The 57,671-nt window shown below is 48.8% G+C and carries 57 protein-coding genes, 2 tRNA genes and 1 riboswitch (2 of these 60 running past the window's edge); of the genes, 27 read left to right on the top strand and 32 right to left on the bottom strand.

Annotated features, from left to right (window positions below; all coding sequences use genetic code 11):
- From oppB to moaA, 7 genes are all read right to left on the bottom strand, one after another.
- Window positions 1–817 carry the 5' portion of an oligopeptide ABC transporter permease OppB gene (oppB, locus tag P2G85_RS09210; protein WP_275863800.1) on the bottom strand. It extends 104 nt beyond the left edge of the window, so 817 of the gene's 921 nt are visible here — the first part of the coding sequence; its start codon is at window positions 815–817; the stop codon falls past the left edge of the window.
- 105 nt (window positions 818–922) lie between these two features.
- Window positions 923–2,554, bottom strand: coding sequence for an ABC transporter substrate-binding protein (locus P2G85_RS09205; protein WP_275863799.1), 1,632 nt, complete (start codon window positions 2,552–2,554; stop codon window positions 923–925).
- A 574-nt stretch (window positions 2,555–3,128) separates the two neighbouring features.
- Window positions 3,129–3,584, bottom strand: coding sequence for a molybdopterin synthase catalytic subunit MoaE (gene moaE / locus P2G85_RS09200; RefSeq protein ID WP_275863798.1), 456 nt, complete (start codon window positions 3,582–3,584; stop codon window positions 3,129–3,131).
- Between the two features lies 1 nt (window position 3,585).
- Complete coding sequence (gene moaD, locus P2G85_RS09195) at window positions 3,586–3,843, bottom strand: molybdopterin synthase sulfur carrier subunit (protein ID WP_275863797.1); 258 nt, start codon at window positions 3,841–3,843, stop codon at window positions 3,586–3,588.
- Window positions 3,843–4,319 carry a cyclic pyranopterin monophosphate synthase MoaC gene (gene moaC / locus P2G85_RS09190; protein WP_275863796.1) on the bottom strand — a complete coding sequence of 159 codons (477 nt, stop codon included), beginning with the start codon at window positions 4,317–4,319 and terminating at the stop codon, window positions 3,843–3,845. The genes moaD and moaC overlap by 1 nt, the downstream gene beginning before the upstream one ends.
- A gap of 26 nt (window positions 4,320–4,345) precedes the next feature.
- Window positions 4,346–4,858: a molybdenum cofactor biosynthesis protein B gene (gene moaB, locus P2G85_RS09185; protein WP_275863795.1), complete on the bottom strand. Its 513-nt coding sequence runs from the start codon at window positions 4,856–4,858 to the stop codon at window positions 4,346–4,348.
- A gap of 97 nt (window positions 4,859–4,955) precedes the next feature.
- Entirely contained in the window at window positions 4,956–5,945 is a 990-nt protein-coding gene (gene moaA / locus P2G85_RS09180; protein WP_275863794.1) for a GTP 3',8-cyclase MoaA, read from the bottom strand.
- A riboswitch (molybdenum cofactor riboswitch) is annotated at window positions 5,934–6,067 on the bottom strand. It overlaps the preceding gene by 12 nt.
- Window positions 6,068–6,242: 175 nt before the next feature.
- On the opposite strand from moaA, the gene P2G85_RS09175 reads away from it, so the two are divergent.
- On the top strand, window positions 6,243–7,133 hold the full coding sequence (locus P2G85_RS09175) for a YvcK family protein (RefSeq protein WP_275863793.1): 891 nt from the start codon (window positions 6,243–6,245) through the stop codon (window positions 7,131–7,133).
- A 92-nt stretch (window positions 7,134–7,225) separates the two neighbouring features.
- Here P2G85_RS09175 and luxU read toward each other — a convergent pair whose 3' ends face one another.
- From luxU to uvrB, 3 genes are all read right to left on the bottom strand, one after another.
- Entirely contained in the window at window positions 7,226–7,564 is a 339-nt protein-coding gene (gene luxU / locus P2G85_RS09170) for a quorum-sensing phosphorelay protein LuxU (protein WP_275863792.1), read from the bottom strand.
- 2 nt (window positions 7,565–7,566) lie between these two features.
- Window positions 7,567–8,970 carry a quorum-sensing sigma-54 dependent transcriptional regulator LuxO gene (gene luxO, locus P2G85_RS09165; RefSeq protein ID WP_275863791.1) on the bottom strand — a complete coding sequence of 468 codons (1,404 nt, stop codon included), beginning with the start codon at window positions 8,968–8,970 and terminating at the stop codon, window positions 7,567–7,569.
- 260 nt (window positions 8,971–9,230) lie between these two features.
- On the bottom strand, window positions 9,231–11,261 hold the full coding sequence (gene uvrB, locus P2G85_RS09160; RefSeq protein WP_275863790.1) for an excinuclease ABC subunit UvrB: 2,031 nt from the start codon (window positions 11,259–11,261) through the stop codon (window positions 9,231–9,233).
- Between the two features lie 568 nt (window positions 11,262–11,829).
- On the opposite strand from uvrB, the gene P2G85_RS09155 reads away from it, so the two are divergent.
- The 10 genes from P2G85_RS09155 (at window position 11,830) to P2G85_RS09110 (ending at window position 20,350) form a co-directional block, all read left to right on the top strand.
- A tRNA-Asn gene (locus P2G85_RS09155) sits at window positions 11,830–11,905 on the top strand.
- A gap of 395 nt (window positions 11,906–12,300) precedes the next feature.
- Window positions 12,301–12,879 (top strand): electron transport complex subunit RsxA, encoded by a 579-nt coding sequence (gene rsxA, locus P2G85_RS09150; protein ID WP_275863789.1) that lies wholly within the window; start codon window positions 12,301–12,303, stop codon window positions 12,877–12,879.
- 3 nt (window positions 12,880–12,882) lie between these two features.
- Entirely contained in the window at window positions 12,883–13,476 is a 594-nt protein-coding gene (gene rsxB / locus P2G85_RS09145) for an electron transport complex subunit RsxB (protein ID WP_275863788.1), read from the top strand.
- 8 nt (window positions 13,477–13,484) lie between these two features.
- A complete protein-coding gene (gene rsxC, locus P2G85_RS09140) occupies window positions 13,485–16,139 on the top strand; it encodes an electron transport complex subunit RsxC (protein ID WP_275863787.1) in 2,655 nt (884 codons plus the stop codon).
- The gene (gene rsxD / locus P2G85_RS09135; RefSeq protein ID WP_275863786.1) at window positions 16,139–17,185 is read left to right on the top strand and encodes an electron transport complex subunit RsxD; all 1,047 of its coding nucleotides are present in this window, start codon (window positions 16,139–16,141) and stop codon (window positions 17,183–17,185) included. Before rsxC ends, rsxD begins: the two co-directional genes overlap by 1 nt.
- 7 nt (window positions 17,186–17,192) lie before the next feature.
- Window positions 17,193–17,831: an electron transport complex subunit RsxG gene (gene rsxG / locus P2G85_RS09130; RefSeq protein WP_275863785.1), complete on the top strand. Its 639-nt coding sequence runs from the start codon at window positions 17,193–17,195 to the stop codon at window positions 17,829–17,831.
- Window positions 17,824–18,516 (top strand): electron transport complex subunit E, encoded by a 693-nt coding sequence (locus P2G85_RS09125; protein WP_275863784.1) that lies wholly within the window; start codon window positions 17,824–17,826, stop codon window positions 18,514–18,516. The genes rsxG and P2G85_RS09125 overlap by 8 nt, the downstream gene beginning before the upstream one ends.
- A gap of 79 nt (window positions 18,517–18,595) precedes the next feature.
- Window positions 18,596–19,237 (top strand): endonuclease III, encoded by a 642-nt coding sequence (nth, locus tag P2G85_RS09120; protein ID WP_275863783.1) that lies wholly within the window; start codon window positions 18,596–18,598, stop codon window positions 19,235–19,237.
- Between the two features lie 31 nt (window positions 19,238–19,268).
- Window positions 19,269–19,685: a lactoylglutathione lyase gene (gene gloA, locus P2G85_RS09115; protein WP_275863782.1), complete on the top strand. Its 417-nt coding sequence runs from the start codon at window positions 19,269–19,271 to the stop codon at window positions 19,683–19,685.
- A gap of 230 nt (window positions 19,686–19,915) precedes the next feature.
- Window positions 19,916–20,350, top strand: coding sequence for a DUF2753 domain-containing protein (locus tag P2G85_RS09110; protein WP_275863781.1), 435 nt, complete (start codon window positions 19,916–19,918; stop codon window positions 20,348–20,350).
- 74 nt (window positions 20,351–20,424) lie between these two features.
- Here the strand turns inward: P2G85_RS09110 and P2G85_RS09105 are convergent, their stop codons facing one another.
- Entirely contained in the window at window positions 20,425–21,306 is an 882-nt protein-coding gene (locus P2G85_RS09105) for an OmpA family protein (protein WP_275863780.1), read from the bottom strand.
- Between the two features lie 184 nt (window positions 21,307–21,490).
- Between P2G85_RS09105 and rnt the strand changes: the two genes are divergently transcribed.
- Window positions 21,491–22,135 (top strand): ribonuclease T, encoded by a 645-nt coding sequence (rnt, locus tag P2G85_RS09100; protein ID WP_275863779.1) that lies wholly within the window; start codon window positions 21,491–21,493, stop codon window positions 22,133–22,135.
- Between the two features lie 44 nt (window positions 22,136–22,179).
- Window positions 22,180–23,505 carry a Na+/H+ antiporter family protein gene (locus P2G85_RS09095; RefSeq protein WP_275863778.1) on the top strand — a complete coding sequence of 442 codons (1,326 nt, stop codon included), beginning with the start codon at window positions 22,180–22,182 and terminating at the stop codon, window positions 23,503–23,505.
- 87 nt (window positions 23,506–23,592) lie between these two features.
- Here the strand turns inward: P2G85_RS09095 and P2G85_RS09090 are convergent, their stop codons facing one another.
- Together P2G85_RS09090 and P2G85_RS09085 are read right to left on the bottom strand one after the other, a co-directional pair.
- Window positions 23,593–24,222, bottom strand: coding sequence for a DsbA family protein (locus tag P2G85_RS09090; RefSeq protein WP_275863777.1), 630 nt, complete (start codon window positions 24,220–24,222; stop codon window positions 23,593–23,595).
- A 75-nt stretch (window positions 24,223–24,297) separates the two neighbouring features.
- Window positions 24,298–24,633, bottom strand: a complete 336-nt coding sequence (locus tag P2G85_RS09085; protein WP_275863776.1) for a Grx4 family monothiol glutaredoxin — start codon at window positions 24,631–24,633, stop codon at window positions 24,298–24,300.
- A 250-nt stretch (window positions 24,634–24,883) separates the two neighbouring features.
- Between P2G85_RS09085 and sodB the strand changes: the two genes are divergently transcribed.
- From sodB to P2G85_RS09070, 3 genes are all read left to right on the top strand, one after another.
- Window positions 24,884–25,468 (top strand): superoxide dismutase [Fe], encoded by a 585-nt coding sequence (sodB, locus tag P2G85_RS09080; RefSeq protein WP_275863775.1) that lies wholly within the window; start codon window positions 24,884–24,886, stop codon window positions 25,466–25,468.
- Between the two features lie 129 nt (window positions 25,469–25,597).
- On the top strand, window positions 25,598–26,101 hold the full coding sequence (locus tag P2G85_RS09075) for a VC2046/SO_2500 family protein (protein WP_275863774.1): 504 nt from the start codon (window positions 25,598–25,600) through the stop codon (window positions 26,099–26,101).
- 193 nt (window positions 26,102–26,294) lie between these two features.
- Window positions 26,295–26,978, top strand: coding sequence for an SDR family oxidoreductase (locus P2G85_RS09070; protein WP_275863773.1), 684 nt, complete (start codon window positions 26,295–26,297; stop codon window positions 26,976–26,978).
- Between the two features lie 143 nt (window positions 26,979–27,121).
- Here the strand turns inward: P2G85_RS09070 and adhE are convergent, their stop codons facing one another.
- Complete coding sequence (gene adhE / locus P2G85_RS09065; RefSeq protein ID WP_275863772.1) at window positions 27,122–29,824, bottom strand: bifunctional acetaldehyde-CoA/alcohol dehydrogenase; 2,703 nt, start codon at window positions 29,822–29,824, stop codon at window positions 27,122–27,124.
- Window positions 29,825–30,473: 649 nt separating this feature from the next.
- On the opposite strand from adhE, the gene P2G85_RS09060 reads away from it, so the two are divergent.
- Both P2G85_RS09060 and P2G85_RS09055 read left to right on the top strand, forming a co-directional pair.
- Window positions 30,474–31,112, top strand: coding sequence for a YchE family NAAT transporter (locus P2G85_RS09060; RefSeq protein WP_275863771.1), 639 nt, complete (start codon window positions 30,474–30,476; stop codon window positions 31,110–31,112).
- Between the two features lie 50 nt (window positions 31,113–31,162).
- On the top strand, window positions 31,163–32,008 hold the full coding sequence (locus tag P2G85_RS09055; RefSeq protein ID WP_275863770.1) for an ion transporter: 846 nt from the start codon (window positions 31,163–31,165) through the stop codon (window positions 32,006–32,008).
- Window positions 32,009–32,081: 73 nt separating this feature from the next.
- Here the strand turns inward: P2G85_RS09055 and asd are convergent, their stop codons facing one another.
- Window positions 32,082–33,194: an aspartate-semialdehyde dehydrogenase gene (asd, locus tag P2G85_RS09050; protein ID WP_275863769.1), complete on the bottom strand. Its 1,113-nt coding sequence runs from the start codon at window positions 33,192–33,194 to the stop codon at window positions 32,082–32,084.
- Window positions 33,195–33,629: 435 nt separating this feature from the next.
- Between asd and nhaC the strand changes: the two genes are divergently transcribed.
- Window positions 33,630–35,063 carry a Na+/H+ antiporter NhaC gene (nhaC, locus tag P2G85_RS09045; protein WP_275863768.1) on the top strand — a complete coding sequence of 478 codons (1,434 nt, stop codon included), beginning with the start codon at window positions 33,630–33,632 and terminating at the stop codon, window positions 35,061–35,063.
- Window positions 35,064–35,183: 120 nt separating this feature from the next.
- Here nhaC and P2G85_RS09040 read toward each other — a convergent pair whose 3' ends face one another.
- Window positions 35,184–36,464: an Hpt domain-containing protein gene (locus tag P2G85_RS09040; RefSeq protein WP_275863767.1), complete on the bottom strand. Its 1,281-nt coding sequence runs from the start codon at window positions 36,462–36,464 to the stop codon at window positions 35,184–35,186.
- A 105-nt stretch (window positions 36,465–36,569) separates the two neighbouring features.
- Window positions 36,570–37,568, bottom strand: coding sequence for a nucleoid-associated protein YejK (yejK, locus tag P2G85_RS09035; RefSeq protein WP_275863766.1), 999 nt, complete (start codon window positions 37,566–37,568; stop codon window positions 36,570–36,572).
- Between the two features lie 85 nt (window positions 37,569–37,653).
- On the opposite strand from yejK, the gene P2G85_RS09030 reads away from it, so the two are divergent.
- The 5 genes from P2G85_RS09030 (at window position 37,654) to P2G85_RS09010 (ending at window position 42,508) form a co-directional block, all read left to right on the top strand.
- Entirely contained in the window at window positions 37,654–37,881 is a 228-nt protein-coding gene (locus P2G85_RS09030; protein ID WP_275863765.1) for a YejL family protein, read from the top strand.
- Window positions 37,882–37,903: 22 nt separating this feature from the next.
- The gene (locus tag P2G85_RS09025) at window positions 37,904–39,715 is read left to right on the top strand and encodes a DUF3413 domain-containing protein (protein WP_275863764.1); all 1,812 of its coding nucleotides are present in this window, start codon (window positions 37,904–37,906) and stop codon (window positions 39,713–39,715) included.
- A 143-nt stretch (window positions 39,716–39,858) separates the two neighbouring features.
- A tRNA-Ser gene (locus P2G85_RS09020) sits at window positions 39,859–39,949 on the top strand.
- A 502-nt stretch (window positions 39,950–40,451) separates the two neighbouring features.
- On the top strand, window positions 40,452–41,219 hold the full coding sequence (locus P2G85_RS09015; RefSeq protein ID WP_275863763.1) for a hypothetical protein: 768 nt from the start codon (window positions 40,452–40,454) through the stop codon (window positions 41,217–41,219).
- A 353-nt stretch (window positions 41,220–41,572) separates the two neighbouring features.
- Entirely contained in the window at window positions 41,573–42,508 is a 936-nt protein-coding gene (locus tag P2G85_RS09010) for a universal stress protein (protein ID WP_275863762.1), read from the top strand.
- Between the two features lie 63 nt (window positions 42,509–42,571).
- On the opposite strand, the gene mnhG is transcribed toward P2G85_RS09010, so the two are convergent.
- The 10 genes from mnhG to P2G85_RS08960 form a co-directional block, all read right to left on the bottom strand.
- A complete protein-coding gene (mnhG, locus tag P2G85_RS09005) occupies window positions 42,572–42,886 on the bottom strand; it encodes a monovalent cation/H(+) antiporter subunit G (RefSeq protein WP_275863761.1) in 315 nt (104 codons plus the stop codon).
- Entirely contained in the window at window positions 42,886–43,170 is a 285-nt protein-coding gene (locus P2G85_RS09000) for a cation:proton antiporter (protein WP_275863760.1), read from the bottom strand. The genes mnhG and P2G85_RS09000 overlap by 1 nt, the downstream gene beginning before the upstream one ends.
- A complete protein-coding gene (locus P2G85_RS08995; RefSeq protein WP_275863759.1) occupies window positions 43,163–43,639 on the bottom strand; it encodes a Na+/H+ antiporter subunit E in 477 nt (158 codons plus the stop codon). The genes P2G85_RS09000 and P2G85_RS08995 overlap by 8 nt, the downstream gene beginning before the upstream one ends.
- A complete protein-coding gene (locus P2G85_RS08990) occupies window positions 43,636–45,132 on the bottom strand; it encodes a proton-conducting transporter membrane subunit (RefSeq protein WP_275863758.1) in 1,497 nt (498 codons plus the stop codon). Before P2G85_RS08990 ends, P2G85_RS08995 begins: the two co-directional genes overlap by 4 nt.
- Window positions 45,132–45,485, bottom strand: a complete 354-nt coding sequence (locus tag P2G85_RS08985; RefSeq protein ID WP_275863757.1) for a Na+/H+ antiporter subunit C — start codon at window positions 45,483–45,485, stop codon at window positions 45,132–45,134. Before P2G85_RS08985 ends, P2G85_RS08990 begins: the two co-directional genes overlap by 1 nt.
- Window positions 45,485–48,001, bottom strand: a complete 2,517-nt coding sequence (gene mbhE, locus P2G85_RS08980; RefSeq protein WP_275863831.1) for a hydrogen gas-evolving membrane-bound hydrogenase subunit E — start codon at window positions 47,999–48,001, stop codon at window positions 45,485–45,487. Before mbhE ends, P2G85_RS08985 begins: the two co-directional genes overlap by 1 nt.
- A gap of 588 nt (window positions 48,002–48,589) precedes the next feature.
- Window positions 48,590–49,678, bottom strand: a complete 1,089-nt coding sequence (locus tag P2G85_RS08975) for a hypothetical protein (RefSeq protein ID WP_275863756.1) — start codon at window positions 49,676–49,678, stop codon at window positions 48,590–48,592.
- 60 nt (window positions 49,679–49,738) lie between these two features.
- Window positions 49,739–49,996: a hypothetical protein gene (locus P2G85_RS08970; protein ID WP_275863755.1), complete on the bottom strand. Its 258-nt coding sequence runs from the start codon at window positions 49,994–49,996 to the stop codon at window positions 49,739–49,741.
- A 72-nt stretch (window positions 49,997–50,068) separates the two neighbouring features.
- Window positions 50,069–51,472 carry a hypothetical protein gene (locus tag P2G85_RS08965; RefSeq protein ID WP_275863754.1) on the bottom strand — a complete coding sequence of 468 codons (1,404 nt, stop codon included), beginning with the start codon at window positions 51,470–51,472 and terminating at the stop codon, window positions 50,069–50,071.
- A gap of 64 nt (window positions 51,473–51,536) precedes the next feature.
- Window positions 51,537–51,800 carry a hypothetical protein gene (locus P2G85_RS08960; protein ID WP_275863753.1) on the bottom strand — a complete coding sequence of 88 codons (264 nt, stop codon included), beginning with the start codon at window positions 51,798–51,800 and terminating at the stop codon, window positions 51,537–51,539.
- Window positions 51,801–51,961: 161 nt separating this feature from the next.
- Here P2G85_RS08960 and P2G85_RS08955 point away from each other — a divergent pair, with 161 nt between their 5' ends.
- Window positions 51,962–52,420 carry an Lrp/AsnC family transcriptional regulator gene (locus P2G85_RS08955; protein ID WP_275863752.1) on the top strand — a complete coding sequence of 153 codons (459 nt, stop codon included), beginning with the start codon at window positions 51,962–51,964 and terminating at the stop codon, window positions 52,418–52,420.
- Window positions 52,421–52,548: 128 nt separating this feature from the next.
- On the opposite strand, the gene P2G85_RS08950 is transcribed toward P2G85_RS08955, so the two are convergent.
- The 3 genes from P2G85_RS08950 to P2G85_RS08940 all read right to left on the bottom strand — a co-directional run bounded on the left by P2G85_RS08950 (window position 52,549) and on the right by P2G85_RS08940 (window position 54,250).
- A complete protein-coding gene (locus P2G85_RS08950; protein ID WP_275863751.1) occupies window positions 52,549–52,728 on the bottom strand; it encodes a hypothetical protein in 180 nt (59 codons plus the stop codon).
- Between the two features lie 169 nt (window positions 52,729–52,897).
- A complete protein-coding gene (locus tag P2G85_RS08945; RefSeq protein WP_275863750.1) occupies window positions 52,898–53,257 on the bottom strand; it encodes a rhodanese-like domain-containing protein in 360 nt (119 codons plus the stop codon).
- A 63-nt stretch (window positions 53,258–53,320) separates the two neighbouring features.
- The gene (locus P2G85_RS08940) at window positions 53,321–54,250 is read right to left on the bottom strand and encodes a histone deacetylase (RefSeq protein ID WP_275863749.1); all 930 of its coding nucleotides are present in this window, start codon (window positions 54,248–54,250) and stop codon (window positions 53,321–53,323) included.
- Between the two features lie 192 nt (window positions 54,251–54,442).
- On the opposite strand from P2G85_RS08940, the gene P2G85_RS08935 reads away from it, so the two are divergent.
- Window positions 54,443–55,132, top strand: a complete 690-nt coding sequence (locus tag P2G85_RS08935) for an SDR family oxidoreductase (protein ID WP_275863830.1) — start codon at window positions 54,443–54,445, stop codon at window positions 55,130–55,132.
- 61 nt (window positions 55,133–55,193) lie between these two features.
- Here the strand turns inward: P2G85_RS08935 and P2G85_RS08930 are convergent, their stop codons facing one another.
- A complete protein-coding gene (locus P2G85_RS08930; protein WP_275863829.1) occupies window positions 55,194–56,387 on the bottom strand; it encodes an MFS transporter in 1,194 nt (397 codons plus the stop codon).
- Between the two features lie 169 nt (window positions 56,388–56,556).
- On the opposite strand from P2G85_RS08930, the gene P2G85_RS08925 reads away from it, so the two are divergent.
- Window positions 56,557–57,447 (top strand): LysR family transcriptional regulator, encoded by an 891-nt coding sequence (locus P2G85_RS08925; protein WP_275863748.1) that lies wholly within the window; start codon window positions 56,557–56,559, stop codon window positions 57,445–57,447.
- 62 nt (window positions 57,448–57,509) lie between these two features.
- On the opposite strand, the gene P2G85_RS08920 is transcribed toward P2G85_RS08925, so the two are convergent.
- A protein-coding gene (locus P2G85_RS08920) for a DNA topoisomerase III (RefSeq protein ID WP_275863747.1) crosses the window boundary here: on the bottom strand, window positions 57,510–57,671 show its end. The gene runs 1,794 nt beyond the window's last position; only the last 162 of its 1,956 coding nucleotides appear in the window; the start codon falls outside the window, past its right edge; its stop codon occupies window positions 57,510–57,512.

Raw genomic sequence — 57,671 nt, 5'->3', positions numbered from 1 at the left:
AGTAGTCGCGGTTAAATGCTGCGTTAACGAACAATTTACCAATCCCTGGCAGGCCAAAGATGGTTTCAATAACTACAGAACCGGTGATGATACCTACGAACGCCGGGCCCATGTAAGACACAACAGGCAATAGTGCTGGTTTCAGTGCGTGCTTGATGATGATATAGCGGTAGCTCAACCCTTTAGCCCGGGCAGTACGGATAAAGTTACTGTTAAGCGTTTCAATCATTGAACCGCGGGTAATACGGGCAAACGTGGCAACGTACAACAGGGACATACCGATCACGGGAAGAACTAAGTATTGCCAACTGCCATCAAACCATCCCCCGGCCGGGAACAAGTTCCAGTGCAGTGAGAACAGATAGATCAGCGCCGGTGCCAAAACGAATGATGGCATTACCACGCCCAGCATGGCGGTAGACATAATGGTGTAGTCAACCCAGGTATTATGCTTCAAGGCGGCAATCGTCCCGACACTCACCCCAAGAATGACCGTAAAGATAAACGCGATGAAACCGACTTTCGCCGAGACTGGCAATGCGACGGCAATCAACTCATTTACTGTATAATCTAAGTATTTGAATGATGGACCAAAGTCACCTTGAATGACGTTGGTCAGGTAAGTGGTATATTGCTCAAAAACGGGCTTATCCAGACCGTATTTTGCTTCAATATTCGCCATAACTTCTGGCGGTAGTGGACGCTCACTCGAGAATGGGTTACCCGGTGCGAAACGCATGAGAAAGAAAGATACGGTGATCAATACCAACATTGTTGGGATCGCCTCAAATATCCTTTTCGCGATGAATTTAAACATAAACTCACTCTTTCAGTCTGTGACAGTTAATTTAAATGAACTAGACGCTGCATGCGACAATTCGCATGCAGTGCCTTATTTTTTTATAGTCTTTAAGCTAATTTTTTAGTTAGCTTTGATGTAAAGATCTTTGGTGTAGATCTTCTCTTCCGCGTTATTGGATGGGAAACCACCAACGTGCGGATTAAGTAGACGTGAACGAACATACTGGTAAATAGGTGCAATTGGCATTTCTTTTGCCATCAGCTTTTCTGCGTCCATGTAGATTTGAGTACGTTCAGCTTCTGAAGTCGACTTAAGTGCTTTGTCGATCAGTGCATCGTACTCTTTACTGCCCCAGTGCTGACCACCAGTGGTGTTCGAGCTAACCATCAGGGTTAGGAATGAAGAGGCTTCGTTGTAGTCACCACACCAGCCAGCGCGTGCTACTTCAAAGTCACCTTGGTCTTTAGAAGATAGGTAAGTTTTCCACTCTTGGTTTTCTAACGTAACGTTCAGACCCAGAGTCTTCTTCCACATTGAACCCAGCGCAACCGCCAGCTTTTTGTGGTTTTCGTTAGTGTTGTATAGAAGGTTGAATTTTAGTGGATTATTTTTGCCGTAACCCGCTTCTTCAAGCAGACGTGCCGCTTCAGCATTGCGCTCTTTTTGCGTCATCTTGCCGTAAACAGGCAGCTCTGGGTCAAAGTGTGCGGTGATCTCCGGCGTTAGGAAATAAGCCGGTTTCTGACCTTGACCAAGAATGGCGTTAGCAACAATGTTACGGTCGATCGCGTAAGAAATTGCTTTACGTACACGTACATCATTGAACGGCTCTTTCTTAGTGTTAAAAGAGTAGTAGTAAGTACACAGGCTGCCTTCCACCGATACTGACTCTGGGTGCTCTTTCTTAAGACGTTTGAAGTGCTCAGTTGGCAACGTTGAGGTAAAGTCGATTTCACCCGATAGGAAACGGTTCATTTCCGCAACAGCGTTTTCAATTGGCAGGAAGGTTACCTTGTTAATAACGGTTTTCGCGTTATCCCAGTAATTGGTGTTACGCACCAGTTCCATACGCTCGTTAACTACCCAGTTATTTACCACGTAAGCGCCGTTACCGACAAAGTGTTCAGGTTTGGTCCAGTGATCACCAAACTTTTCAACAGTTGCCTGGTGCACTGGTTTCATGGTTGTGTGACCAGTCATCATCACAAAATATGGAACGGCTGTGTCAAGCTCAACCACAAGCGTGTGCTCATCAAGTGCTTTCACACCCAGCTCACTCTTATCTTTTTTACCCGCGACAATCCCTTTCGCGTTTTTCATCTTGGTGTATTCCATATACCAAGAGTATGGTGACGCCGTCGCAGGATCGACAGCACGCTGCCAGCTGTAAACAAAGTCCTGTGCCGTTACCGGATCACCGTTAGACCATTTGGCATCTTTACGTAGGTGGAAAGTAAACGTCTTGTTATCTTCAGTTTCCCAACTTTCCGCCACACCAGGAATCGTATTACCGTCAGCATCCTGGTTCACCAAGCCTTCAAGTAAGTCACGAATTACGTGTGACTCTGGTACACCTTGAGATTTGTGTGGGTCGATGGTCGCAACTTCTGTCCCGTTACCACGAACAATTTCTTGTTTATCGGCAAGTTTAGTACCTGCTGGGACGTCAGCAGCAAGTGCGGAAGTAGAAGTGGCAGCAACGGCCAGACCAGCGCCTAGAAGAAGGGCTTGGGTGATTTTATTCTTGTACATGCATAAACTCCGAGTTTTTCATTAGCATCCATGACTTCTCTGCACGGGACTGGAACGGTCAGCATTTTAGAGTTTTTTAGAGCACTTTTTGAGCACAAAACCCTAAAATCATGCAAAGATTGCAGCACACATTAGCAATCATTGAAGTAATTTGCCATAAAAATGTAGCAAAAAAACTAATAATATTACTAATAAGGTACATATTCAGTATGAAACACTGGCTTCAGAGCAGTACCTAGAGAATTAAAAACCAATACACTTCCGTGGCAGTAAAAACTTTCAATTAATCTAAAATTACACTTTTTCCTAGCATCTTATACTGGATATATCGCGTTTACTTAACATTTTAGATAAACAAAGTCGAATTATTTGTTGCAGATGTTTTGTCGAAAGGTGTTTGTTGCGAAGAGAATCACCACCGTGCCAGGCAGTGAAAAAACAAACAATAAAAACAGAGGGAATGACAGCAGGTTTTGGTATTCAAGCGGCTGATAGCAAGCATATGACAGTAGATAAGACTGACAATTAATAATGAGTCAGCCTTATCTTGTTTCAGGCGTTTTTACTCGGAGCGTTACTTCACCCAGCGCTGCGCCGCTTGATGATCTGAATCTCGTGAATCGATCCAACGACTTTCCTGAGTAGTGCGCTCTTTTTTCCAGAATGGCGCTTTGGTCTTAAGATAATCCATAATGAACTCGCAGGCTTCAAATGCAGCACCACGATGCGCACTGGAGACACCCACAAACACAATCTGGTCACCGCTAGCCATATCACCCACCCTGTGAATAACACGCACACCAAGTAGCGGCCATCGAGCTTCGGCCTGGTTACAAATATCACTTAAGCTCTTCTCGGTCATACCCGGATAATGCTCTAGATGCAAACCGACAACATTTTCGCCAAGGTTCATATCTCGAACTTTACCGATGAAGGTTACTACCGCGCCAGCAGCCGTCCCTTCCGACAAGCGTTGATATTCTTGATCAACAGAAAAGTCTTCAACTTGGACAGAAACACGAGGATCCATCTTAGCCTCCCGTAACCGGTGGGAAAAACGCCACTTCATCGCCCGCTTTTACTTCACTGTCCAGCGGTACGATTGACTGGTTAACGGCTGCAAGCAGTTTACCCGGCTCCAGGGCAAGCTCCCACTTGCCAGTTTTATCCGTCGCGGTATTCACAAGATGCGCACGAACCGCTTCAACCGTATCGAATTGACCGTCAAGCTCCAAGCCATCTAACCCAACCAGCTCACGGGTTTGAGCAAAAAAAAGTACTTTAATCATCATTCCGCCTTAAAGTGACCTGATTTACCGCCGACCTTTTCCAGCAGACGAACCTGACCAATCACCATGTCTTTTTGTACCGCTTTACACATGTCGTAAATCGTCAACGCTGCCACAGAGGCTGCGGTTAGTGCCTCCATCTCCACGCCGGTTTTACCCGCAAGCTTGCAAACTGACTCTATACGTACTTTGTTCTCGGACGTAATCGCTTCCAGCTGCACTTCCACTTTGGATAGTAACAGCGGATGGCAAAGCGGGATCAGATCCCAGGTTTTTTTTGCCGCTTGAATACCGGCAATCCGCGCGGTCGCAAACACGTCACCTTTGTGGTGCTGTCCGGAGACAATCAGCTCAAGCGTTTCCGCAGACATGTGCACTAATGCTTCGGCACGCGCTTCACGAACCGTATCAGCTTTGGCTGACACGTCGACCATATTCGCTTCGCCTGAGGCGTTAATGTGGGTTAGTTGGGTCATGGTTTTTCCTTCGCGTTGCAGCAAGGTTACACTGAGAGGTGCGGCATGAAGTTACACGGACGGTGGCTGGCATCTAACTGCTGCTTAATGATCTTGGTCCATCCGGTACGGCAGGCACCGGTCGATCCCGGCATGGCAAAAATCACGGTGTGATTAGCAAAACCGGCAATCGCGCGCGACTGAATGGTCGAAGTACCAATCTCTTCGTAAGACACCATACGGAACAGCTCACCAAAGCCTTCCACTTCTTTATCAAACAGTGGCTTGAGAGCCTCTGGAGTACTATCACGCGAAGTGAAACCCGTTCCTCCGGTGATCATCACCGCCTGTACGTTTTCATCTGCGATCCATTGTGAAACAATCGCGCGGATTTTGTACATGTCGTCAATAACAATTTGCTTGTCAACTACGTTGTGACCCGCTTCTTTCGCGTGTTCAACAAGGTAACCGCCGGAGGTGTCGTTTTCTTCCGTGCGAGTGTCAGATACCGTCAGCACGGCAATGTTTGCAGGTTGGAATTTACTTTCAGCGTGACCCATTTATTCACCTTTTTATTCGCTGTGATACGCCAGGGTATCGATTCTGGATAAAGTCAACGGGAGCGCTGTGTGCCCCCAGTATGAAATCTAATTGGAATTAACCACCAATGGACGCCAGATGCGGAGTCATTCCGCTGTTGCCATCATGCAAAAAGTGGCTTGCCGATTTGGTTTGCAGCTGAGCCTGGATACGTTCGATCAATTGCTCCTCTTGCTCATCATGCTCGAGTAAGTCACGCAGTTCCGCCCCATGCTCACCAAACAAACACAAATGCAACTTACCGGTCGCCGATACACGCAAGCGGTTACAGCTCTCACAAAAGTCCTTTTCATACGGCATGATAAGACCGATCTCGCCCTGGTAGTCCGGATGGACAAACACCTGTGCCGGGCCATCATTGTGCGAGCGAACTTTTAGTAACCAGCCGTTGGCAATCAATTGATTACGAATTGCCACTCCGGAAACATGGTGCTTGTTGAACAAATCGTCCATCTCACCAGTCTGCATTAATTCAATAAACCGCAGTTGGATAGGCCGGTTCTTAATCCAGTTAAGAAATGCTGGCAGTTCATGATGGTTTAAGTCTTTCATCAACACCACATTGACTTTGACCTGTTCGAAACCAGCGTCAAACGCACGCTCAATACCGTCCATCACCTGGCTAAACTTATTTTCACCCGTGATTTGATGAAACATGCGCGGATCAAGACTATCAACGCTGACATTAATTTGGGTCAACCCGGCGTCACGCCATTTATGCACCTGCTTCGCCATCCGGTAGCCGTTGGTGGTCGTGGCCACCTTTTCAATACCCGGCGTTTGAGCAACAGTATGAATAATCTCTGAAAAATCTTTACGCAGGCTAGGCTCACCACCAGTGATGCGCACTTTAGAGGTACCACAGTCGGCGAATGCCCTTACCACCCGTTTGATTTCAGGAAGAGACAAAAAAGATGAGTTTTTATTACCCGCAGGCTGATAACCATCAGGCAGGCAATAGGTACACTTGAAATTACAGACATCCGTCACAGACAGACGTAAATAATAAAACTTACGATGAAATTTATCTTCGAATTGTTGCGCCACGGAACACCTTTCCAAACACGGGAGGCATAATCATTTCCAATTATGCCCTTGTGACCTAATGTCACTGGCTTAACAGGCGTATCTTAAGACTTAGCACTGTAAGCTCGGAGTTATGGCAACTGCAGATCGCTATACCTGCAGTAGCTTTGCCGTGTAAAATACTGAATATTTAGAGTGGAATCCAGACCCAAAAGATAAAAATCTTCAAGGAAACACAAATTCCACCTAATGAGTATCACAATGTTTATCATTAAGATAAATTGTAGTCGTTTATGAAAAAAATATAAGAAGAACTTAATGAATATCTACACCGATAAAAAAGTTGTCGCAGTTGGTGGCGGTCATGGCTTAGGCCGTATGCTGGCGGCATTAAAGGAGTTTGGTGGCAATGCAACCGGGATCGTCGCGACCACTGACAACGGCGGCTCAACCGGGCGGATCCGCGATTGCCAGGGAGGCATAGCCTGGGGCGATACCCGCAACTGTATTAACCAGTTGATCACCGAACCTTCCATCAGTTCAATGATGTTTGAATATCGCTTTAAAGGTGCGGGGGAACTTAACGGGCATAACTTGGGTAACTTGATGCTTACCGCGTTAGATAACCTGTCGGTCCGTCCGTTGGATGCGATCAACCTGATCCGTAATATGCTTAAGGTCGATGTCCATATTGTACCGATGTCGGAACATCCATCAGATTTAACCGCTTTAGCGGTCGACGGTCAGGTTGTCACCGGTGAAACCAGCGTCGACGAAATGGAAAAAGACTTACGTCGCCTGGATCTCTCACCAGAAGTGCCGGCAACCAAAGAAGCTGTACTCGCGTTAGCTGAAGCTGACGCAATAATCCTTGGTCCGGGTAGTTTTTTAACCAGTATTATGCCGCCATTGTTGTTACCGGAGCTGGGAAAGGCGATTGCTGAGAACACGCGAGCCAAGTTGATTTTTGTCGCCAACCTGAGCCCGGAGTTCGGGCCTGCGGGCAGGATGTCACTGGAGAGCAAACTGGAATGGTGTGAACGCGCCTGCCAAGGACGCCGGATAGATGTGGTGTTAGCCGAGGAAGCCGAAGATGAAGTGCTTGCACGCTGGAACGTAGTCACCCATTCGCTTGCTTCCGCTAACCGTGACTGGCGCCATGATCGGGAAAAACTCAAGCACGCGATCGAACAACAGCTAAAAAGCTAAAAAGCTAAAAAGCTAAAAAGCCTTCATCATGATGAAGGCTTTTTCAATCCTGGGCTACTTTAGCTTAGCGGTTAAGTACTTTGGCTCAGCGATTAAGGCTGCCAACTACGGTAGCGCTCTCTGGTTGTCTCCAACACTAACTGCATCTGAGCCGCATAGTCACTAACTGTCGTCAGTTGCCCCGCTTTTACCTGCTTATCAATAGTGAGTGCCAAATCACACAAGCAATCAGCACCAAAACTCGCGGCACTGCTCTTCAGGGCGTGGCTGATCTCTTTCAGGTAGGCTTCCTGTCTTTCAACCGGCAACTCGGCCAAGGTATCGATATACGTATCCATTTCGCCGAGAAAAATCCCCAGTAAAACCGGAACATTATCCACGCCGATTTCCTCCGCCAGCTCAGTTATTTTACTCTCATTCAGCACATCCATGGCTAGGCTCCCTGCTCTTCTTTTCTACTGTTCCACGTCTGCAATTTGCGGTATATCGTCGATGGGCTGACATCCAGATAACCTGCCGCCCTTGGTACATTACCATCACACGCCTTAATCGCCTGTTCTATCGCTCTTTTCTCAGTTAACCACAACGGGATGATGTCAGAGACCGACAATGTTTCATTGACCAGCGCTGGAACTTCAGCCGGATGTTTAGCCGGCTGGTTTAATGGCGGCGGCAACATCTCCAAGGTAATTTCTTTGCCGGTGTTAAGAACCACAATATTCCTCAACACATTCTGCAACTGACGTACATTACCCGGCCACGCATAACGATTAAAACACTCGATCACTTCAGGTGAAAAACGCACAAAACTTTTGCCTTCTTCATGCGACATATAGCCAAGCAGTGAATAGGCGATTTCAATCACATCTTCACCCCGTTCACGCAATGGCGGCAAATGCAGCGGAATTACATACAAACGGTAATACAGATCTTCACGGAAACGGCCTTCTTGGACCTCTTTCCAAGGATCACGGTTAGTCGCACACACAAAGCGTACATCGACACTCTTCATCTTGGAGGAGCCGACTTTCTGGAAAGTACCGGTCTGGATAAAACGCAGCAATTTGGTCTGTAGATCCAGATCCATTTCACACAGCTCATCAAGGAACAGAGTGCCCCCATCTGCCAGTTCAGCCGCCCCCTGACGATCATTGGCCGCACCAGTAAAGGCCCCTTTCACATGGCCAAACAGCTCACTTTCAATCAGATCTTTCGGGATAGCGGCACAGTTGATGGCAATAAAAGGTTTATCACCGCGTTTGCTGGCGGCGTGAATAGCCTCGGCGCACACCTCTTTACCCGTTCCGCTTTCACCGGTAATAAAAATACTCGCTTTACTACCCGCGGCCGAGTCAATGGTACGATAGACCTGCTGCATGGTCTGACTGCTGCCGATAAAACCCTGGTAACTCTGATTGCCCGGATTATCCGCTTCATTTTTGAGTTTGGTCGCTTTGCGAATCGCATTATTGACGGTGACACGTAAACGGTCTGCCTCGCAGGGTTTGATCAGAAAGTCCTGTGAACCATGACGCATCGCCTCTACGGCCGTGTCGATAGAACCATGTGCCGTCATAAAAATGATCGGCACGTCCGGATGGGAGTTCTTCACGGCATGGAGAACATCCATTCCGGTCATGTCCGGCAAACGCAGATCAAGCAGGATTAAATCAGGGATACGATGCTTGAGGCTGTCGATAGCATCCCGCCCGGTACCGACAATATTAATATCAATGCCCAATGGGGTGAGATAGGAACGATACAGCGCCGCAACAGAAGCGGTATCCTCAACCATCAATAAGTAACGGGATTTTTGCCCCTCTGTCTTTGATTGCATAACCTAGCCGATTTTTCGTTGTGTTTTAAACAATAATCGCATTACGCTTTGCAATTTGCAAAATTTTATTTATTCCAAAATCGACTTGGAGTACAAATGGAACGGAATATCAATAGCATAAAGGGTGGCATAATCTGTGCTTCAACTAGCCTGACCCCTCGGGTCACCTAGCCAACTGACGTTGTTAGTGAACGAAGACATGTTCACAAAACGAGCCAATAGACCTGCGTGCCTATTGGCTTTTTTTTACCTGTTGAGCTTCAGCTGTTGGCGATAAACTGGGCCCGGAGTTTCTCAATCTGATCCCGCTTCTCCGCCGCTAACTCAAATTCCAGATCCTGTGCATGCCGGTACATGGCAGCTTCCAGCTTACTGATCTCTTTCTCCAGTTGTTGCGGCGACAAAACTTCATAACCCTGTGACGGCTCGGCCACTTTGCTAAGGGGAACCGCCGTCGTGCTACGCTGCCTTTTCGATTTAGTGATATCTCCCAACTCCATGATATCTTTAACGTTACGTTTCAGCGCTTGTGGTTCGATGCCCATTTTTTCATTATAGGCGTGCTGTTTTTCCCGGCGACGGTTGGTTTCATCCATCGCTTTTTTCATCGACTTGGTGATGGTGTCAGCGTACAGGATCGCTTTACCATGCAGGTTACGCGCAGCACGACCAATAGTCTGGATCAGTGAACGTTCCGAACGTAAAAAGCCCTCTTTGTCAGCATCTAATATTGCCACTAAAGAGACCTCCGGCATGTCCAGGCCTTCGCGCAATAAGTTAATCCCCACCAGCACATCAAACTCACCTAAACGCAGATCACGAATGATCTCCACCCGCTCTACAGTATCGATATCAGAGTGCAGGTAACGCACCTTTACCCCGTGCTCGTGCAGGTACTCCGTTAAATCCTCCGCCATCCGTTTGGTCAGGGTTGTGACCAACACCCGCTCATCCTTCCCGGCACGAATGCGAATTTCAGACAACAAATCGTCGACTTGTGTCGCCACCGGGCGCACTTCCAGGATCGGATCCAGCAAACCGGTCGGACGGACGACTTGATCGGCGACTTCGCCAGCCGACTTCTCCAGCTCATAATTACCCGGCGTTGCAGACACAAATATCGTCTGTGGTGCCAGCGACTCGAACTCTTCAAACTTAAGTGGCCGGTTGTCCAAAGCGGATGGCAGGCGAAAACCATACTCAACCAAAGTTTCTTTACGCGAGCGATCCCCTTTATACATGGCACCAATTTGCGGCACGGTTACGTGTGATTCATCAATCACCAGCAAGCCATCATGGGGCAGATAGTCAAATAAGGTCGGCGGCGGCTCGCCTTCAGAACGGCCGCTGAGGTAGCGTGAGTAGTTTTCGATCCCCGAGCAAAAACCCAGTTCGTTCATCATCTCAATATCAAACTGAGTGCGCTGAGTGATACGCTGCTCTTCCAGCAGCTTGTTGTTGTCGAGCAAATACTTTTGACGAGTACGCAACTCCTCCTTGATCTGTTCTATCGCTTCCAGCACGCGATCCCGGGGCGTAACATAGTGAGTTTTGGGATAGATAGTGTAGCGAGGCAGATCACGCTGCTTAACCACACCGGTAAGCGGGTCAAACACGCTGATACAGTCGATTTCATCGTCAAACATCTCAATACGGACTGCATCTTGATCAGATTCCGCAGGAAACACATCGATCACTTCCCCACGAACCCGAAACTGCCCACGCTCAAAAGCCACATCGTTACGCGAATACTGCAGTTCAGCCAGACGTCGTAATATATCGCGTTGATCGATGACATCCCCCCGACGCAAATGCAACATCATCTGCAGGTAGGATTCCGGATCGCCCAAACCATAAATCGCCGAAACTGAGGCGACAATAATAGCGTCTTTTCTTTCAAGAAGAGCTTTGGTGGCCGAGAGGCGCATCTGCTCGATATGGGCATTCACAGACGCATCTTTTTCAATAAACGTATCTGTGGTTGGCACATAGGCTTCCGGCTGGTAGTAATCGTAGTAAGAGACAAAATACTCTACGGCGTTGTTGGGAAAGAAGGCTTTCATTTCACCGTACAGTTGCGCCGCCAGAGTTTTATTCGGAGCAAGTAAGATGGCTGGCCGTTGCGATTGGGCAATCACATTAGCCAAAGTAAAAGTCTTACCCGAGCCGGTCACGCCTAATAGCGTCTGATGAGCTAAACCGGCATCTAACCCTTCCAGTAATTGCTTAATTGCTTCTGGTTGATCACCCGACGGCTTATAATCAGAGGCTAACTCGTACACCTTACTCATACTATTCCTCAAACGGTTCTCTGCTCGTTACCAACTGTATATATATACACCTTTAACCATGAAATCTACGGCATTTTTACTATTATTGCCGAATAAAATCATTTTTCGTCTAGTTGTTGCTTTTATCCTAGTATTCTAAAAGCAACTCTGGTATATTGCTCCGCCCGAGTTGGCCATGTCAGCGCCAAAATCTAGTAGCTTATTTCCACAACTTTTCCCCAAAAAATCGAATAATCTCCTATTTTTTCTTATTGAACATTTTTTACCCCCAAATCGAGCCAAACCCACAATTCCCATAAATTACTGTTTTACAGGCCTATTTTTAACCAAACCACCGCTATTTGCAGCGAAATGTGCAAACTAGGTGCATATCAACCAAAGTTGCTCAGATTTCATTAACACACTTATCCACAGTTTTGGTGGATAAGTAATGCCAGGCCTTGAGCGGCAAAGAGTACAAAAAAGTAAAGACTCTAGAGGCAAATATTTTTTATTTTTTTCTGTCATTTGGGTGTTGACTCTTTGAAAGTAGCTCGGTAACATTCCTCCCGCTTTCACGCAAAGCTATTCCCCCTTAGTTCAGTTGGTAGAACGGCGGACTGTTAATCCGTATGTCGCAGGTTCGAGTCCCGCAGGGGGAGCCAAATTTCAGAGGCCCAGTCGTAAGACTGGGCCTTTTTCGTTTCTAGCTGCGACCGGCTTGTGCCAAGCCAATGTCTCAGAGCTGGCCGCCCGCGTTGACTCCCGCAGGGGGAGCCATAGCAACGCAGTCAGACCGGGCCTGATTCCTACCCGCCTGCAACTGAATTTCTCCTGGCTGAAGTAACTTCTCTGGTTTGGCCGTTTTAGATCACCCAGTTCCCACCCATCCAGCTCAATAATCATCCCTTAAGCCTTTCGTTTGGCTAGGATTTCACCTTTCTTCCTCACTTTGGCGTACAAATATGCATCATGCATATAAAACCACATAGTTCACTGGTTGTTATTAAGTTCACAAAACACGATAATATTGGGATCGGATTTTAAGAACGTAATAACTATGACCGAATATATTTTGTTGTTAATCGGCACCGTGCTGGTAAACAACTTTGTCCTGGTAAAATTTTTAGGCTTATGCCCGTTTATGGGGGTGTCTAAAAAACTGGAAACTGCAATTGGCATGGGGTTAGCGACAACATTCGTACTGACCCTGGCATCGGTATGCTCGTATCTGGTAGAGAGTTATATTCTTAGCCCGCTTGGAATAGAGTATCTACGTACCATGAGCTTCATTCTGGTAATCGCTGTGGTAGTACAGTTTACAGAAATGGTGGTGCATAAAACCAGCCCTACTCTGTATCGCCTGCTGGGCATCTTCCTGCCGTTGATCACCACAAACTGTGCCGTGCTGGGCGTTGCTCTGCTCAATATCAACGAAAACCATAACTTTATTGAATCCATTATTTATGGTTTTGGTGCTGCGGTTGGTTTTTCAATGGTACTGATCCTGTTTGCGTCGATGCGTGAACGCCTCGCTGCCGCAGATGTACCGATGCCATTTAAAGGCGCCTCAATTGCGATGATCACCGCAGGCTTAATGTCGCTGGCCTTTATGGGCTTTACAGGTTTGGTGAAATAGACAATGAGTACGATATTAATTGCTATCATCGCATTGGTTGCCCTAGCTGCTGTATTTGGCGCAATTTTGGGGTTCGCCTCGGTACGATTCAAAGTTGAAGCCGATCCAATCGTCGATCAAATTGATGCTATCTTGCCGCAAACCCAGTGTGGCCAATGTGGTTACCCGGGCTGTCGTCCCTATGCCGAAGCCATTGCAAACGGTGACAGCATCAATAAATGCCCGCCGGGAGGCCAGGCCACGATTGAAAAGCTGGCCGATTTAATGGGGGTTGAGCCCGAAGAGTCAGCGCATGACTTGGAAAATGCGCTGCCAACGGTGGCCTTTATTCATGAAGACATGTGTATTGGGTGTACAAAGTGCATTCAGGCCTGTCCGGTTGATGCCATCGTCGGCGGAACCAAAGCCCTGCATACTGTGATTAAAGACGAGTGCACCGGTTGCGATCTGTGTGTTGCTCCATGTCCGACCGACTGTATTGAGATGATCCCGTTGGAAACCACCACTGATAACTGGAAGTGGCAACTCAATACCATTCCTGTCGTCAATATCACCGATGCTGCCGACGCAGCTAAAGTTACTGTTTCAAAGAATTAAGGTCGCACATGTTGTCTTTGATTGAACAAATTCGTACTGGCTCATTATGGGACTTCCCTGGTGGTGTGCATCCGGCAGAGAATAAAAAACAGTCCAACAAAATCGAACTGGCCCATGCGGCTATTCCGCAAGAGATCATCCTGCCCCTCAAACAACACATCGGCAAAGCCGGTAACCTGTTGATTGAAGCTGGCGAACATGTGTTGAAAGGCCAGCCTTTAACCTCTTCTGACAGTGGTTTTATCTTACCGGTTCACGCACCGACTTCAGGCAGAGTTGTGGCCATCGAACCGAGAACCGTGGCCCATCCTTCCGGTTTAAGTGAGCCATGCTTGGTGATGATTCCCGATGGTAAAGATGAGTGGGCTGAGAAGAAACCAGTCACCGATTATACCGAAGAAAACGCAGAAGCCTTAATCGACGTGATCCGCCTGGCCGGCATTTCCGGAATGGGCGGCGCCGGTTTCCCCAGCGCGAAGAAAATTCAATCCGGCTTAGCCCGCACGGAAATCTTCATCGTCAACGCGGCCGAGTGTGAACCTTACATCACCGCAGATGACAAATTGATGCAAGAGTATGCTCACGAGATCATTCAGGGTATCGAGGTCGTGGAGCATATCCTTAAGCCTAAGCTGACTGTTATTGGTATCGAGGACAATAAGCCGGAAGCAGTCAAAGCTCTTGAGCAGGCCGCATTAAACAAAGACATTGTGATCCGAGTAATCCCAACCAAGTACCCATCAGGTGGTGAAAAACAGCTGATCAAAATCCTGACGAACAAAGAGGTTCCGAGCGGAGGCATTCCAGCTGATATTGGTATTCTGGTGCAGAATGTCGGCTCGCTCTACGCCATCAAACGCGCTGTGGTGGACGGTGAGCCAATGATTAACCGCGTAGTAACGTTAACCGGGAAAGCGTTCAAGAAGCCCCGTAACGTATGGGCGCTACTCGGGACCCCGGTTCAGGCACTGCTTGACGAATTTGGCTACAAAGCTGACAAAAAACTACCACGCTTGATCATGGGTGGTCCGATGATGGGCTTTACCCTACCTCACGCACAAGTTCCAATCACCAAAACGGCCAACTGCATTCTTGCTCCTACCCGCCACGAAATCTCCGCTCACCAGCATGAAATGGAGTGTATTCGCTGTGGTGCCTGTGCAGAAGCCTGTCCGGCCTCACTGCTGCCTCAGCAGTTGCAATGGCATGCGAAAGCAGAGGAATATGACAAGTTAACCGAACTCAACATCAAAGATTGTATCGAGTGCGGAGCCTGTGCGTTTGTCTGCCCGAGCGAAATCCCGCTGGTACAATACTACCGACAGGCAAAAGCAGAAATCCGTACTCGCGAACAAGAGGCGGAAGCCGCTGAACGTGCCAAACAACGCTTCGAAGAAAAGAAAGCGCGTATCGAGCGTGAAAAAGAAGAGCGGGAAAACCGCTTTAAGAAAGCAGCAGAAGACCGCAGGAAACAGATGAAGTCTTCCGGGGGCGATGATGCCATTGCTGCGGCAATCGCCCGGGTGCAATCGCAAAAGGCCAATGCAGAAACAAAACAGGAGCCGGCCGTGAAACCGGCTGTCGCAGCAGCCATCGCCAAGGCCAAAGCCAAACAAGCGGCCGCAATGCAATCTGGTTCTGAACAACCAGACAATAGCGAGATGGCCAAGTTGCGTGAAGAGCGCAAACGCCTGGCCAGAGAACGTAAAGCCGAAAGAGCGTCCACAGACATGTCATCGCCTGACAGTACCGATGACAAAAAGTCTGCCGTTGCGGCAGCGATTGCCCGCGCCAAAGCACGTAAAACACAGCAGGCTGACATATCACCGGTATCGAAAACACCGGCCCCGGAACAACCACAAGACGATGCGAAGAAAGCTGCCGTTGCTGCCGCAATCGCGCGTGCCAAAGCACGTAAAGCGCAGCATGCTGACGAGCCTTCGGTAACAGAAGCCCTTGCTGATGAACAGCCGCAGGACGATGCGAAAAAAGCCGCCGTTGCCGCCGCAATCGCGCGTGCCAAAGTGCGTAAGGCCGAACAGCAAACACACAAACAAGAAGTGGCTGAAGCCCCGGCTGATGAACAGCCGCAGGATGATCCAAAAAAAGCCGCCGTTGCCGCCGCAATCGCGCGTGCCAAAGCACGTAAAGCTGCACAACAAGCGCACAGCCAGGAAGTGGCGGAAGCCCCTGCTGATGAGCAGCCGCAGGACGATCCAAAAAAGGCCGCCGTTGCCGCCGCGATTGCCCGTGCCAAAGCGCGCAAGGCCGAACAGCAAACGTACAAGCAAGAAATGGCGGAAGCCCCGGCTGATGAACAGCCGCAGGACGATCCCAAAAAGGCTGCGGTCGCCGCCGCAATCGCGCGTGCCAAAGCGCGTAAGGCCAAACAGCAAGCGCACAACCAGGAAGTAGCGGAAACCGCTGCTGATGAGCAGCCGCAGGACGATCCAAAAAAGGCCGCCGTTGCCGCCGCGATTGCGCGTGCCAAAGCACGTAAAGCCGCACAGCAAGCGCACAAGCAAGAAATGGTGGAAGCCCCTGCTGATGAGAAGCCGCAGGACGATCCAAAAAAGGCCGCCGTCGCCGCCGCGATTGCGCGTGCCAAAGCGCGTAAGGCCGAACAACAAGCAAACAAAAACAATTCCGAGGAGAACGAGTAATGTCGTTGTTTATTGCCAGTTCACCCCATACTCGAAGCCGTCGTAGTACTCCGGATCTGATGAAATGGGTCACGATATGTGCGGTACCAGGCTTACTGGCACAAACTTACTTTTTCGGTTGGGGCACCATCATTCAACTTGTGCTTGCAATCGGCCTGGCATTGTCACTCGAAGCCTTGGTCATGGTATTGCGCAAACGCGCTGCCAAAAGTGCTTTACGCGATAACAGTGCACTGGTTACTGCCTGGTTATTGGCGGTGGCAATCCCGCCATGGTCACCTTGGTGGATCCTGCTGATCGGATTGGTGTTTGCAATTGTCATAGCCAAGCACCTGTATGGTGGCATCGGACAAAACTTATTTAATCCGGCCATGGTTGCCTACGTAGTACTTCTGATTTCATTTCCGGTACAAATGACCAGCTGGAGTGCACCCGAGCCTCTTTTGGCCAATCCAGTCAGCTTTGTTGATAGCTTTTCACTGATTTTTACCGGCTTTAGCAGCGAGGGTTTGTCACTACAACAAGTTCGCTCCGGTATCGATGGAATCACTATGGCAACGCCGTTAGATGCGTTTAAAACCGGTATTCACAGTGGTGCAACACCAAGTGAAGTGCTGGCGCAACCTATCTTTGATGGCCTGGCAGGTATCGGCTGGCAATGGGTAAACATTGCCTACTTTATCGGTGGCTTGATCATGCTCAAACAGCGCATCATTCAATGGCATATTCCGGCAGGTTTCCTCGGCAGCTTAATTCTGTTTAGTCTGATTTTCAGTGTTATTACTCCGGGACAAACCGCTTCACCGATATTGCACCTGTTCTCAGGTGCAACCATGCTGGGAGCCTTTTTTATTGCCACAGATCCCGTGTCAGCATCAACGACAGTCAAAGGGCGAGTAATCTTCGGTGCTCTGATTGGAGCACTGGTATTTGTTATCCGTAGCTGGGGTGGATTCCCAGACGGCGTCGCATTTGCCGTCTTGTTGGCCAATATGTGCGTCCCCCTGATCGACTATTACACTAAACCACGAACCTACGGTCACTGAGGCAATCATGATAACTGCTATTCGTAAAAATGGGCTGACACTGGCGATGTTCGCCTGCGCAACAACAGGCCTGGTGGCACTGACTCAGTATTTAACCAAAGATCAGATCCAGCGCCAGGAGCAGGCACAGCTTCTGTCTGTATTGAATCAGGTGATCCCTGAAAATATGCATGACAATGCGCTGTTTAACGCTTGTACTTTAGTAACGGCGCCAGAACTTGGTACAAACCAGGCCATGCCTGCGTATCTGGCCAGTCTTAACGGCCAACCCACCGCGATCGCCATTGAATCAATCGCGCCGGATGGTTACAACGGAGAGATCAAACTCATTACTGCCGTCGATAACCGCGGTCACATCCTTGGCACCCGGGTTCTGACCCATCAGGAAACACCGGGGTTAGGTGACAAAATCGATCTGCGGGTCACCGACTGGATCCTGAGCTTCAGCGGCAAACAGGTGACGGAACAGAATGAGCACAACTGGAAAGTACGTAAAGATGGCGGTGACTTTGATCAGTTCACCGGAGCCACCATTACCCCTCGGGCCGTTGTCAAAGCGGTGAAAAACACCGTAAGCTATGTAAATACAGCCCGCGAACAGATCCTCAACCAACCATTGAACTGCGCCGGAGGTGAGCATGAGTGAAAACCGCCAATTGATGAAAAACGGGATGTGGCATAACAACCCGGCTCTGGTTCAGTTATTGGGCTTGTGTCCGCTATTGGCCGTCTCGTCTACCATCACCAATGCACTTGGCTTAGGTATCGCGACGCTGTTGGTATTAGTCGGCTCCAACGTCACCGTTTCATTAATTCGTGATTACGTTCCGAAAGAGATCCGTATTCCGGTGTTTGTAATGATCATTGCCTCGCTGGTTACCTGCGTCCAGCTATTGATGAATGCCTATGCCTATGGCCTCTACCTTTCGCTAGGGATTTTTATCCCACTGATCGTAACTAACTGCATCATCATCGGCCGTGCAGAAGCCTACGCATCCAAAAATGCTGTGATTCCAGCGGCACTGGATGGCCTGTGGATGGGACTGGGCATGACATCAGTACTGGTAGTCCTTGGCGCTATGCGCGAACTAATCGGCAACGGCACGCTGTTTGATGGTGCCGACCTGCTGCTGGGAGACTGGGCTGCCGCGTTGCGTATTCAAGTATTCCACTTCGACAGCAGCTTCCTATTGGCATTGTTACCACCAGGTGCCTTCATTGGCGTGGGTCTATTGATTGCGCTGAAAAATGTTATCGACAGCTCAATTCAAGCGCGTCAGCCAAAAGAAGAAAAACCTGCCATTGAACGTGCTCGCGTAACTAACGCATAATATTAAAATTCTAAAATCAAGGCTCTACCATTTGTAGGGCCTTTTTCATAAACCGCACAGACGGGTTTGGAAGTCAGCAATGAACAAAACCAAAAGAATTGAAATTCTCAAGCGATTACGAGAAAACAATCCCAATCCTCAAACAGAGCTCAACTGGAACACGCCGTTTGAACTGCTAATTGCCGTACTGCTTTCAGCACAGGCAACGGACGTAAGCGTAAACAAAGCAACAGACAAACTCTACCCGGTTGCAAATACCCCCCAAGGCATTCTTGATTTGGGCGTGGAGGGGTTAAAGCAATACATCAAAACCATTGGTCTGTTTAACTCTAAAGCAGAAAACACCATCAAGACCTGTAAGATCCTGCTGGAAAAACACAACGGTGAAGTCCCTGAAGATCGCGCGGCACTGGAAGCCCTGCCGGGCGTAGGTCGCAAAACCGCCAACGTGGTGTTGAATACCGCATTTGGCTGGCCAACGATCGCCGTAGATACACACATTTATCGCGTCTCGAACCGTACAAAGTTTGCGATGGGTAAAACCGTCGATGACGTAGAAAAAAAACTGCTTAAAGTGGTGCCAAAAGAGTTTAAGCTTGATGTACACCATTGGCTGATCCTTCATGGCCGCTACACTTGTGTGGCAAGAAAGCCCCGCTGTGGAAGCTGCATCATCGAAGATCTGTGTGAATTTAAAGAGAAAGTATATCCAGATAGCTAAGCCTGTCTGAAACAATCGCTAGGAGCAAAAAATGTCAAACGGTCGAATTCTTCACACCATGCTACGCGTGGGTGATCTAGACAAATCTATCAAGTTCTACACTGAAGTAATGGGCATGCAACTGCTTCGTACCAATGAAAATAAAGAGTACGAATACACGCTAGCTTTCCTTGGCTACGGTGACGAATCGCAAGGTGCCGTTATTGAGTTGACTTACAACTGGGGGACAACCGAGTACGACTTAGGCACTGCGTTCGGTCATATCGCTATCGGCGTTGATGACATTTACACTACTTGCGATGCAATCAAAGCAGCAGGCGGCAATGTCACGCGAGAACCCGGCCCGGTAAAAGGTGGTACCACCCATATTGCCTTCGTAAAAGATCCTGATGGCTACATGATTGAACTTATCCAGAACAAACAAGCGTCAGCTGGTTTGGCAGGTTAACCCGGCATCATTCCTATCTGGATCAGACAACTTACAGATAGTTGTGCAGATAACCACTGAGCACATCTAATGTTGGAAATAGTTATCTGAAAACTGAGACAATCGACATTGATTTTAGGCAGGTCTGCGACCTGCCTTTTTTATTTCTCCACTGATATTCACGATTGCCTTTACATAATAATGATTATCACTTAGATTTGACTCACCTTTACGTTTATAGGACAGAGATAATGATCAGTGACTGGGAAAAACACACCCTTCTGGCGGATACCGCGCTGCAACTTGATGATCCAATCCGCAGCATTCTCCATTACCAGCAAGCACTCAATCTGAGTGAAGAGATCGGCACCAGCATCGATATCTCTGCGGATGAAAAGCTGCTGATTTCAGTTATCTCATGCCATAATCTGGCGCGATTCTGGCGTTGGGTCGGTGATGCAGAGTATGAACTTAAATATCTGCAACTTGCATCAGAAAAAGTGTTAATGCTGATCCCACAATGCCCCCATCGGCAATGTGCCAGTTTCATCGACTCGATTGGTTGTTGCACCAAGGCTTTGGTCGATTACATGAAACGTCACCCGAACCCATTGATTGCCAAGCAAGTTGAAAAAATAAACTCAGCAACCAATTGCGAAATTATCGCCAAGTTTCGGCTGAACTAGTTCCACTCAGCCATCGGCAGCTCAATTAGCCCTATCACACCACTGTTATCCGGTTCACCCGATACTGATGTGCGCTACACCTGGGTCCGACCTAGCGAAATCACCACACGGCGGTTTTTGTCTTTCCCAATTGGGGTGCTGTTATCTGCGATAGGCCGTCGCTTACCATAACCTTGTACCTGAATGCGATCCTCAGGAAAACCAATTGACTTGAAGTAGGCTCTTAAGGAATCAGCGCGTCGCTCAGATAAGTTTTGGCTAATACTTTTCCCTTCAGTGGAATCGGTATAGGTCGCCACCAGCACAAGGTCAATGTCCTGGTTATAGCGCACGTAATCTGCAATTTGAGTTAAACGCTTTTTCGATGCTTTGGTTAACTGATCACCCTGACGTTCATAATGCAGAATGGTGAAGGCAATATCTTCAAAGCTGTATTTCAGCAAACTAGCTACACAATCACTGAAGATATTGTATTTTTGCTGGAACAACACCGAAGATAACACCACCTCAATCCGCTGATCACGGCTCTGCCAATCCTGATAACTGAATGTCGGGTAGCGACCTTTCTCTAACTCAGACAAAATCCCCCAGGCAGTCTGACCACCGACATAACCATCAAATTGTTTGAAAAACCTAAGACTGGTGATGCGATCGGCGTTTTCACCCGGACGCCACGGAGGTGGCATGGAGATCAAACTGACGTCACGGGTCTCACCCATCGGGCGACGCATCTTAAGTTCAAAGTCCAGGTTGATTTTTTTACTCGCACGTGATGAAAACACCGCGTCACCAAAGCTGGGGATCGGGTGCACTAACTGGCATTCAAGTGGGGTATTAACCACCATTTCCCATTGTGATTGTTGCGGAGTGGCCACATAACGCTTGTTCAGCGCTGATGCGTAACTTGCATTCAGCGACAAACAGAGTACACCACTGGTTATTAGCCATTTCTTCATTACGGATTGTCTCTTAAACGGCAGCGCTTTGCCGCTATCGCTGCCAACAATTGATATCAGACTTTTAATGCAAAATTCCCGCCAAGATTGAAGCAATACTTTTCTGTTTTTGTCTCAATTTGCTGTTTTGCTCACCCTGAGAATCTGCAATAATGCTGCCTTCATCACACAACTATAAGCCCATATGACAGTAGAAAATGAAGCTCTAACCCTGAAAAAGCGATTTCGTGGTTATTTTCCGGTTGTTGTGGATGTTGAAACCGCTGGATTCAACGCTCACACCGATGCACTTTTGGAAATTTGTGCGGTAACGTTACGCATGAATGACAGCGGCGAACTGGAGCCGGCTTCAACAATTCATTTTCATATCGAACCCTTTGAGGGGGCCAACTTAGAAAAAGAAGCACTTGAGTTCAATGGTATTCATGATCCGTTCAGCCCGTTGCGCGGTGCCGTTTCCGAACAGGAAGCGCTGAAAGAGATCTACAAGCTGATCCGAAAAGAGCAGAAAACCGCCGAATGTTCACGTGCTATCATGGTCGCCCATAACGCGGCTTTCGATCTCGGTTTTGTCAATGCAGCTAATGAACGCTGTAAACTGAAAAGAGTCCCTTTCCATCCTTTTGCCACTTTTGATACCGCTACGCTAAGTGGACTTGCTTATGGTCAAACTGTTCTCGCCAAAGCATGCAAAACTGCTGGGATGGAATTCGACAATCGTGAAGCGCATTCCGCTCTTTACGATACCCAAAAAACTGCAGAGCTGTTCTGCGGAATCGTCAACAAATGGAAGGCCCTCGGCGGTTGGCCGCTTGCTGACGAACAATAATGAACTACAACTATCATAAGTAAACACAACATATTGGAAATAGTATGAATCCTGTCGTTATCTCAGTTTGCGTCATGCTCGTGTTAGCATTGATGCGGGTAAACGTGGTGGTTGCCCTCACGTTTAGTGCCATTGTCGGTGGCCTTGTTTCAGGAATGAGCCTGGGAGATGCTGTTGCGGCATTTGAAAGTGGCTTGGGTGGTGGCGCAACCATCGCCTTAAGTTATGCCATGCTCGGCACCTTTGCGGTTGCCATCTCGAAATCAGGCATCACTGACCTGTTAGCCAAAAGCGTAATAAAGCGCCTCAATGGTCACGAAAATGACACCGCCACCACCGGTTTCAAATACGCGGTATTGGTCGCGTTGATCCTGGTAACCATGTCATCACAGAACGTGATCCCGGTACACATCGCCTTTATTCCAATTTTAATTCCACCTCTTTTGGGCGTATTCGCAAAGTTAAGACTCGATCGTCGACTGATCGCCTGTGTCCTGACTTTCGGCCTGATCACACCATACATGGTGTTGCCAATCGGCTTTGGCGGTATCTTCTTAAACAACATCTTGCTTAAGAACTTACACGATAACGGATTAGAAGGCGTGGTTGCCAGCCAGGTACCGACCGCAATGCTATTGCCTGGCGCGGGCATGGTATTTGGCCTGTTAATCGCAATCTTTTTCAGCTACCGTAAACCACGCATCTACGAAGAAACTGAACTGACAGTGATGCACGAATCCGGTCATGAACTAAACAAGCAACACATTCTAGTTGCTGCAGTGGGGATCGTCGCAGCACTGGGAGTACAGCTGTACACAGGCTCAATGATCATCGGCGCCCTGGCTGGCTTTATGGTCTTCACCTTTGGCGGCGTGATCGCCTGGAAAGAAACCCATGATGTATTTACCAAAGGTGTCCACATGATGGCTATGATCGGTTTTATTATGATTGCCGCAGCCGGTTTTGCAGCAGTCATGAAACAAACCGGTGGCGTTGAGACCTTGGTAGAATCGCTATCCACCAGCATTGGTGACAACAAGCCACTTGCAGCCTTGCTGATGTTAGTTGTGGGCCTGTTAGTAACAATGGGTATCGGTTCTTCGTTCTCCACCATCCCAATCATTGCAACGATTTACGTACCGTTAGCGCTGGCGTTTGGCTTCTCACCAATGGCTACCATTGCTTTGGTAGGTACGGCCGCGGCATTGGGTGATGCGGGCTCACCGGCCTCAGACTCAACATTAGGTCCAACCTCTGGCCTGAATGCGGACGGTCAGCATGAGCATATTTGGGAAACCGTTGTCCCAACCTTTATCCACTATAACATTCCGTTGATCATCTTCGGTTGGATTGCCGCGATGGTGCTGTAATGCCATCACTATAGTAAAAAAATAAAAAAGTAAAAAAGCCGCTCGATGAGCGGCTTTTTTTAGCGTTTTCTTAACCTGCGGCATAACTTACTGCGTAGGCATATTATCGACAATGCGTTCACGAATACGTTTCAACGTTGACTCAGTCGATAAATAATCCACCTCAATCGGAAAATACGCCTCACCAATCTGCAACACTAAACTCGGGTAAGAATCCACTCCCAGGCTTTTTGCCAGACTAAGTTGATCTTGAAAAATCCCTTCAAGGAAGCTGCCGTGGACATCATTTTCAAACTGGACGACATCCAGGCCTAACTCTTGCGCCAGCTGACGATGCGTCGCTTCATCATGAGGTGACATCGCTCTCAAATAATACGCGTGCTGGATGGCTTCCAACATCGGTTCATAGGCATCTTGAAAACCTGCAGCTATCACCGCCCGGCAAGCCTGATAAGTACTACGAACCGGTGTACAACGCGACCAGAACTCATAGTTAAACTTGGTTCCCAGTTGTCGTTCAATCTGATGCCAAATTTCCTCGAGCTTTTGTTGCATCTCGGGCGGCATCGGCAGATTAGTATCGGGTGCAAGTCCGCCGACCACATACTCAAACTGAATCACTCCAGGAAGTTGCTGTTTCAATTTTTCAATGGTTGGCTTATACCCCCAGCACCAGCTGCACATTGGGTCATGCACGTAGTAAAGCTTTATGTTCATTCAACTAACCTAAAAAAGAAAAAGGAGCCAATCCGGCTCCTTGGTATTCTATCGCCAAATGCGGGCATTTACGACTTACTCAGCACCATCCGCTGCACGTTCTGCCGCTTCTTTAACCAATGGCTGCAGTTCTCCTTTCTGGAACATTTCCAGAATAATGTCACAACCACCGATCAATTCACCTTCAATCCACAATTGCGGGAAGGTTGGCCACTGAGCGTATTTCGGTAGCTCAGCGCGAATATCCGGGTTTTGCAGGATATCTACATAAGCAAACTTCTCGCCACATGCCATCAGGGCTTGTGCTGCTTGCGAAGAGAAACCACAGCTTGGTAGTTTCGGGGAGCCTTTCATGTACAGCAAAATTGAGTTTTCAGCAATTTGCTGTTTGATTTTATCGATAGTTTCCATCGCTTCCTCTTCTTCCTGGATGTGAACTGTATTTTGTTTTGCCCCATTCTACTTAATAACAGCAGAATAAAAAGCACATAATATTTATGGTCTTTTTGACACCAAGTTCTCAAAATATTTTCATACCGGGGTTTTAATAAAGTAAAAACTTGCTAAAATGGATTGCAAGTCAGTCATTTTGACTATCCTAACTATAAACATTGGAAGCTAACGAAAGGGTAACCCTTTCATATCTATGGAGAACCGAGCAATGGCATTCGAACTACCAGCTCTTCCTTACGCGAAAGACGCGCTAGAACCACATATCTCAGCAGAAACTCTTGACTACCACCACGGTAAGCACCACAGCACTTACGTTGTCAAACTCAACGGCCTGATCCCGGGTACTGAGTTTGAAGGCAAAACACTTGAAGAAATCATCAAAACATCAACCGGCGGTGTATTCAACAATGCCGCTCAAATCTGGAACCACACCTTCTACTGGCACTGCCTGGCACCTAACGCCGGCGGCGAACCAACCGGTGCGGTAGCAGAAGCGATTAATGCTGCCTTCGGTTCTTTCGAAGAATTCAAAGCAAAATTCACCGATGCAGCGATCAACAACTTCGGCTCTTCCTGGACCTGGCTGGTGAAAAAAGCAGACGGCTCACTGGACATCGTTAACACTTCTAACGCGGGTACTCCAATCACTGAAGAAGGTGTAACACCGCTTCTGACGGTTGACCTGTGGGAACATGCTTACTACATCGATTACCGCAACGTTCGCCCTGATTACATGAACGGTTTCTGGGCGCTGGTAAACTGGGACTTCGTCGCAGAGAATCTAGCCAAGTAACCCCGTAGTTCAATTTAGTCACGAACAATCAAAAGTCCGCTACATGCGGGCTTTTTTGTAAATAACTTCCGAAAATAACTAAAGTTTCTGCCCGCTTCGTCGCTATATAAACATCAAACGGGGAGCAGCATGCAAGTACATACTTTAGATAAAGCCACCATCATCAACGAACTTCACCTCGGTAAGGGTATTAACCATGCCGTACATGAAGGCCGTCGTGCTGATTTCGCTTTGATCTTATCCATGTTCTCCAACGACGTTCGTGATGCGATCCCATTAGAACAAGTGACATCAACGCAGGCAACCGACACCCTGCTTCGTCAACAGTTCGGCGTCTCCCAGCCACAACTACTGCGTTCCGACAGCAGCTGCTACGACCTGGCAGCAGAGCAGGCCAAACAGTTCCATAGCGCTGGCCTTTCTTCCGCTAAATTTGCTCATTACCTCAAACCGGACGCACTTGCTTACTTAGCCGAAGATACGTTTGATCTGCCGGAAGAGGTATACCACAACCTTTCAGGCCACGAACGCCGCTTGCTGGGTGAGCGTGATAAAACCCTGCTTTCTGATCCCGGCCTGTATAACCAGCTAATCACGGCCCAGCGCCAACATCAAATTCAGATCCAGGCGTGATCATTCATTGCTTTCCTGTGCCTTACATTTCTTCACTGCAGAAATGTGACTACCGACAAATTCCAACACAATAATTGCCGTCAATCCCCTGTAGTTTGAGTCTTTTCACACTGAGTTCAGGCTTTTTCCGCCATGCTGAATCTCAAACCACCAAACATTTTGGTGATGACATTTCAGCAACAGTGGAAGTGCTATGGATATAAAAGAGTCAATGATACTGGTCACATCTGCTGGCTCAATTCTCGGCAGAACCTGCTCTAGCCACTTTGCGCATCTGGGGGCGACAACAATTCTTTGCGATAGTAACCCAAGCGCACTTAAAGCCAGTTACGACCAAATCAAAACATTTACCGACAACGTCTACGCGATCAATGTGTGCGGCGAGACGACCACCTCTATCAACTTACTATTTGACCAAATCGAATCTCAGCTGAACGCCACGCCTGATGTGATCGTTAATTGCTGGACCAGTTCGCCGATGCCCAGCCTGATGGCAGCAGAACCGATGAGCAGTTATATTGATCATCTCTCTACCGCTGCACGTGTCCTGTATACCTACGGGCAAGTCGGTGCCGAACGGTTTCGCCGGAAAGGCGTAAAAGGGGTGATAGTCAATGTCATCTCACATGACGATCATCAGGATCTGACCGGTATTGAAAGCATTGCCGCTTTGGTATCAGGCTTCACCCACAGCTGGGCCAAAGAACTTACACCATATAACATTCGTGTTGGTGGGGTGATACCCGCAGTAAGCAACGCCCGTGAAGATGTCGATGCGCTCCATTGGGCGGAAATACAAGATGAACTGGTACGCAACACCGCTTATATCATTGCCAACGAGTACTTTAGCGGCAGGGTTGTCTCCACCGAGGTTTGACACGATTCTCGGCCGCACGCTATTCCTCTGTACTCCAATATTCTCAAGTCAAAAAAAAACCCCAGTCTGATGACTGGGGTTTTAACCTTTTCCCGATGTTAAGGTTTCGTGCTAGCGAAAACCTTACTCAAAGCGAATCTTAATTACGCGTCTGCTTTTTCTTTCTTAGCTTTAGGCGCTGATTTAGCTGCTTCTTGGTCTGCTTTCTTCTTGATTACAGTAGTACCTTCGAAAGTTTCACCTTCAACGAAAGCTTTACCGTAGTAAGAAGCCAGTAGAACTTCTTTCAGCTCGCTGATTAGAGGGTAGCGTGGGTTCGCACCAGTACATTGGTCATCGAACGCATCTACAGACAGCTCATCAACTTGTGCTAGGAAGTCAGACTCAGCAACACCTGCCGCTTGGATAGACATTGGGATGTCTAGGTTCACTTTTAGTTCATCCAACCATGCTAGTAGACGTTCAATCTTCTGAGCAGTGCGGTCACCAGCTTGGCTTAGGCCTAGGTGGTCAGCAACTTCAGCGTAACGACGACGTGCTTGTGGACGGTCGTACTGAGAGAACGCAGTTTGTTTAGTTGGGTTGTCGTTCGCGTTGTAACGTACAACGTTAGAGATTAGTAGTGCGTTCGCCAAACCGTGTGGTAGGTGGAAAGCATTACCAATTTTGTGAGCCATTGAGTGGCAAACACCTAGGAATGCGTTCGCAAACGCGATACCAGCGATAGTTGCTGCGTTGTGTACTTTCTCACGAGCGATTGGGTCGTTTGCACCGTTCGCGTAGCTTGATGGTAGGTACTCTTTTAGCATCTTAAGTGCTTGTAGAGCCTGACCGTCAGAGTATTCGTTCGCTAGAACAGATACGTAAGCTTCCAGAGCGTGAGTTACGGCATCGTAACCACCGAATGCTGTTAGAGACTTAGGCATGTTCATTACTAGGTTAGCATCAATGATAGCCATGTTTGGCGTTAGTTCATAGTCTGCTAGTGGGTACTTAGCACCAGTCTTGTCGTCAGTAACAACCGCGAATGGAGTAACTTCTGAACCAGTACCTGAAGTAGTAGTGATACATACAAGCTCAGCTTTTTGACCCATTTTAGGGAACTTGTAGATACGTTTACGGATGTCCATAAAGCGCATTGCTAGTTCTTCAAATGTTGTTTCTGGGTGCTCGTACATTACCCACATGATTTTCGCAGCATCCATTGGTGAACCACCACCTAGAGCCAGGATTACGTCAGGCTGGAAGCTTTCCATTGCTGCTGCACCTTTCTCAACTACAGACAGCGTTGGATCCGCCTCTACGTCGAAGAAAGTTTGTACTTCCATGCCTTGCGCTTTAAGCAGGCTAACTACTTCGTCAGCGTAACCGTTGTTGAATAGGAAACGGTCAGTTACTAGGAACGCACGTTTCTTGCCTTCCAGGTCGCCCAGTGCAACTGGTAGGCTGCCACGACGGAAGTAGATAGACTTAGGTAGTTTGTGCCACAACATGTTTTCAGCTCGCTTCGCTACAGTTTTCTTGTTGATTAGGTGCTTAGGACCTACGTTCTCAGAGATAGAGTTACCACCCCAAGAACCACAACCTAGAGTTAGAGAAGGTGCTACGTTGAAGTTGTAAAGGTCACCGATACCACCGTGAGTAGTCGGGATGTTTACAAGGATACGTGCAGTCTTCATCTTGTCACCGAAGTAACGGATGCGGTCTGCGTTAACGTCTTGGTTAGTGTAAAGACCAGATGTGTGACCGATACCACCGATTTCAACCATTGTTACCGCTTGAGCAACTGCATCTTCGAAGTCGTCAGCACGGAACAGACCTAGAGTTGGAGATAGTTTCTCGTGAGCGAACTCATCATCGTAAGAAACTTTACCCAGACCTTCACCTACAAGAACTTTAGTGTCAGCAGGAACTTTAACACCAGCCATTTCAGCGATCGCCGGAGCAGGTTGACCTACGATTTTCGCGTTTAGCGCGCCGTCGATAAGCAGTACTTTACGTACTTTATCAGCGTCAGCTTTAGATAAAACGTGAGCTTTGTGAGAAGCGAAACGCTCTTTTACTTCGTCGTATACTTCGCTAACTACGATTGCAGCCTGCTCAGAAGCACATACTACGCCGTTATCGAAAGTTTTAGACATTAGGATAGAAGCTACAGCACGTTTAACGTCAGCTGTTTCGTCGATAACAACTGGAACGTTACCTGCACCTACACCGATAGCTGGCTTACCAGAAGAGTATGCTGCTTTAACCATGCCTGGGCCACCAGTCGCAAGGATAAGAGCGATACCTTCGTGCTTCATCAGGCCGTTAGATAGCTCAACAGATGGCTGGTCGATCCAACCGATGATGTCTTTTGGAGCACCAGCTGCTACTGCTGCGTCTAGAACCAGTTTAGCTGCATCGTTAGTAGAGTTCTTCGCACGTGGGTGTGGCGAGAAGATGATACCGTTACGAGTCTTCAAAGAGATTAGAGATTTGAAGATTGCTGTAGAAGTCGGGTTAGTGGTTGGTACGATACCGCAGATGATACCTACAGGCTCAGCAATAGTCATGGTGCCCATGCTATCGTCTTCTTCAAGGATGCCACAAGTCTGCTCATCTTTGTACTTGTTGTAAATGTACTCAGAAGCGAAGTGGTTCTTGATTACCTTATCTTCTACGATACCCATGCCAGATTCTTCAACCGCTTGCTGCGCTAGAGGAATACGAGCTTGGTTAGCGGCAAGAGATGCTGCACGGAAGATTTTGTCTACTTGCTCTTGAGAGAAAGTAGCGAACTCTTCTTGCGCTTTCTTAACGCGAGCAACCAATGCATCTAGTTCAGCCATATTAGTAACAGGCATAGGGATTCTCCTAAAATTAACAAATATTAAAAACTTTTTATTAAGGCGATTGCCGTCAGTTTTTGCAGCTTATCAACCACTTGCCAAACAAACATCTTAGTAAATTGTTTTCAGCGCTGAGTATAATATTTCAGAGTATGAAAAAAATTGACTTGGATCAGTTCTCACCCTCGAAATACCCCCAACGTTGTGGTTAACCACAATTAATCAACGTAAACACATGATTTAAAAACACTTTAAAGCAACACTTCATTTGAACAAAAATACAGCAAACAAACCTAAAACAAGCAGGAACAGCAATAATATGTAAAAAAGTTTCATTTTTAGCCAACAAAATTACATGTAGGCTCCTTTTTTTGTGCTACTGAGAGTATATCCAACTCGCATTATCTCTCTACTAGCTGTCTTTCTTTTTGTTAAAAGTGTGCGAATGTTAACGTTTGTGTAAATCGCAACGCTCAGATTTTAGCCTTATTGGTAACAAACCATTACCACTATAGCTACATTTCGTTTAAAGATTAGTTTTTCTCACAAATTGTATGGGTAATACGTTAGTTTTTTTCATTTCTTCCCTCTTTCATTTTGCCTTACATTACCGCCTGAGATCCCCCCTACGCTTTCAGTTATGTGAAATTTATGAGTGCAGACTATGCAGACTTTTGAGTTAGCAATTTTCCTTCAGTTTTTCTTAGGCTTGGTCGCTGCCGTCAACCCGGTGGGCATCATGCCGGTGTTTGTTTCCTTAACCGGCCACATGACTCCTGAAGAAAAGAATAGAACAGCTACCACGGCAAATGTAGCCGTTGCGGTTATTTTGATCATTTCCCTGCTGGCCGGTCAGCTCCTACTCGACATGTTCAGTATTTCGTTAGACTCTTTCCGGGTTGCGGGTGGCCTGCTTCTATTAAGCATTGCTTTCTCAATGATGAGCGGTAAGTTGGGCGAAGATAAGCAAAACAAACAGGAGAAGTCCGAGTACGTAAGCCGTGAACAAATAGGTGTCGTACCACTGGCAATGCCGTTGATGGCTGGCCCGGGGGCGATCAGTTCAACGATTGTTTACGGTGCCCGTTACCCAGGCGTGTTTGACACATTAGGGATTGCAATTACGGTTGCGACGTTTTGCTTTTGCTCCTGGTTACTGTTCCGCTCCGCCCCTCTGATTGTGCGCTTTCTGGGCCAGACCGGCATCAACGTGATAACCCGGATTATGGGGCTTATTCTTGGCGCATTAGGCATAGAGTTTATTGCCAACGGGCTGCGGAACCTCTTCCCTGGATTAGCCTGATTGGTCTAATGCTTGTATGATAAAGCGATTCATTGATGGATCGCTTTGCTATGACGGATCATTCTCTTAAACACACACTCTACGTTACTATATTTGGCACTCACACCAAGGCCGGCCGCACTTTCGATATTGCACTAATTATCGCAATTGTCAGTTCATTGGTTGTGCTGGTGCTCGACTCCATTCCCGCCATAAGTGCCGAGTGGGCCCGAGAGCTAAAGATTTTGGAGTATACCTTTACCGCTCTTTTCACCATTGAATACCTGGTGCGCCTGTATTGCTCCCCCAAGCCGCTGGCTTATGCGAAAAGCTTTTACGGCATAGTGGATCTACTGGCCATTCTGCCAACTTATCTGGTACTCATTTTTCCTTCAGCGACGTTTATGGGCGTTATCAGAGCGCTACGGGTCATGCGGATCTTCCGGATTCTTAAACTAGTCCGATACCTGCAGGAGTCTAATGTCCTGCTGCGTTCGCTGCTGATGTCTCGCCGCAAAATCATCATTTTCTTTAGTACTGTTGCGATTCTGGTCACCATTTTTGGCTCGCTGATTTTCGTGATTGAAGGGCCAGACAATGGTTTCACCAGTATTCCGAAGAGCATTTACTGGGCGATTGTTACCATCACCACGGTCGGTTACGGCGATCTTGTGCCACAAACAAATTTAGGCAAGGCCATTGCGGCATTAACCATGTTACTTGGTTACTCGATTATCGCAGTGCCAACCGGGATCTTCACCGCCGAGCTACACCAGGAGATGCAATCGCATAAAGTACTGGTCAAATGTCCGAACTGCTCGCGAAGCGGGCATGATTCCGATGCCATTTACTGTAAACATTGTGGCAGTGAGCTGGCCGATCCCGACAAACGAGTCACTGCACCTGATAAAAAATGACATGAGTTGGCACGCTGCCCGGTAACCGGGCATAAAAAAAGCGCCAACAAGGCGCTTTTTATCGTTCAGATGATTACTTTTCTTGCAGAAGAATACGTAACGTACGGCGCAACGGCTCTGCCGCGCCCCACAATAGCTGGTCACCTACAGTAAAGGCGTTGAGGAAGTCATCGCCCATCGCCATTTTACGCAAACGGCCAACCGGAATCGATAATGTGCCAGTCACTTTTGCCGGAGTAAGCTCTTGAGCAGTAATGTCGCGCTCGTTAGGGATAACTTTTACCCACTCATTGTGCGTTGCGATCATCTCTTCGATCTCATCCATTGGCACATTTTGTTTTAGCTTAATGGTCAACGCTTGTGAGTGACAACGCATCGCGCCAATACGGACACAGGTACCATCAATTGGTACAGGAGACGCCTGGAAGCCAAGGATCTTGTTCGCTTCAACCGCCGCTTTCCACTCTTCTTTACTTTGGCCATTGTCACGCTTGACATCAATCCACGGGATCAACGAACCCGCCAGCGGCACACCGAACTGATCAGTAGGGAATGAAGAACCACGCATGGTATCAGCCACTTTCTTGTCGATGTCCAAAATCGAACTGGCCGGGTTCGCCAGCTCGGAACTGACCGCATCGTTGATCACACCCATCTGTGAAATCAGCTCGCGCATATTCTTAGCACCTGCGCCCGATGCTGCCTGATAAGTCATGGCACTTGTCCACTCAACCAAGCCCTTTTCAAACAGACCACCAAGTCCCATCAACATTAAGCTAACGGTACAGTTACCACCGACAAAAGTAGTGGTACCACCATGAATACCCTGTTGAATCTGTGTCAGGTTGACCGGATCCAAAGTGATAATTGAATCTTCAGCCATGCGCAGTGTCGAAGCAGCATCAATCCAGTATCCCTTCCAGCCAGCCTGGCGCAACGCCGGATACACTTTTTCGGTATAGCTGCCACCTTGGCAAGTAATAACTGCATCAAGCTGTTTCAAACTGTCGATATCGAATGCGTCTTGCAACAAACCAGCATCTTTGCCCAGATTAGGGGCAGGAATACCAACCTGAGATGTGCTGTAAAAAACCGGTTCAATTAAGTCAAAGTCTCTTTCTTCAACCATGCGCTGCATAAGAACAGAACCAACCATGCCACGCCAACCAACTAAACCTACTCTCATTGCATTAACTCTCCATGTAAATTTCAAAACTTTCCCATATTTCATTTTTCAACACAAAATCTCAAGTCTTAATTTGCAATTTGCCAAAACTTTTTTTCTTCTAACGTTGAGAGCATCACTTTATGCAGATACCACCTGTGTTATCAATTAAAACCCGGTAAATACTCCTCTCTCAATAACGCCAACTTGGCCAATGGTCTAACCAGTAGCCTCCAGACGCAACATCTGAAGCACACCTTCATTACACTACAGAACATTTTACCCCAATTAAAGCAAAGTTAATTGGCATAACATTTTACATGCAAACGTTTTTTCCGATTAATATCAAGTTAAAGTCGTAAAAATTCGAAATATAGTTTGGCTTAATGTATGTTGTGCGCCGATTTAAACAAGGAGCGTCCCCCTTCTATTGCTCCCGCTATGACAGAGGCACATATGAAGCAAGTTACCCCTCGCTTACCTAGCCTGATACAGGTATTTATCTCGCTGGGTCTGTTCTTACTCTTGGCTTTTTCCTTTACCGCCAAGCTTGATCTCCCTATTCAGCTCGCCCTATACATTGGCTGGTTTATCATCATGCTACTGGGCTTGAAACTGGGTCATCAGTATAAAGATCTGGAAAAATCCGCACTGGATGGTATCTCCAACGGTTTAGGGGCCGTACTGATCCTTCTCGCGGTTGGTGCACTGGTAGGTACCTGGATTTCAGGTGGTATTGTTCCAACCATCATCTACTATGGCCTGAAAGCCATCCACCCTTCGATCTTTTTGCTGGCAACGATGATCATCTGTTCATTGACAGCATTGGCAACCGGCACATCCTGGGGTGCGGCTGGTACAGCAGGTATCGCCATGATGGGTATCGGTCAGGGCCTTGGTGTTCCAGCCCCGATTACTGCAGGTGCAGTTCTTTCTGGCTGTTATTTCGGTGACAAAATGTCTCCTCTGTCTGACTCGGTAATTCTGGCCTCTTCCATGTCAAATGTTGAAGTCGTTGAGCACATCAAAGGGATGCTGCCGATTGCGTTGATCAGCTACATCATCACCGGTGTGATGTTTACCGCGTTTGGCTTCCACTTTGCCGGTAAAGTTGACATGAGCCAGGTGGAATCCGTGATCCAGGCTATGGAACAACAATTCTTTATCACCCCTTACTCTTTTGTACCGGTGATCATCGTACTTGGCCTGCTGGCGTTGCGCATGCCGTCCTTCCCGGTGATCAGTTTTGGTTCACTGCTAGGTATTATCTGGGCAGTGATGATTCAGGAAGTGAACTTCTTAACCGCATTTAACACCGCTTGGGCGCCATATGCGATTTCATCCGGGGTTGATTTTATCGACTCAATCCTCAACCGCGGTGGCATGTCTTCTATGCTGGGCTCGGTTGCTGTGATCGTATTTGGCCTCGGTTTTGGTGGCCTGCTGGATAAAGTTGGTGTACTGGAAACTATTGCCAAACTATTTGAAAAGCGAGTGCAAAATGCCGGTTCACTTGCGACCAGCACCATCGGTACCGCATTTATGGGTAACGTCTTTGGTTCGGCTATGTATGTATCGCTGATCCTGACGCCAAAAATCTGCGCGAAAAACTACGACCGACTGGGCTACCAGCGTAAGAACCTGTCCCGAAATGCGGAGTTTGGCGGCACCCTGACATCAGGGATGGTTCCTTGGAGTGATAACGGCATCTACATGGCCAGCATTCTGGGCGTCGCCACCCTTTCTTATGCGCCGTTCATGTGGTTAAGCTTTGTTTGTATCATTGTCACTATCGTCAGCTCTTACATGGGCTGGTTTGTAGACAAATGCGAACCCACCACTGCGGTTGCAGCCGATGCCGAGCATGAACTGAAGCAACAAACAGCCTAATCCATCAAAGAGCGCGTAATGCGCTCTTTTTTTACCTGTTAACAATTCATTCAGCAAGCACCAGATGGTGCGCAAGCTTGTCTGCCACCAAGACCACCACCTTATGGCGACGCTGGCACATCAGTGAACGAGTAACTGCTTACTCCTGAGAACATCGGCAGCGTACTGCGTCGTTTGTTGCAAAATATCCCTCAGCTCGCCCAATTTTTGCGGTGAAATGTCTTTACCGTGCTTGAGCAACGACTCAACCTCAGCAGCCACGTTGTGGAGTGGCATTGCACTCAGGCTACCGGATACCCCTTTTAGGCTATGCACCAGCCGCTGGGCGTGCTCACGATCTTCGCTGAGCAAACGCTGTAACTCTGCAACATCACCAGCATGATCGTCAATAAACAATTCCAACAGCATCCGTACCGAATCATGATCATCGGATAAAGAATCCAGCATTTGCCTGATGTCGATAAAAACAGCATCTGTGGCTATTTCTGCCATCCCGGCACCCGCTGGGTTTGGCTGGGTTTTATTATCCTTTTGCTCACCTTGTCGAGGCTCGGTTTCTGGTGATGAACCTTCTGGCTGCAGCGCTTCAACTGGCTTGGCCGCCGTGACCGGCGCATTCTCGGCGGTGCGTTTTTTTACGTATAACCACCACCCTAAAACCAACCAGACCAACACACCACAGGTAGTAAGCAGCAGCATCAGTACAAAGAGGTTACGCTGCAAGTTCGACTTGACCTGCATAAGTTGATGAGGCAAATCAGGGTTTAACAGGCGTTCGGCCAAGTTGCCGCTCTGGGCACGTCCGGAAAGAACCGTGGAAGTATTTGCCAGTAGCTTCTGAAACTCAGCTTGTTCCGGCTGCGGTAAGAGCAGGGATTGGGTAAACAAGTCATCCATGCCACGATAGACATCGGCGATACTCGCCGCGTCACTGAACATGGCCTCCAATACCAGTGCGCCAAGACGATAGTGCATGTCGACAAGTTCATGCTGCATTTCAGCAAATACCCGTCGCCGCTGATGAATCAGGTTTGCCAGCGATACCAGTTCACTATCATTGCCAATAAACGTATGGGCATCTTCCAGAAAACGATCCGTAGTAAACAGCAACTGCGTGATGTCCGGAGCAAACCACCCGCCGTTGCTCTCCGTTTCAAGCTGCAATCGAACCGCGTAAACCAACTGTAATTTCAGAGACACCTGATCGAGGTGTCGAATGCGAAGCGGTAAGTTAAAACGCAGCCCGCTGCGCACTTCATCCACTTCACTGCTTAATGCTTCAACGGTATGCATGATCTGAAAGGTATGTCGCGCCTGCTGCCATAACCCGGCCACAGCCAGCAGCCAAAGCGTTAAGAAAACCCCGAATGCACGGGTGAAACCACCTTGTCCCTGTTTCAATCCATGTTCCCCTCAACTGACACTCCAGCACCAGCATATAACATCCCTTGCCTGATAACAGTGTTCACTTCACATAAAAAAGAGAGCTCATGGCTCTCTCTAAGGTTAATTTCGGTTTAGCTGATCTTTTAAATTTGGCGGCGTCCCTTTGATGGTTAAAGTGTCCGTTTCTGGATCATAAAAAATCCGCTCACCCAATAATAAACTGTCAAAGCTGATGTTAAGCCCGCCGCCTGCACCAACAAATTTGGTCAGCTTACGCACGGTAGCACGATCGCCGGGGAAAGACTCTTCCAGCTCATAGCCCTGCTCCCGGGTAAAGTCCATAAAACTGGAGCCGTCCTGGCTCGCAGGCAGCTCTCCGGAAAGCTCTGAGATCTGCACTTCTTCACCGGCTTTGATCTGCTCATTGCAGTAATTATACACTTGCTTTTTGTACTCGTTGGCTTCCGGCTTTTCCAGCTTCGAATCGGCACAAAAATCATCGACTGCCTGCATCAATACCAGGTTCTGCTGCTTAGTATCCAGACCAATCTCCGCCTGCAAAAAATCCAGGAAAAAATCGGCCACTTTACGCCCGACCCGGCCTTTAATGTACGACAAGTAGCGGTTTGAATCTTTGTCTGTTTCATAGCTGGACAAATCTATTCGGGCTGCAATATCCATCTTACTGATATCGAGATAATCGGTAGCACTGATATCCAACCCCTCTGTGACCTTAAGACTTTGATTCATTGGCAAAATGCCGATAAACAGGTAGTCAGTCGCCAGGCTTTGGTACTCTGCGAACACCAAAATACCTTCATCTGCAAACGGATATTTGATCAGTTCGCCTTTCAGGCGGTTTGCACAAATTTGTGAGAAATCATAAAAATCTCTCTCTCCTTTACGCATTTCTTGAAGCCAAAACTGAAATTCGCTGTCTGACTGAAAAGACCCAAATCCTTTACCTGCTTTTGCATGAAAAACACGGTGCAATTCGGCAACGAGGTTTTCCGTCGAAGCATCGTTTTCCAGCGATGCCGGACGGAAATTTACCACCAGTTCGTCCTGATCGTTTTTACGCAACTGGTGTAGTATGACATTTGAGAGATGAAGGCTCATAGTGATTTAATCTTGCTACAAGGTTTAAGTTGTTGGGCATTGTAGGTTATCATAAGCCGCTTTTACTATCATTATTAGAGTCTTTATGCCGATTACATCTAAATACACTGACGAACAAGTAGAAAAAATCCTGACTGAAGTGGGCGCCGTGCTAGACAAGCATGCAGCCACACCAGAACTGACACTTATGATCGCAGGAAATATCGCTACCAATGTCTTAAATCAACGCGTTCCGGCTTCACAACGCCAGGCGATTGCTGAAAAATTTGCTCAGGCATTGATGTCTTCTCTTGAAGCTCCTCGAAAACACTAATCACGGATAATAGAACAAATACATGGTAGACAGCGGAAACTCATACGGCGAACGTGTATCACGACTGGTTGGTTGGGGACACTGGTTTGCATTTTTCAACATCGTCGCTTCGATGCTGATTGGCACACGCTATATTGTCCAGTCTCCTTGGCCAGAAACATTACTGGGGCAGTTTTACCTTGCTGCATCCTGGGTCGGCCACTTTGGGTTCCTGGTTTTCGCTCTCTACCTGCTGATTTTGTTTCCGCTGACGTTCGTTCTGCCATCCCGGAAACTGTTCCGCCTGGTGGCCGTAGTTTTTGCTACGCTGGGCCAAACCGTACTGCTTATTGATACTCAGGCCTATCAATCGATCAACCTGCACTTAACCCCGGTCGTCTGGGAGCTGTTGTTTAGTGACGACAAGAGCGCGCTCAGTGCCGACTTGCAGCACTTATTTGTAGTGATGCCGTTAATATTCCTGATCCAGCTTGGTCTCTCGGAATGGGTATGGCGTAAACAGCGCAAGCTGTCACACAAACATGTCGGCCGCCCACTGGCTGCGATATTTTTCCTCTGCTTTATCAGCAGTCACGTGATTTACATTTGGGCCGATGCCTATTTCTATAACCCGATCACCAGCCAACGAGCTAACTTCCCGCTGTCGTACCCGATGACAGCCAAGAGTTTTATGGAGAAGCACGGGTTATTGGATCGCGAAGAATACTTAAAACGACTGGAAGAAAATCAAGACAATGTCGATTTGGTGCATTACCCGCTCGAAGATCTGAAGTTCAACCGTCGTGGCAACAAGCTGAATGTGCTAATGGTCAGTGTCAATAATCTGCGTACCGACGCGCTAAACGACACGCAAATGCCCAACACCTATCAGTTTGCCCGGGATAATCAAAATTTTGTCAATCATTACAGCTCAAGTAATGATACCTATGGTACGTTCGGCTTGTTTTACGGTTTACCAAGCAGTTACGCCAGCAGCATTAAAGCGCAAGGCACGGCACCGGTATTACTTGCAGCACTGAAAAAACAAGGCTACCAGTTTGGTTTGTTTAGTGGCAATGGTTTCAGCGACAGTCTCTACCCGGAGATGGTCTTCCGCAGCTTGAACCTGGCCAAGCAACTGGATGGTTCCCAGCCACAAACTGACCAAGAGTCACTGGCGGCATGGAACACCTGGCTGGCGGAACAAGCCAAATCACCTTGGTTTAGCTTTATCGAAGTAACAACGGTGGATAACTACGAGTCCCAGCCATCCGAGGGTAATCAAGCTGAGGCCACGGCCAGTGAACAGTTCAAACAGGCTTACAGCGAAGCGGTGACGGCAGCGGACCACAACGTGGCTGAAATCATCGCGTCACTTGAAGCGAACCAACTGTTAGACAGTACCATAGTGATCATTACCTCCAATCACGGCAGTGAGCTGAATGACACCGGGACCAATAGCTGGGGGGCGAACAGCAACTATAGCCGTTATCAGTTACAGGTACCTATGGTCATTCATTGGCCCGGCATGCTACCAGCCCGCTTTGAGCACAGTACCAGCCATTTGGATCTGTCGGTTACCCTGTTACAAGACATGTTGGGGGTATCATCCAAACCAAGTGACTACAGCAGCGGACGCAACTTATTTGATGAAACTCGCCGCCGCTGGATACTGGCGGGTGACACACGTGAAATCGCTCTCATTACCGAGTCACACACCACAGTGATCGATAAGTTTGGTAACTATAAGTTGTATGACGAGAACTACAAACGTCTGCGCGACACCAATCCGAAATTGCCGACCCTGATGCAAGGATTAACCGAGCTGCAGCGTTTTTACGCCAAAAACGACTAACGGTGCCCAGTTTGCTTATGTTCCGAGTAAGCTGTTGTGGATTTGTGTGACAGCAAGTCACGCAGAGGTGTACATATTTTATCCAAACAGTTTAATAAGGGCTTTACAACGAATTCAAAGCCTTATATTATGCGCCCCACAACGGAGAGATGGCTGAGTGGTTGAAAGCACCGGTCTTGAAAACCGGCATACGTTAATAGCGTATCTAGGGTTCAAATCCCTATCTCTCCGCCACATTTAAAAAGCCCGCTAAGTTATTAGCGGGCTTTTTGCTATTTGCGTTCACAGGACAGGTTTGTGGCAACAGCCTGAAAAATACTCTCTAATGAGTATCAGTATCTATCTCCGCACCGCTTTTCCATTGCCAGCACAGACAAATCTCCTATTAAAAAGGATTGACTCCAGCGGCTAAACCAACCGCAATATATCAACCTGCACCCCACTTCTGGCATATAACCCGAACCATTTACAGTTTGTTACTTATTATCGATATCTTGATAAGACAAGTTGTCTTGTCATAGTTTCGTTCATTATCACCCACAGCCTTACGCTCCGCTTAGCCCCTTTACCTCTTTGAGCTTATCACACCAGTAGAGATGTACGGGATCTCCTTCCAAATGTGATTTCGTCGTTTAGCTCTTTTTTGTAAATATCTGGCCGAACTGAAATCAACCTCTTGATCTCTACGAAGAAAGGAAGCCGAGTAGTGAATCAAGCGCAATTAAGAGAACCCAAAATGAAAAAATTATTAACTACGGCTTCTATGCTTGCCGCTATTTCGGCTCCGGTAATGGCCGAGGAAAGCCAAGTAATCGACCCTTCTGACTTAACGCGTGTTTATACTCAGGCGGCATTCTTTGTGACCTCTGACGCAGACATCCGCGTTTCATCAATGCTGACCGGTTCGTGGACTGAAAACATCCAGTTTGGTGGTTTCATCGAAGGTAACTTCGGCGACAATAAAGCGGAACCGGGCAAAGATACCATGGGCCTCAATTACTTAGGCTCTCGCGCTCAATACTTCCAGGTGTCCCCGATCGACAGTAAGCTTTTTCCTCGCGTGGGCTTCATGACCGACCTGATTCACGAAAAAACCACCGGACTGGATGACACAACCTTACTTTCGGTAGGTGCTATCGGTATGATCAACCCCGCTTACACTGGCGGTGTAATGCTGTTCCCGAATGTAAACTACACCGTGGGTGAAGTATTTGGTAAGAGCGCCGATGGTTACATGCTAAACATGTTTTTGACCAAAAACATCGGGGATTCTGGTGCATTTATTCAGGCATGGCCTGAGTACTACAAAGCTTCAGGCGATGTGGTAGAAATCGAATCAACCGCTTTCAACATGATGTTTAACGCACCGATCAAAAGTGACCGTACGCAGTGGCTAATGACAAAACTGCAGTATGCTGCCAGCGATGTGGTGCTGCCAAACGGTCACTCCATTGAAAACGACTATGAGCTAAAAGCTGAAATTGGTGTGAAGTGGTTCTTCTAACCATCGGTTAACTCTGCTGTGTCCCTGCACCCTGTCTCTCATGGTCGGGGATCTTAGCCCTGGCCCCGGTCCTCAGCCGGGGGCCAAGGTTCAGTTTACGTGGCCAGCCCATTTATAACTGTTTCAAATAGCCAACATCTCAACACCCCCACCGGTTAGTACTTTATGCCAGCCAGTGCACCTTCTCCCTTCGGTGTCACCAGGGTAGGTTTATCCCTCTCATTGCTTTTCTCTATCCACCCGCTGTGTGGAGCTAATTTCCTGTCCGATAAGATGAAATTCATCATCCTTTACACATTATCATTGGCAAACCCCGCCGACAGGGTCAACACTGAAAGTACAAGGAGGCGGGTATGAAAAAATTCAAAAATATCTTGTTCACCACACAAGGCCTAACCGACGACAATGAGTCTTTAACCCAGGCGATCAGCTTGTCAGCCAACAATCAGGCGCAATTGCAGGCGCTCGTAGTGTGCCCGGCGTTGCCCGACAATATGGTTCAATATCAGGAAACTTATGAGAACTCGCTGTATGAGTCTCTTTATACGACGATTCGCGCCATACAAGAGCAACAACAGTTCACTGAGCACGAGGTTTCCTTTCCGGTTCGTGTCGTCAGTGGCGAAAAACCGGCAGTACGGATCATTCAGCATATTCAGCATCACTCACATGATCTGCTGATCAAAAGCGCGGAGCCTCTGGAAGAAGATGACGACGGATTTAAAGCCATCGACATGACCTTGCTGCGAAAATGCCCCTGTCCGGTATGGTTGAATCGCCCGATAGCCAAACCGCACCATCACCGCCGTGTCGCGGTAGCCATTGATCCGGTGGTCACTGCGCCTGAAACCAAAGCACTCTGTTTGCGTTTACTCGAGTTGGCCCGCTCAATTGCAGACACCTGTGACAGCCGTCTGCATATCATTTCCTGCTGGGAGTATCAGCTTGAGCACTATCTGCAGGATAATGTGTGGATTAAGGTTCCGGAAGAAGAGCTCAATGCAGAGATTGAGTCAGCAAAAGTGAAACACCGCGAAGCCCTGCAAGCATTAATTGATGAATCCGGACTGTCTGGTGAGTTTCTGATCCACCATTTACACGGCACAGCGGATACAGAGATCCCCGACTGCGTTGAGCGCGAGGAAATCGATGTATTAGTGATGGGAACACTGGCACGCTCAGGCATTCCCGGCTTTGTGATCGGCAATACCGCTGAAAATATCCTGCAGTCAGTCAATTGTTCTCTGGTAGCACTCAAACCACAAGGGTTTGTTTCACCAATCAGCTAAGCCTTCACTAAACAGCACAAGTGAACGGCGTAAAAATACTGGGCCAAAGTCGCGTACTTTGGCTCACACGGAGCCGCTATCACTTTTTCTTTTGCGCCACATTTTATATCCGCGACGCAACATCGTTTTGCCCAGTAAATGCGCCGCCACCGGTGCGGTAAGAAAAATAAATAATACCGTCCCTACCACGCGTGACCACACGCTAATATCTTGCAATGACAAAGCAACGGCCAACAGAATAAATACCAGACCAATCGTACCGGCTTTGGTTGCCGCATGCATACGTGTGTAAAGATCTGGTAAGCGGACAATGCCGAGGCTGGCAATCACCATAAACAACGTACCAATCAACAGCAATAACCCGACCAATAACGCCATCACTTCACCTTTTTGGTCTTTTGTGCTGCGATGAAGCGCGCGAAGGCGATGGTACCTAAAAAGGCCACCAGCCCGAGGGTGATCGCGATATCCAGCAAGGATTTTTGCCCACTGTCCAGGGTATAGACGGCAATAAAACCAATGGTGAGGAAAGCAATTAAATCCAGGGCGACTACTCTGTCTGCCAGTGTCGGTCCGCGCGTCAAGCGGACAAACGACAGCACAAAGCTGACCAACAGTCCCAGATAGGCCAGGCTGATACTCAACGATAAGAACTCATTCACGAGTCACCTCCAAAAGCTTGCGCTCCAGTCCCTGCTTGATCTCCCTGATCACCACCTCATGATCAGGGGCAAACATCACATGTACACTGAGGTATTTTTTATCCGGGGTAACATCCAGGCTTAAACTGCCCGGCGTCAGTGAAATCATATTGGCCAGCAAGGTGATCTCTAAATCACTCGATGCATCCAGCGGCACATAAACGATATCAGGCTCACTCAGATGCTGTGGCGTAACCACATCCCACACCACTCGCAGCGCCGAGGCCAGCATCTGATAGCTAAAGTAAATTAATAAAGTAAACGCAGATTTAAAACGTCGGAAATATCGGCTGTGCCAGCCAAAGGGCTGACCCAACTTCAAGGCAATCAATCCGACCAAAAAACCGGTCGCGAAATCCATACTGGAATACTGACCGTTCAGCAGCATCCAGGCAAAGGCAAGAAAAAGATTGAGTAAAAAGTAGTTCATGGTCTCCCTCCCAACACCGCCTCAAGGTACCTCTCGGGATTAAGTAACTGCTCAGCCGCTTGCTCAGCAACGTCATAAAAAGGCTCTGCGGCCAACCCGATGCAGATGGTGATCGAGGTTAATGTGAGCATGGGAACGTAGTACAGCCAACGTGTTCCCGGTGACAGTGGCGTCAGCTGCAGTTTTTGCGGCGGCGCTTTCCAAAACGCCTCACTCCAAATCTTGGTCATTGAAAAAACCGTGAGCAATCCCACCACCAACGCAACAGCGGCAAGCAGATAATGCTGCGTGACAAACCCGGCTTTGATGACCAGGAACTTACCCCAAAAACCTGACAAAGGCGGAAAGCCAGCCAACGAGAAAGCGGGGATAATAAAAAGAAACGCCAGACCCGGCATCGCCTGGTACGCTCCCCCGAGTTGGCGTAGCTGATCAGTACCACATCGTCGTTGCAATACGCCACCGATCAAAAACAGATTGGCTTTAACAATAATATGATGGATGAGATAAAACACCGCTCCGGCGATCGCCAGCGGAGTATAGAGCGCTAAGCCTAAAACCATATAACCGATCTGGCTAATGATATGGAATGACAAGATCCGTTTCACGCTGTACTGGCTGGCTGCGCCTAACACGCCGGTTAACATCGTCAGCCCCGCTACCCACAGCAGCATCTCTTGCCAGCCGCTTTGATCCAAAGGAAAGACAAGGGTGAAGAGCCTGAACAACGCATAAACTCCAACCTTGGTGAGTAACGCGGCAAACAATGCCACGACAGCACTGGGCAACGTATGGTAAGAGGCCGGCAACCACGCAAAGAGTGGAAACAGCGCGGATTTGAGGGCAAAAGCAAACATAAACAGCACCGCCAGCAATGCAGATGTCTCAAACGGCAGCGTAGCAACTTTATGATGCAGATCAGCCAGGTTGAGCGTCCCGGTAACACCATACAAAACACCAATCGCCAGCAGCAGCGTCATGGTCGAAATGAGGTTTAGCGTGACATACTTGATCGCCCCGTCAATTTGCCTGCGCTGAGCATCCAGCACCATCAGGCCAAACGAAGCGATCAACATCACTTCAAACCAGACGTAAAGATTGAACATATCCCCGGTAAGGAAAGCGCCATACACCCCGGCTAACAACACATGAAAAAGCACGTGGTAGAGCCCATACGAAGGTCGGCTGGATATATCCGCTATGGCATAAATCACAATCACCATCCCGATGATGGCACTGACAAACACCATAACGGCACTAAACGAATCGGCGACAAACACAATGCCAAATGGTGCTATCCAGCGGCCAAAGGCAACGGCTTGAGGCCCGTTTGCAAGCACCTCCTGCAACAGACACACCGTGATCAGCAACACTAGTAAGGCACTGAAGCCGCTCAGTAACGACAGGCCACGCACGTAACTACGCAGAAAATACCCAACCACGCTGGTCAGCACAGGAATGATGATCGGTAATGTCAGCCATAATGACGCCATCAATCCTCCTGCTCCGAGTCCTGCATTGCATCCACATCTGCAGTACCAGATTCACAATAAGCCCTGTAAAACAGCAACAACGCAAATACCGTCAGACCAAACCCAATCACGATAGCCGTGAGAATTAGAGCCTGAGGTAGCGAGTTGGCAGCCCCTTCAGGCGGGAGTAAAGCGTCTTTGTGAATCAAAGGCGGGCTGCCTGCCGTCATACGGCCAGCAGTAAAAATCGCCAGATTGACGGCATTACTGAGCAAAATCAAACCAAACAGAATACGTAACACATGTCGCTCCAGCAGCAGATAGACCCCCACAGCGACAAAAATACCCACCACCACACTCCATACCGCTTCCATTAGCCCAGCTCCTCATTCACCCGTAGTAATACCGTCATCACCGCCCCGACCACGGCAAAATAAATACCGATATCAAACAGTAACGGTGTGCCAAGTTTCACCCCCTCCAGCCACCACAGCCCCGTCAGGAAGGGGAGCCCTTGCAGCAGGCTTACCCCACCAGAGAACAACGCCAGCAGGATCCCAAACAGGGCGACGTTCAGTGGTGGATAACGCAACCTCTGTTTCACGTAACGAGTCGATTCCGAAAACATAAGCAGGGACAGGCCAATCACAGCAATCAATGCGCCAATGAACCCGCCGCCTGGTGCGTTGTGGCCACGTAATAACAGGTAAAAGGAAAACACCATCATAATCACCGCCACGATATGGGCGGTGGTACTGAAGATTAATGACTGAACCTTATCGGCTTTTTGTGCTAATCCCTTGACGAGCCCTGCAGCTGACATCGCCGCGATCACCACCACCAGCGCTTCGCCCAGGGTGTCCAGGGCCCGGAAATCGACCAAAATAACATTCACAATATTCCGCCCATGACCACTGGGTACACTGTTGTGGGCAAAATAGTCCGGCAAACGCATATCTAATGGTGATGCGGTTATCGACATCAATAACAAAGTAACCGATACACCGATAGCAATGGCAATCAAGGCATTAAACAGCCGCCGCCCGCGTGAATGAGGTATTACCGAACCCAGAGTGGGCAGGTGGCGCAGTAACAAGGCCAGAAAAACCACGATTAATGTTTCGACCAGTAACAAGGTCTTGGCAACATCCGGCGCACTGTACAGCATAAAAACTAACGTGGTCATAAAACCGATCCCTCCCAGAGCTGAGACAGACAACAGACGACGCGAGGAAACCACGCAAAGAAGTGCTCCTGAAATAAGGATCAAGGCGATACCGACTTCGTAAAAATGCACTTCGCGTAACGAGTCGGCCAGCGTGAGGTCGAGCCCCGGCAGGCGACTGAGCAGCAATACAGTTAAGACGGCGAAGCAAACCAGTACATACACACTAAGTCGTTTGGCTTGCAGCAACCTCGTTTGCCAGCCTGCGAGCTGAATTAACCGGTCCACGGCCTTTTGATACAACGAGCTGGCGCTGGGCAACAGTGCCATCCACCGATTCAACCACTGGCTAAAATGAGGTAGCCAGTGGTAAAGCAACCCAGCCACCAGTACTGTAACCCCACTTAACAGCAAAGGAAGATTAAAACCATGCCAGAGCTTCACAACCATTGGTTGGGCCTGAGGGCTGACAGCAATCAGGCCGGGGGAAATCAGGTTCAGCTGCAACCAGCTCAAACCTATCAGCGGAACCGCCACACTCGCCAGTGCCAGCAGCATGGGAGGCAGCCAAAAACCGATGTCCGACTCAATACGCTTGACCTCACCACAGGTTGCAGGCTTATCATTCCCGGTAAAAAACGGACCCAGTACCAGCCGCAATGCCAAAGCGCCCATCAGCCCGTTGACCACCAGTAATGTCACCACACCAGTTATTGTCGTCTCCAACCCGGCTTTATACATGTATTCCTTACTCAGGAATCCGAGTAGCGGGGGCAGCCCGGCTTTGGATAACGCGGCAATGGCAGCAGCGACAAAACTGAACACCAGCCAGGCTCTCAGCCCCGATAATGCCGCAATTTCCCGCGTACCGGTGGCTTTGTCGATGTTGCCAACCACCATAAACAATGCAGCTTTATAAAACGCATGGGCAAGGATAAAAAGCAGTGCGGCAGTAATGGCCGTTTCTGTACCCAACGCCAGGAGCAGGGTTAGTTTACCCAGAGCAGAGTTGGTGCTGTAGGCCAGCATCAGTTTAAGATCGGTCTGCCGGACTGCCAGTAATGCCGCCCATACGGCAGTAGCGCCACCGGTGATCCCCAGGGCATAGCTCCATACCTCACTGTCAGCATATATCGGCGACATCCGGGCAAGCAGATAAATCCCGGCTTTGACCATAGTTGCCGAGTGCAAATAGGCGCTGACCGGGGTCGGCGCTGCCATGGCGCTCGGTAACCAGAAGTGAAACGGGAACTGCGCCGATTTGGTAAACGCCCCGGCAAGGAGCAGAATGAGTGAAGGTAAGTACAGCGGGTGCTGCTTGATAGCGGAAGCCTGAGCAAAGATAACGCTTAACTCGTAACTGCCAGCGATGCTGCCAAGCATGATTAGCCCCGCCAGCAATGCCAGCCCTCCCGCACCGGTGACCAGCATAGCCTGAAGGGCACTTTGGCGTGATTTTTCAGCTTGATGTTGATACCCGATCAGCAGATAGGAAGTCAGGGTGGTCAATTCCCAAAATACAAACAGCAGAATGATATTGTCGCTCAGCACCAGCCCAAGCATGGCGAGCATAAACAGGCTGAGATAGAGATGAAAGACGACCTGGTTGTGTGTATCACGCATATAGGACATGGCATAAAACTGCACCATGGCCCCGATAGCACAGATCAACCCGGCAAACAGCATCGACAAACCATCGAGCCTGATACTGAAATCCACCCCCATCGAGGGCACCCACGCAATGCTCGACAGATACGGCGCACCAGTCTGATAAACATCAAGCAGTACCGTCAGTAAAATAACCGGGATAGCCACAAAAACCAGTAACGCGTAGTGTTGTAGCCGCTGCCTGGATTTGGGCTGAGCATGCGAGTTCAAGGCCATATGCGTAACGTTTGGTCTCACCGTTTTGCCACAGAGTTACGTTTAAGCCTAATCCACGCCGGCTGGTTACGTGGATAAATTTCATAAATTTTATTAGTTAATAACGGATTGATACATGTTCTGCTTTTGTTCTGCTTTAAGCCTGGTTATTGCTCAAGCACATCGCCAGACGAACGTGGGGTAACCAGGCCTGGGTGCAATCAGAACAGGGCATGCTAGGGGGAAAAACGACCGTTAAGAAAAGGGCACTTCAGCCTAGCCCTCTTCTTCATCTGTGAGCGTTAGTAAGTCACATCTACCGCGCAGTCATCAACCTGCGTGGCTTTGTATTGCTCCCATTTTAACATTCCTTTTCTCTTGTTGCGTGGCGATACTTCTCTGTCAGACGGGTGTAAAGCAACCACCAGGCCATCCGGTACAAAAGTCCGTTCAGTTTTGTGGCTCCGCTTTACTGGCCTGCTCAAAAACAAATGAAAAATCGGAGTGATAATCAAGCGCCTTAGCATCAGTGGTTTTAGCGATCTTTGCATGCAGATGGCAGCTAACGCAGTTATCGTCCTGCACATAGGTTTCCATGGAGGTGTTGGCCAGCCTGCCACCGTTGGTCGAGCGGAAATCACTTTCCTGATTGGCCCGGGCGCTATTGGTCCACAATACGTCCACCAACTCGTAGTTACGCATTACACTGTCCGCACCAAACACGGCCTGAACCGATCGGTTAAGAGCATCAATGCTGTCGGGAATGGGGTTTAAACGCACAACTTGAGTGGGGGTCATGCCTGTAATGCTGGTAGGTGAAGTGTTGGGCAGACCACACTTATCCGGCTCACAGCCCTTGCGGTACAAGCTGTACCAAGGCTTGTCATCATTGATGCTGCTGCCCTCGCCCTTGCTGGGCGCATTATTCTGATGCTCAAACGAGCTCCAGATAAACTGGTTTTTGAGCGGGTCTTTATGAATAATATGCAGCCCGATAAGCCCGACCACCTGTGACGAGCACTTGGGCAGAGCTTCACTGTCCGGCTCCGCTGGCTCGACGATATAGGCGGTACTGGTAATGAACGAACGAGCGTGTCGCGCCAGCTCTGGCTGGGTCAGGATTCGCCACGACGCTTTAATTTCTGTCGCGCCGGTGTTTTGCCCAAGAGGTCCTTGTTCAGCGAGCTTACCTTGCGGAAGTTGGATACAGGTACCGGGCCCTGGCACCGCACTTTTCCCTGAGCACTTATTCTGCACAAATGCTTGTTGCCCGGTGACCGTTTGCAGATCATTTTCGATGAAATAATTGTACTCTGCGACGTTTACCAGCTGCTGGTAATAGATAGGGTTACCGTTAACATCGCGCAGCACCGCAACATGTCCCCGCGATGCGCCACCGGCACTGGCCTGAAGATAATCCGTCAATACCATAGCCGGGGCCAGCTGTTTGTCATCGACACAAAACTCAGGAATGCTGGCCGGCTCTCCCCAATCAGGCACCTCGCTCCCGGGGCGACCGATAAAGCGACTGACATCCATATAGGTTTGCCACAAGCGCGGGTGATTGAGCAGAGCGGTGTTGGGTTCCGGAATGCCGATCTAGCGGACAGAAACCCCCGTAAGGGGTTGCTGCTGACTCGCAGGCCAGTTGAGCGCAGCAAATGTCTGCCACATAAAGCAGTTCATTACCTCCTGATCCGGCAGTAGTAAGTCGTCCGAGTTAGACAAAAAACCGCTCGCGTTTGGTTCCATCGCAGCAATGCTCGCTTGACAAGAGCGTTTGTCAGCAGCGGCAGGAGCACCCAAGCTGCTCACAAGCAGGAGCAACAGCAGACAGCCTCTGTTGAGCTTAATCATAATTATTCTCCTTGGTCGTTGACTCAAACGGCATAAGACTCCCTTCACCCTATACCGTTTAAGTTTTCCGTTTTATTCCAGCACAATCGCCATGCCATGAGCCCACAGAAGAGGCTGAGTGCATTGAGCTGCGGACAAGGCCAGTTTTACCAAGCCAACCGGGGCCTGGACAGAGGTTGTAACCGTCAGGTAAACCACGTCTATCGACTCGAGTTCGGTCCCCCCGGATAGTATCCTCTCAACCTTGCGAATATCATCGACAACAGCTTCAATACCCTCAACATCAAACCGCACTGAAATATCAGAGGCTTGGATTCCCTCCTCCAGATCACTTACCGTCAGCGCATAGCAATTGGTTTGTCCGCGGATCAGGCTGCACGGCAAATCGGAAACCGACTCGGCTTCAAATAACGTGAATGGTTGCAGTAGATCCGGTTTTGCTTGTGGATCGGGGCGGCTGACGACACATCGGTAGGCCTCGTCCTGGCGCGCCGAAGAATTAAACATCGGCTGGAGATAAAGCCCGACCGACAGGTAGCGCGCTATAACACTGGCATGGGTGATCCGGTCTTGATTAATGCGGCAATCTTCAATGCCAAAACCCGCCGACGCCGGGATCTCAAAACTGGCTTGCAGGATATAGCTTCGCTCTGACGTCACCAACCCGCGCTCTACCACCCAGTACTCACAGAGATCTTCCCCGTTCGGGCCTTTCCAGTCATCTAAACTCGGCTGTTGCAAGTACAAGCCCACCGGGTTGGCCAGGGTGGCAACGTTAGCAGCACCACCGGAAAGGCTGGGAAGATATTGGGTAATGGTATTAACCGCTTGCCCGATATGCGGATCCGAGTTGCGGTACGGCTGACCGAACTGGCCGCAACAGAGCAGGGTTTCTTCATCCGTATTGCCGCATTGGCGCAAAGTAGTTGCCGCAGCACCGAGCTCTATCTCGGCACTCAGGGTATTGGGTGGTGACTTCAGGTGCATTGCACCGCCGCATTGTCCCGCAACATGCATTGTCCCCGAGTTCCATTTATTGGTCGGATTATAAGCGGGCCGGCCGGTGGTAGGATCAACCACAACACGTTGACCATCTTTAGAGCGTAAATACAGATCTTCCAGTTTCACGGCCGGATCGACATAACACTGATACAGTTTAAGTACTGCTTCGGGACTCACCTGCCACAAAGTAAAATAATAGGCCGGGTTTTCACAGGTAAAAACAATGCGCTTCATCTTGCCCTGTTTGTCGTAGGTAATCGACCACTCACAATATTCATCCAACCAGCCGCGTGCTCCCTGAGGGGCGTATGGCTGGCTTTGGGGCTGCCCGCTGCACAGTGACTTACTGCTCGGCGCGGTCAGGATTTGTTTTTCATCAATCCCACCGTCTTTGTACAAGTAATAAGTCTGCTGCGTGCCCGGCTCAGTAATGCAGCCCCGGTCCGCCAACTCATTAAGTTGCTCTTCACTCAAAGGCTAGCTTAACTGGCTGTTAAAACCAGATATATGCCCCTCGCCATAAAACTTGCTCAGCCGGTTAGGAAATGCATGCCGGGTAAACAGGACGATCAAATACCGGCCCCAGTTCTTTACCTAACGGGTTCTGGTAATTACTGCGATCACTGTTGTTTTCATCACTCCAGGGATTACCCTGAATCGCCGACTGGGTCCAGCCGTCAACATAAGCACTCCAAAGCTTATCCAGTTTCGACGCCAGCTCGGGCATGCCGACAGCCTCCAAATCCTTTTTCCCCTGCCAGGCTGGCGTGTCAAAAGCAGTGAGTAGGTGGGTCTCTTTCATATTGTCTCCTAGCAAACGCGACGTTGTTGGTTAGTTGAGTGAACGGCACAGACCGTTCGTATTTACCTTTGCTATTATATGAATGTATTTGAATAATAATTTTGCGTATTTGATAGTGAATATCGACAATTATTCAACGGCTAGGTTAAGCAGAGAAAAACATGGATGGATTTGATTTAAGCATACTCAAAGCGCTGCAAAAGGATGGCACCGCCAGCCTCGAACAGATTGGCAATAAGATTGGACTGTCACCACCAGCCTGCCACCGCAGGATCAAACGCCTGGAGGAACAAGGCATCATCACCGGGCGAGGCGTTTTAATCGATAAGCGCAAAGTCGGCATCGAGATCACGGCTTTTTTCTCTGTTGAGTTACATGATGACTCTGCCGACATTGACAGTGTGATGGAGCGCTTTGTGCGGGAAAACCCGGAAGTGGTGGGCTGTTACCTGGTGTCAGGCAATATGGACTTCCTGCTGATCACCAAGTTTAAAAGTGCGATTGAATACACCGACTACATTTATCATTTTTTGGATTACTACCACGACATTCCGATCAAAACCTACCGCTCAACATTAGTGGTACGAACCCTGAAACAAACCCACGAGCTGCCGATTTAACCGGTTTGCAAACACAGCAAAACCCCTCACCACCGAATCAACGCCGGTTATCGACAGTAGGGGGTTGGGGGGAATTAAGGTGAAAAAGCGTCAGGCCTGTACACGCGCACAGGCCAGTGAGGGAAAAGTTATTTCAACTCTTGAGTCAGGCTGAGCTCATCCTGGGGAGTGGTAGTAACGCTGGCCGTCTGCATTTGGTGATCCAGATAACCATCGTAAGAACACTCTCCGATATCGTTCCTCGGGCAAACAGCTATGCGATTTCTATCGACCATTTCAGTTCTGCAAATCGGGCAATATCTTTCCATAATAACCTCCCTTCACGTTGGCGTACCCGCCGGAGTATCCGGCGGGCGTTAATCCTAACTGTAGTACCCTTTAAACCACACGGTGTATTTTCTTTATTAGAGCTTACTTCTGTTTACAATCTATTACACTGTCTGCCGAAACGGTTTATGCCTGACTGGCCGCAGCAAGTTATTCACCTCTCTGTACGCTTCGCATCTCCTCTAAGCCGCCGGCATTGTGGACTTGGGTATAACCTTGCGAAATCAGGTAATCAAACGCCTTGCCTGATCGGTTACCACTGCGGCAATACACCACTATCGGTTGTGACTTATCAATCAAAGCCACATGAGAAACAAACTCAGACAACGGGTAATTACGCGCATGCTCCAGATGGCCGGCCGCAAATTCCTGCGGCGTCCTGACATCAATCAGCAAAGCCCCCTGCTCGACCAGCCGCCAGCCCTGTTCAGCACGTTCAGAGGCATGAGCGCTCACACTAGTAAGTGTAAAGCTGAACATGACCAGTACCATCGAGATAAGCATTTTCATTCCTAATTATCCTTTTAACTGTTTATCGTTTCACTGACGAAAACCATTATCGTCATAATGACCTTACTCCTTGTGGCCAAACACATCGAGGGCAGCAAGAATAAGCTCAAGGTGTATTGGCACCAGATCAGCATGATTGGTGCGATAGCCACCACCGACCACCGCCGCAATCGGGGTGCCCCGCTCTTTCATTAACCGGAGTAAAAACCGGTCACGCTGAGCTATCGCTTCAGTAGAGACGTTGAAATACCCCAGTTCATCCTCCGCGTGGATGTCGACCCCGGCGTCATAAATGACGAAATCCGGTCGATGCAAGTGCATCGCCATCGACACCACTTCACGAAAGGCATCGAGAAAGTCCTCATCACCGGTCCCGCACGGCAGAGGTACATCCAGATCCGAGTCTGGCTTTCTGGCCGGGAAATTTTTTTCACAATGAAACGATAATGTGATGATATCCGGCTCTTCCTGGCACAATGTCGCGGTACCATCCCCGTGATGCACATCACTGTCAATGATCAGCACCTTGTCGATCTGCTCATGCTCCAACGCACGGTGTGCTGCCACCACCAGATCGTTAAACAGACAGAAACCACTGCCGAAATTATGGTGGGCGTGATGGTAACCACCGCTAAGGTGGATCGCGATACCGGACTCAAGCGCTTTTTCCACAGCTAACACCGTACCGGCGGCAGATGTTAATGTCCGCTCAATTAATTTTTCACTCCAGGGAAAGCCAATCCGGCGCATCTTCGCGGCGGGCAAGGTGCCGCTGACCAGCTGCTCAACGTACTCTTGGCAATGAATGGCTTTGAGCACATCAAGGCTCAGTGGCGAGGGCTGAAAGAACTGGATCTGATCACCATCTAACATCTGATCACAGATATGCCGGTTAACCGCCTCATACAGGTACTGGTATTTCATGATCGGGTAACGATGCCCGTCAGGCAATGGCAGCTGTGAATAGATAGGGTGATAGATCAAAGGCAGCATAACGAAACCGTTGGTGGCTCATGCTGGGATAATAGCAAGATTAAACTGGGATTCAATTGCAACGGCTCGGCTGGCGCCAGCGCACACGCATCGCTAACGGGCTGTACTCCCTCAAGTGTTCCGGGATAGCCAGTTGATTTTATTTAAATCCAATCCCACAATGAGGCATCGTATGTTTTGCTGATTCATGGAGTGACTATGGTGGTCTTTATTACCGGTGCCAACCGAGGCATTGGCCTGAGCTTAACCAAACATTACCTCAAACACGGCTATCAGGTACATGCCACTTTCCGGGAGATAAGCCGCGCCGGTGAACTGCAACAACTCGGGGAGCAGTTTGACGCCTTAACCCTGCACCAGGTAGACATCACCGATTATGCTGCTTTTGACGATCTGGCCCGCGAACTTCCGGCGATCGACATTTTGATCAACAATGCGGGTTACTACGGGCCTAAAGGGTACGGGTTTGGCCACACCGACGTCGACCAGTGGCGCAAGGTGTTTGAAATTAATACCATTGCCCCCCTCAAACTGGTTGAAGCGCTGTTTCCGTTGCTTGAGCAAGGCACACTGAAGAAGATCGCCTGCGTCTCTTCCAAAGTCGGCAGCATGACAGAGAACACCTCAGGTGGTGGCTATATCTATCGCTCGTCGAAGGCTGCCCTAAACTCCGTCGTTAAAAGTTTAAGTAACGATTTGACGCCACACGGCTTTACGGTCGCCGCGCTGCATCCGGGCTGGGTAAAAACCGAAATGGGCGGGCCAAATGCACTAATATCTACTGCCGAATCAGCCCGGGGCCTGACAAACGTCATTGACAACCTTACCCCGGAGCAAAGTGGCGGTTTTTATAACTATGATGGCAGCGTGATCCCGTGGTGATCACCGAGCCAGCCTGAGCTCGGGTGGTGTACCAGGCTCGATGAGCGCCGCTGCTTAAACGCTACACGGTTTGAGGCACAGTCTTGCTGCCTTTCACCGCCAATGCCTGATAGACAAGTACCAATACCAGGCAAATCGCCAGCGCGATACGCGAACTCAGCAACACGCCTTGCCACCCCCACTGCTGAAAAGGCGGCTCAAAGAAGAACACCCCGACGCTTGCCCCGGTATAATAAAATAGACTATACAGAGCCTGTGCACTGCCTTTTGCCTTGTTGACGCTACGGCCAACCAAAGCACTTGCCTGGGCATGACAGAAAAAGAACCCCACCGCCATGAGTACCATTCCAACAACCAGCATCGCTAAGTGGCCATTACCAAGCACAAAGCTGGCGAATAACATCACCCCGATACCAATTGCCACTCCGGTAGCTTGCGAGTACTTTTTAGAAAACTTGCCTGCCAGAGAAGAGCTGGTGGTGCCGCCCAGCAGGGTCAGAAACAACAAACTGCGCACATCACTTGGCAGTGCATAAGGTGCCTGCTCCAGCACGATCATTAAATAATTGGACAAGTTAACAAAACAGCCAAACGCCAAACCAATGATCAGGTAGATAACCACCAGTTGAGGCCGTTTAAGGTGCGAGGCAAAGGCCTGTAAACTTGGCATTAACGCAAACCTGGTTGGTTTAAAGCGGCGCTGCTGCGGCAAAATGAGATATACAACCAAGAACAGTACCGCACTGATTGCCGCGATCACGTGACCGGCCGCTTGCCATCCCCCCAGATACTCAGAGCTGATCCCGCCAAGCAGACGGCAGCTGATCCCGCCGATGGTATTGGAAGCGATATAAAAACCCACCGCCGCCGGTAGCCAGCTCTTTCTTAGTTCATCACCCAGCAGCGGAATGGCAACCGCCGGGCACGTCGCCAGAAAGCTCCCCTGAACAAAACGCAAGGCAAGAAACAGCGAGTAATCCTCTACCAGTGGTAACACAAAAGAGATGCAAAGCCCGACGGCGGTTCCGACGATTAAAATCGTACAGCGGCCAACCGCATCAGACCAGCTGGCGTAGACCAATAAACCCAGCCCCATGCCGAATAAAGGCGCTGACATCGCCAGATTAGCGGACATTGAGCTGACACCAAAGCTCTGCTGTAACAACGGCAATAACGGCTGAAGCCAGTAAATATTGGAAAACGTCACAATCGAGCAAAGACAAACAGTCAGCGTCAAGCGGCTGTAATGGGTCATTTTTTTCACTGATACGATACCCTGAGAGATGAATAGGGCTAGGATAAAGAGAGCTTGACAATAAATAAAATATGCTGTTCTTATTAGATCCATAAAAATTATTTATACCCGTAAAAGCAGATATTGACGGCCTGCCGTTAACGCTGGTTTGGCATGGTCAGGGAAAAGCATGGAACTAAAACAGTTATTACATTTTGCAACAGTGGTTGAAACCGGAACCATTTCAGCGGCGGCCCGACGGCTCAATCTGGCTCAGCCCGCCATCAGTACCAGTATCAAAAAGTTAGAGGCGGAACTCAAAACCCAGTTATTCCACCGACGGGATAAAGGCGTCAGCCTGACCGAGGCCGGCCAGCAGTTTCTCCAGCACGCCCGGCAGATCCTGCAACAAACCAATGATGCCAAACTGGCGATGCAGGCGATAGAAGGGCTGGATCAGGGTGAAGTCCAGATTGGCTTGCCCAGCATGATGGGGTCCTACTTCTTTCCGCCGATCCTGATGGCCTTCCGCCACCAGTACCCGGGGCTGTCATTAGATATCATCGATGCGGGGACACGCAGTATTCGCCAGCAGTTGCTCGATGGAGAGCTGGAACTGGGAGTGGTTGCCGATAAAGATCTCGTGCCTGAGCTCAGCAGTGAGGAACTCATCCAGGAAGAAATGGTGGTGTGTATGGCCTCGGATCATCCGCTCGCGGAAAAACCACTGATTGAGTACCGGGACTTTCTCGCCCATGATCTGGTGCTGTTCCAAAAAGGTTACTATTTCCATACCTTAATTGAGAAGATCAGCCGTGAAGAGCAGATGCGCCCGAACGTGGCCTTCAGCAGTAACCTGCTGCCACTGATCAAGTCGGTCATTCGTCAGGGGTTTGCGATTTCACCTATGTGGAAAGTGGCGATTCAGGATAACGATGGCATCGTAACCCGTCCGTTTGCAGAACCATTTTGCATCGACCTAAGCCTGGCATGGCGACGCGACAGTTACCTATCAAGGGCAAATCAGGTCTTTCGCGATTTTGTTCTAGAGCATGTCAAAAGGCAGCAGGGACGCCTGTAGCGTCCCTGCCATTCACCCAGTGTTATCAGTCAGGCCATTAATCAGCACATGGTAAGCGCTTATCACTTAGCCGAGGTACGCTTCCTCGTCGCACCTGCTTTGCTATAACCGCGCTTTTTACGTTTGAATGCCGGTCGTTCTACTTTGGGTAAATCGCGCAGCGATTCCGGTACTGGCCCGGCTTTGACTTCGGCCATCAAACTGTCGATACGCTGTTCAAGAGC

Origin of the sequence: Vibrio sp. CAU 1672 (assembly GCF_029223195.1) — a bacterium.
Lineage (GTDB): Bacteria > Pseudomonadota > Gammaproteobacteria > Enterobacterales > Vibrionaceae > Vibrio.
The sequence above is the reverse complement of the archived record's forward strand: the minus strand, read 5'-3'. Positions and strand labels throughout refer to the sequence as shown.

Bases quoted from the DNA above. Each gene is read 5' to 3' on its own strand.
- P2G85_RS09010 (WP_275863762.1), top strand. From the start codon at position 41,573: ATGAAAAAATTCAAAAATATCTTGTTCACCACACAAGGCCTAACCGAC.
- adhE (WP_275863772.1), bottom strand. From the start codon at position 29,824: ATGCCTGTTACTAATATGGCTGAACTAGATGCATTGGTTGCTCGCGTT.
- P2G85_RS08990 (WP_275863758.1), bottom strand. From the start codon at position 45,132: ATGGCGTCATTATGGCTGACATTACCGATCATCATTCCTGTGCTGACC.
- P2G85_RS08985 (WP_275863757.1), bottom strand. From the start codon at position 45,485: ATGGAAGCGGTATGGAGTGTGGTGGTGGGTATTTTTGTCGCTGTGGGG.
- uvrB (WP_275863790.1), bottom strand. From the start codon at position 11,261: ATGAGTAAGGTGTACGAGTTAGCCTCTGATTATAAGCCGTCGGGTGAT.
- nhaC (WP_275863768.1), top strand. From the start codon at position 33,630: ATGAAGCAAGTTACCCCTCGCTTACCTAGCCTGATACAGGTATTTATC.
- P2G85_RS09095 (WP_275863778.1), top strand. From the start codon at position 22,180: ATGAATCCTGTCGTTATCTCAGTTTGCGTCATGCTCGTGTTAGCATTG.
- P2G85_RS08940 (WP_275863749.1), bottom strand. From the start codon at position 54,250: ATGCTGCCTTTGATCTATCACCCTATCTATTCACAGCTGCCATTGCCT.
- P2G85_RS08995 (WP_275863759.1), bottom strand. From the start codon at position 43,639: ATGAACTACTTTTTACTCAATCTTTTTCTTGCCTTTGCCTGGATGCTG.
- P2G85_RS08950 (WP_275863751.1), bottom strand. From the start codon at position 52,728: ATGGAAAGATATTGCCCGATTTGCAGAACTGAAATGGTCGATAGAAAT.
- P2G85_RS08960 (WP_275863753.1), bottom strand. From the start codon at position 51,800: ATGAAAGAGACCCACCTACTCACTGCTTTTGACACGCCAGCCTGGCAG.
- yejK (WP_275863766.1), bottom strand. From the start codon at position 37,568: ATGAGCCTTCATCTCTCAAATGTCATACTACACCAGTTGCGTAAAAAC.
- P2G85_RS09125 (WP_275863784.1), top strand. From the start codon at position 17,824: ATGAGTGAAAACCGCCAATTGATGAAAAACGGGATGTGGCATAACAAC.
- moaE (WP_275863798.1), bottom strand. From the start codon at position 3,584: ATGGATCCTCGTGTTTCTGTCCAAGTTGAAGACTTTTCTGTTGATCAA.
- luxO (WP_275863791.1), bottom strand. From the start codon at position 8,970: ATGCAATCAAAGACAGAGGGGCAAAAATCCCGTTACTTATTGATGGTT.
- rnt (WP_275863779.1), top strand. From the start codon at position 21,491: ATGACAGTAGAAAATGAAGCTCTAACCCTGAAAAAGCGATTTCGTGGT.
- P2G85_RS08930 (WP_275863829.1), bottom strand. From the start codon at position 56,387: ATGACCCATTACAGCCGCTTGACGCTGACTGTTTGTCTTTGCTCGATT.
- gloA (WP_275863782.1), top strand. From the start codon at position 19,269: ATGTCAAACGGTCGAATTCTTCACACCATGCTACGCGTGGGTGATCTA.
- P2G85_RS08925 (WP_275863748.1), top strand. From the start codon at position 56,557: ATGGAACTAAAACAGTTATTACATTTTGCAACAGTGGTTGAAACCGGA.
- rsxC (WP_275863787.1), top strand. From the start codon at position 13,485: ATGTTGTCTTTGATTGAACAAATTCGTACTGGCTCATTATGGGACTTC.
- moaC (WP_275863796.1), bottom strand. From the start codon at position 4,319: ATGACCCAACTAACCCACATTAACGCCTCAGGCGAAGCGAATATGGTC.
- P2G85_RS09025 (WP_275863764.1), top strand. From the start codon at position 37,904: ATGGTAGACAGCGGAAACTCATACGGCGAACGTGTATCACGACTGGTT.
- P2G85_RS09055 (WP_275863770.1), top strand. From the start codon at position 31,163: ATGACGGATCATTCTCTTAAACACACACTCTACGTTACTATATTTGGC.
- sodB (WP_275863775.1), top strand. From the start codon at position 24,884: ATGGCATTCGAACTACCAGCTCTTCCTTACGCGAAAGACGCGCTAGAA.
- P2G85_RS09085 (WP_275863776.1), bottom strand. From the start codon at position 24,633: ATGGAAACTATCGATAAAATCAAACAGCAAATTGCTGAAAACTCAATT.
- rsxD (WP_275863786.1), top strand. From the start codon at position 16,139: ATGTCGTTGTTTATTGCCAGTTCACCCCATACTCGAAGCCGTCGTAGT.
- moaD (WP_275863797.1), bottom strand. From the start codon at position 3,843: ATGATTAAAGTACTTTTTTTTGCTCAAACCCGTGAGCTGGTTGGGTTA.
- luxU (WP_275863792.1), bottom strand. From the start codon at position 7,564: ATGGATGTGCTGAATGAGAGTAAAATAACTGAGCTGGCGGAGGAAATC.
- moaB (WP_275863795.1), bottom strand. From the start codon at position 4,858: ATGGGTCACGCTGAAAGTAAATTCCAACCTGCAAACATTGCCGTGCTG.
- P2G85_RS08955 (WP_275863752.1), top strand. From the start codon at position 51,962: ATGGATGGATTTGATTTAAGCATACTCAAAGCGCTGCAAAAGGATGGC.
- asd (WP_275863769.1), bottom strand. From the start codon at position 33,194: ATGAGAGTAGGTTTAGTTGGTTGGCGTGGCATGGTTGGTTCTGTTCTT.
- rsxG (WP_275863785.1), top strand. From the start codon at position 17,193: ATGATAACTGCTATTCGTAAAAATGGGCTGACACTGGCGATGTTCGCC.
- P2G85_RS09205 (WP_275863799.1), bottom strand. From the start codon at position 2,554: ATGTACAAGAATAAAATCACCCAAGCCCTTCTTCTAGGCGCTGGTCTG.
- P2G85_RS09030 (WP_275863765.1), top strand. From the start codon at position 37,654: ATGCCGATTACATCTAAATACACTGACGAACAAGTAGAAAAAATCCTG.
- P2G85_RS09015 (WP_275863763.1), top strand. From the start codon at position 40,452: ATGAAAAAATTATTAACTACGGCTTCTATGCTTGCCGCTATTTCGGCT.
- P2G85_RS09110 (WP_275863781.1), top strand. From the start codon at position 19,916: ATGATCAGTGACTGGGAAAAACACACCCTTCTGGCGGATACCGCGCTG.
- P2G85_RS09090 (WP_275863777.1), bottom strand. From the start codon at position 24,222: ATGAACATAAAGCTTTACTACGTGCATGACCCAATGTGCAGCTGGTGC.
- rsxB (WP_275863788.1), top strand. From the start codon at position 12,883: ATGAGTACGATATTAATTGCTATCATCGCATTGGTTGCCCTAGCTGCT.
- P2G85_RS09175 (WP_275863793.1), top strand. From the start codon at position 6,243: ATGAATATCTACACCGATAAAAAAGTTGTCGCAGTTGGTGGCGGTCAT.
- P2G85_RS09070 (WP_275863773.1), top strand. From the start codon at position 26,295: ATGGATATAAAAGAGTCAATGATACTGGTCACATCTGCTGGCTCAATT.
- P2G85_RS09060 (WP_275863771.1), top strand. From the start codon at position 30,474: ATGCAGACTTTTGAGTTAGCAATTTTCCTTCAGTTTTTCTTAGGCTTG.
- P2G85_RS09075 (WP_275863774.1), top strand. From the start codon at position 25,598: ATGCAAGTACATACTTTAGATAAAGCCACCATCATCAACGAACTTCAC.
- mbhE (WP_275863831.1), bottom strand. From the start codon at position 48,001: ATGGGGGTGGATTTCAGTATCAGGCTCGATGGTTTGTCGATGCTGTTT.
- rsxA (WP_275863789.1), top strand. From the start codon at position 12,301: ATGACCGAATATATTTTGTTGTTAATCGGCACCGTGCTGGTAAACAAC.
- mnhG (WP_275863761.1), bottom strand. From the start codon at position 42,886: ATGGCGTTATTGGTCGGGTTATTGCTGTTGATTGGTACGTTGTTTATG.
- P2G85_RS08975 (WP_275863756.1), bottom strand. From the start codon at position 49,678: ATGGATGTCAGTCGCTTTATCGGTCGCCCCGGGAGCGAGGTGCCTGAT.
- P2G85_RS09105 (WP_275863780.1), bottom strand. From the start codon at position 21,306: ATGAAGAAATGGCTAATAACCAGTGGTGTACTCTGTTTGTCGCTGAAT.
- P2G85_RS08945 (WP_275863750.1), bottom strand. From the start codon at position 53,257: ATGAAAATGCTTATCTCGATGGTACTGGTCATGTTCAGCTTTACACTT.
- P2G85_RS08970 (WP_275863755.1), bottom strand. From the start codon at position 49,996: ATGATTAAGCTCAACAGAGGCTGTCTGCTGTTGCTCCTGCTTGTGAGC.
- nth (WP_275863783.1), top strand. From the start codon at position 18,596: ATGAACAAAACCAAAAGAATTGAAATTCTCAAGCGATTACGAGAAAAC.